Raw genomic sequence first — 57671 nt, 5'->3', positions numbered from 1 at the left:
CCAGACTGATTGCCAGATCGTGGCAATATACTTCTTTCAGACTCACCTGCAATGCTGCAATACGTGGTTCATGAAATAAAAGAGCGGAACGCAACTGGCGGCAATACCAACTCTGGAGACGTTTTTCGCACTTATTATGCCCTTGCCACTCAGGCATGCCAGAAACAAGTAATGTTGGTAGTGGTGAATGAGGAGAATTAAAAAGTTGAAAGAGATCCTGGCATACGGAATCACGCAGCAATGATGTATTGCTTCCTGTTTTTTCAGGTAATACGGTCTGAAGTAATTGGCGCATCATTTTGCGCACTCCTGACGTTTAGCGGCATCGATATCTTGCCCTGACGGCAGGATACCACTGAGTTGATGCTCATTTTCCATAGTCATTCCTTTTTGCTCATTACGTCCGTGACTGATACAGGCCTAATTCTTGCCCGCGAAGTATAAGACCCTGAACAGAAATGAAGATCCACTTACTTTTTATTTAAAAAGATATAGTTTGATAAAAATCACTAAATCAGATAGAAACAAATCAATATATTTTGATTATTCCGAATGATTACTCAGATTTAAATAGAGATATAATATTTATAAAAGATATGTAATAAGTAATTATTAAATTACTCATAGTTTATTATTAATAATATATGTTATTACATGGCTACAAGACCCGGTGCAAAGCAGCTCAACTTTGCACCAGAAATAAGGGTTCAGGCGTCAACTTTATCCAATGGCCAGGAGTCAAAGAGATAACCATCAAAATAGATATCATCGACGTTGGAAAATTCCAGCAAACGCTGTTTCACATTTTCCAGATGCTGCCACATTGCCAGCTTCGCCGCACGGGCGTCTTTTTTGATTAACGCCGCGAGGATCTGTTTGTGATCGCCCAGCCACTCTTTGCGGTATAAGCTGTCATCCAGATGGCTGTGCAACTGGATCCACATCGGATTGTTTTCCCGCCACTGCCAGGACTGACGGAACAACTCCACCAGCATACTGTTATGGGTTGCTTCGGCAATGGCGAGGTGAAACTGCATGTCACCGCTTTCGCTGCTGCCCGGCGCACTGGAAGCCAGTTCGCGTTCTTCAAGCTGCAATGCCTGGCGCATTTTCACAATATCTTCCCGTGTTGCCTGCAAGGCGGCAAACTCGGCTATGTTGCTCTCCAGCAACTGGCGCGCCTGTAACAGCTCAAAAGGACCAGCGTCGTTGCAGGCGTTAACATCTGCGCTGTCCGCACTCTTACTGGTGGAACTGTCAAGAACATAGATACCGGCACCACGGCGTACTTCTACCAGCCCTTTGATCTCCAGCATGATCAATGCTTCACGTACCACAGTACGCGTGACGTCGAGCATTTCTGCGATCTCACGCTCCGGCGGCAGCCGTTCGCCAGGATTGTACGGCGTCTTAATGATCAGATCGCGGATCATTGCCCCGACTTCCTGGTAAGGTCTTTGCGCAGAGGTGGCAGATTTCATGGTGTTGTGTCCGTTAGGTGCGGTTAATCAAATTTTTGCCGGATGCGGCGTGAACGCCTTATCCGGCCTACAACGGGCAATTTTACGGCACCCGTTAATCTCAAACTATACCATTTGCACTGGAAGTTGGCACGTACAGGTGGGCAAAAAAACGAAAACTGGTCAACCAAATATAAATTTGATTGACCAGTCAGTCTGTAGGGTAATCAGTCAGTTACAGAGCAGCCACGCACTCACGCGCACCACGTTCGCACAGTTGCTGATATGCAGTCGTCACCGCGCCAACAAAGTCCGCGTTCTGCGGCAGATCATCAGCAAAAATACCGCTCAGACCCAGCAGAGCTTTCACACGTTCCGCACCCTGATATTGCGCGTTGATCTTCTGGAACTCCGCCAGCATCGGGTCGACCACGTCGATGGCGTTGCCTTGCTCATCAATCCCTTGGGTGTAACGCATCCAGCCCGCGACGCCGAGTGCCAGATGACGCCAGCTACCGCCGTTTTGCAAATGCAAGCGAACCGGGTCCAGCAGACGCTGCGGCAACTTCTGGCTGCCGTCCATCGCAATCTGCCAGGTGCGATGACGCAGAGACGGGTTGCTGAAACGCTCGATCAGCAGCGTCGCATACGCGTTCAGGTCTGTACCTTCCGGCATCGACAGCGTCGGCGCTTGTTCCTGCATCATCAGAGCAAAGGCCGCTTTGCGATAATCCGCGTTGGTCATGGTATCAGCGATGGTTTCATAACCACCGAGGTAACCGAGGTACGCCAGGAAAGAGTGACTGCCGTTAAGCATACGCAGTTTCATCATTTCGAACGGAACAACGTCCGCAACGAACTGTGCGCCGACTTTATCCCAGTCCGGGCGACCATTGACGAAGTTATCTTCAATCACCCACTGACGGAACGGCTCGCAGGCAATGGCACACGGATCGTAAACGCCCAACTGGTCAGCAATTTCCTGCAATGTTTCAGGAGTAGCCGCCGGAACAATGCGGTCAACCATTGTGCACGGGAAAGTCACGTTCTCTTCAATCCATGCCGCCAGTTGCGGATCACGAGCCTGAGCCAGTCCCAGTACTGCGACTTTCGCCACATGACCGTTTTCACGCACGTTGTCGCAAGACATCACCGTAAAAGCTTTCAGCCCTTTTTCACGACGCAGACGCAGGGCTTCTACGATGTAACCAATTGCAGACTTCGGCGCGGTCGGGTTTTCCAGATCGTGCTTAATCAGCGGGTTATTGAGATCCAACTGACCGCTTGCCGCGTCGGCACAGTAGCCTTTTTCCGTGACCGTCAGGGAAACAATTGCCGTCTGCGGACGCGCCATCGCGTTCAGAATGCCTTCGCAACCGTCGATTTCTGGGTGCAGCGCTTCTTTCATCGAACCGATAATTTTCAGCTCGGTGCTTTCTGCGCCTTTTTCCGCCACGGTATACAACAGTTGCTGTTTTTTCAGGTTTTCGATCAGCACGCGGTCGTTACCTGGCATCAGGTTAACTTCGCAGATCCCCCAGTCGCTGTCGGTGCTTTCCAGCAAATGGTGGGTATACAGCGCCTGGTGCGCGCGGTGGAACGCCCCGCAACCGAGATGCACAATGCGTGATTCCAGACGAGAATGATCCCATGACGGGCGGGCAACCGGCAGATTGCTGTCAACAATAGTAGTCATCGTAAACTCCAGAATCCGTCTTCAGAGAGTGACGGCAAGGAAGAAGGAACCGGCACGGCGCGAAGCCATGCCGGTGAGTATTAACGGCTAAAGAAAGCGCGTTGGATCGCCAGTTCGACACCGCGAACTTCGGCCAGGCCTTTCAGACGACCAATAGCGGAGTAACCAGGGTTGGTTTTCTTCTTCAGGTCATCCAGCATCTGGTGACCGTGGTCCGGACGCATCGGGATCAGGTCTTCTTTGCCTTCCGCTTTACGACGGTGCTCTTCTTCAACGATCGCTTTCACCACTTCGTACATATCAACGTCACCGTTCAGGTGCGCCGCTTCGTGGAAGGTTTTCGGGTTTTCTTCACGCATGGTGGAACGCAGATGGGTGAAGTAAATACGTGGACCAAACTGCTTGATCATATCAACCAGATCGTTGTCAGCACGCACGCCGTAAGAACCGGTACACATGGTGAAACCGTTCGCCATGCTGTTTACGGTGTCAACCATCCACTGCATATCTTCAATGGTGGAAACGATGCGCGGCAGGCCGAGGATCGGGCGCGGCGGATCGTCCGGGTGAACAGCCATGCGCACGCCAACTTCTTCCGCAACCGGAATGATCGCCTTCAGGAAGACAGCAAAGTTTTCGCGCAGTTTGGCTTTGTCGATATCTTTGTACAGTTCCAGGTGCTTACGGAACTGATCGAGGGTGTAGCCTTCTTCCGCGCCCGGCAGACCCGCAATGATGTTACGAGTCAGACGCGCTTTGTCTTCATCGCTCATGGTGGCGAAGCGTTCTGCTGCCTGAGCAATTTCTTCTTCGGTGTAATCCGCTTCTGCGCCTGGACGTTTCAGGATGTGCATTTCGAATGCAGCAAATTCGATCTGGTCGAAGCGCAGTGCTTTGGAGCCGTCCGGTAGCACATATTCGAGGTCAGTACGGGTCCAGTCGAGAACCGGCATGAAGTTGTAGCACACGGTGCGAATGCCGCACTGCGCCAGGTTGCGCAGGGTCTGCTGATAGTTAGCAATCCACTGCTCATAGTTGCCAGTGTGAGTTTTGATATCTTCGTGAATTGGCACGCTTTCCACGACAGACCACACCAGGCCCGCGTCTTCAATGATAGCCTTGCGTTTGAGGATTTCTTCAACGGACCATACTTCGCCGTTCGGGATATGGTGCAGCGCGGTAACCACGCCAGTTGCGCCCGCCTGACGGACATCTGCTAAAGAAACCGGATCGTTAGGGCCGTACCAGCGCCAGGTCTGTTCCATGATATTTCCTCTTTCACATAGCGGGTTCCACAGCGAAGAGACGCGGAACCCCGGAGTTGTTTAGGTATCCGGATGAACAACCAGACCGCAGCCGTGGCGTTGCATCGGATGAGATGGCGTATAAGTTCTACCTTTTGGTAAGACATGTCAACCCGAATTCTAAAATTGGTTAACCACATCACAAGAAATCCACTCTCACACAGGTTGATGCAAATTACAGCAAAGGGTATTCAGCGGTTATTGATCGGGGGATGTGATATTCATCGCAACAATGGTTGACCAATTTACATAACATGTCGCCCAAAATAGCAATGGTTCAACCAGGTAAGGTAAAACGTTATGCATGTGCTTAACATTCTTTGGGTGGTATTCGGCATCGGCCTGATGCTGGTACTGAATTTGAAGTTCAAGATCAACTCGATGGTGGCTTTGCTGGTGGCAGCGTTGTCCGTTGGGATGCTGGCGGGTATGGATCTGATGTCGCTGCTGCACACCATGAAAGCGGGCTTTGGCAACACGCTGGGGGAACTGGCGATCATCGTGGTGTTCGGTGCGGTCATCGGTAAGCTGATGGTTGACTCTGGTGCGGCTCACCAGATAGCGCACACGCTGCTGGCGCGTCTCGGCCTGCGCTATGTTCAGATATCGGTGATCATCATCGGCCTGATTTTCGGTCTGGCGATGTTCTATGAAGTGGCCTTTATCATGCTGGCACCGCTGGTGATCGTGATTGCCGCCGAAGCTAAAATTCCCTTCCTGAAACTGGCTATCCCGGCAGTAGCGGCTGCAACCACCGCACATTCACTGTTCCCACCGCAGCCGGGTCCGGTGGCGCTGGTCAATGCTTACGGCGCAGATATGGGGATGGTTTACATCTATGGCGTGCTGGTGACTATTCCCAGCGTTATCTGTGCGGGGCTGATCCTGCCGAAGTTTCTCGGTAATCTTGAGCGCCCAACGCCGTCATTCCTGAAAGCGGATCAACCGGTAGATATGAATAACCTGCCCTCTTTCGGCATTTCCATTCTTGTGCCGTTGATCCCGGCGATCATTATGATCTCCACCACCATCGCTAATATTTGGTTAGTAAAAGACACACCGGCATGGGAAGTGGTTAACTTTATTGGTTCCTCCCCAATTGCGATGTTTATCGCGATGGTAGTTGCGTTCGTACTCTTTGGCACCGCACGCGGCCACGACATGCAGTGGGTGATGAACGCCTTTGAAAGCGCGGTAAAAAGTATTGCGATGGTGATTCTGATCATCGGTGCAGGCGGCGTGCTGAAGCAAACCATTATCGACACAGGTATTGGTGACACCATCGGCATGCTGATGTCGCACGGCAACATTTCTCCATACATCATGGCGTGGCTGATCACCGTGCTGATTCGTCTGGCGACTGGTCAGGGTGTCGTTTCAGCGATGACCGCCGCCGGGATTATCAGTGCCGCAATTCTTGATCCGGCAACCGGTCAATTGGTTGGTGTAAATCCGGCGCTGCTGGTTCTGGCAACTGCCGCGGGTTCCAACACCCTCACCCACATTAACGATGCCTCTTTCTGGCTGTTCAAAGGTTATTTTGATCTGTCAGTAAAAGACACCCTGAAAACCTGGGGTCTGCTGGAGCTGGTCAACTCCGTGGTTGGGCTGATTATTGTGTTGATTATCAGTATGGTGGCGTAAAGGAATATCAGAGCCTGCCATTGGCAGGCTCAGTTAGGATGGTTGGCAACGTGCGCCTTGTTTATGCCAGATGCGGCGCTGGCGCGTCTTATCTGGCCTACAAAAAGCTAACATACAGGTTTTGTAAGCCTGATAGCCATCAGGCAAATATTGCGTACTCGCATTGGCAACCCCTGTGATTTCTTTATTGATAAACAAAAGTCACACCAATAATTGACTGCACATTACCTGCAGTCACCTGCCCTCCAGTACGTGCGTAATTTGCCGTTAACCCAAGACTTACCGCTGAAGTCCCTACTGCCCCTAATGACACAGTGCTATTCGCTGGAATAATCGTACCGTTGCGCGTCAACTGCACGCCGACGCCCTGTGCTGGCGAAAACGACGCCGTGTTGGTGAAAATCGAGTTGTCCGCATCTGCGGTTGTACCTGAAAGGTAATACCCCAGGTTTTGGCTTTTCGCACAATAAACAGTAAGAGGAATCGGCACCGAGCCGGGGTAGTCCGGCAGAGTGACGGTGACATCTCGCGCAGAAACATCACAACCACCGGTAGGCACCACCACATCGTTATTGGCATAAATATTCCAGACAAACTGGAAATCATCGCCGTTATAGTTGTTGGTCTGGCGCAAAATGAGCACGGCTATTAATGAACCAGCCTTAATCGCCACTCCGCCCGCACTGCTGACAGGCGTCAGATAAAGCGCCACTGGCCAGGGCTTATCCGTTCTCGAATTATAAACAACGCGTGGCGTTTCGCTGGTGGTAGGAAAAGGATAGCTACTGCCATTATATTTTACGGTTCCGGAAAAATTAGATAACACGCCGCCATAAGCTGAACCTCGTTGCAGTGTTACATAGTCTGTAATGGTTTCCGGGTAATCGTTATGGCAAAAGATCTGCGTCGAAAGATCCACGACCAGGTTTTGCCCCACATTCACGGCGGGCGCAAGGTTAACATAGACATTGGCGCTGCCGCCGCCAATAGGAATAGCCGTACCATTAGCGGTTTTACAGGCGAATGACCAGGCATTTACCGACCAGCCCATCAGCAGTACAGCAAACAAGGTAATAACGCGTTTCATTACAATCATCTCTTCGGGTTAGCTGTAGGTATAGGTGATGCTAATCACTGCCTGAATGGTTCCCTGGGTGGCACCACCATTTACCGTCAATGCTCTGACCTGCAACGGAAAGTGCGCAGATTGAGAGGAATCATCCACCTGAACAGTTTTGGTTGCGCCGGTGTTCAATGTGTTGCCGTTGTCATCCTGTAGCTCTAACTGGATGTTTTGCGCGGTTCCCTGGTTTTTATAATATCCGGTGCTGTCAGCCGCCCCGCTGAAACTGGCGGTGACTCTGGACGTTCCCACCGGACAATTCGTCAACTCAAGCGCAACATCATGCCAGGACGATGCCGCTCCGGCAGACATCAGGCTGAAAGAATAAAGATTGCCGAGATCAACCGTGGCATTGGTGGTGGAAACTGTGCACGGTTTGGCGACGACCTTACCATTCACCGTAATGGTGACATCGGCTGCCCGTACCGTCGCGCTTGCGAGCGCCAACATTGCCGCCAATAAATACCCACGTTTGCGCCATTTCATGAGCATCTCCAGTTACTGATATTCAAGAGTGAAGGTTGCCGTGGCATTGATATGCCCCGCAGTGACAGGCACCTGTGTCGCCATTAGCCGGGCGTAAAAATTCAGCGTATTTGGTTTACCCGGCGTTAGGGTCGTCCACGAAATCGCGGACGATGGGGCATTAAGTGGTATCTGATTTTGTTGCTCATTCAGAAGCTGTATTCCCAGTCCCGCAGCCGCTGACACAGTCTTTTCAAGTGCAAGCAGGTTGGAATTATGGCTATCTGCAACACCGGTAAATCCGATCTTTACAGCAGAGACGGCATTACCACAGGGTGACAGCAAAATACGAAAAGGAACGACCGGAGTCGTCGCCCCAATGTTGTTAAATTGCTTCGCCGCATTTTCCAGCAAATCAACGGTAAAATTGGTTGATTCAACTGCCACACTACAGCCGTTATCCCTGACATAGCCGCGGATAGTAATCGTGCTATCCGCAGCCAAAGCGTGACTGACAACCAGCCACAAAAAAGCGCACAGAAGATAAAAAGGTTTGCTTTTCATCACGCCCCCTTAACGACATTCAACTGATAGCTGGGTTAATAACTGCTGCTGACTCTCAGGTGGCAGTTTGTAATCTGCGACACAGTGAGCATTCTCCCCTTCTCCCCATTTCACCTGAACTTTTCCCGCTAAAGGCATCCCGCTGAGGTAAACCTGGCCATTATCCGCAACAATGCCGCTACTCTGGCTACTCTCTGATGTGACCATCGCACCAAACGGCAGCGGCTTATTATTGTGGGTCAGCGTCATGAGCAGTTTTATCCCAACGCGCGCTTTAAACTCTGCTCGCACGATTGCCCCACGGGTGGGAACAACGTTAGCGACCGCGTTATCTAAATCGACGTTATCAGCCAGGGTATTGGTATCCAGTGCCACTCTATTTTCCCGATATTCAGTGGCATAAGGCAGCACGGCATAACCGCGCCAGTCGGTACGAACACCTGTCTGGTTTTCGACTTTTACATCTTTTGCTCCAGGCGCTTTAATCAGCACAACCGTATCGTTTAACGGCTGCCCCAGCGTTACGCCATTGGCATGGGCCAATACCCCACCGCTGACTCCGTAATAGACCTGCTTAATATCATCGCTATGGCTGTAACCTATGTTGGCATTGCCATAACCGCCGCGATAATTCAGCGCTGCGTAGCCTGTACTTCCGCTATTCCCATCGCCACCTCCGGCATATCCGGTTTGTACGCTGTAGCTGAGGTTGTTGTCTTCCAGCAACGTACCGTATACACCGGCCAGGTTGGTCATCCGACCATTGAGATCGTGTGACATGCTGTAGCTGGCACTGGCATGTCGCCACTGAGATTTACTGTCAGAACGCAGCCAGTGGCTGAAAGGAATATTGACGTTAAGAGCCAACATCTGATCTCGTCCTTTTTGCCAGGCGTTTTTCGTCAGGCTATAGCTGAGCGTCCAATTGATATCCTCGAATGCGGTATTTAATCCGGCCTGGAATTGCTCATCGACATTACTCGTTCCCCAATAAGTCTGATGGCTACCACTCAAATAAAGTGTTGATGTGCGCCCAACTTGCTGAGTGACAGTAAGTTGTAATTTTCCGCGTTTGTTATAAGCGAGGTTGTAATAGTCGGTGAATTTCGGCTTAACCTGAATAACACCATCCTGCGTTTCAATGTTGTAGCCATTCATTCGGCGGTATGTTGTATCAGCGAAATTGAAATATCCGCTGGTCGAATAGCGGTAACCCACTAACTGAATATTCGTGCCTGACTCATTGAGCGATTTGTTATAAAGAAAACGCACTGATTGTCCGTCATGCTGACTTTCATCGGGAAGTGTGGCATTAGCCTGCGTCATATCCACGGATAGAGCCCCCAATGTCCCCATGTTTTTCCCGACACCGAAATTAAAAGCACGATAACGATCCGCCAGTTGAGTACCGCCGTATATTGTCCAGCCAGCCGGGAGGCCGTGGAGTAACGTACTCTGGAAAAAGCGGGGGTTTTCCTGTTGCGCATTACCACTGCGGTACTCTCCAGCCGTAATGGAATAACGTGTATGTCCCTCACGCTGCAGGAGCGGTACTGACGAATAGGGTACGGTAAAGATCTGTGTGCTGCCGTCGGCCTCTTTAATCGTTACCTGCAAGTCACCACTATTACCTGCGGCATAGAGATCATTAATAGTAAAAGGCCCCGGTGGCACCGTACTATTATAAATGTCATACCCGTTCTGTTTAATAGATACTTGTGCAGTACCACGTGCAATACCGTGGATCACCGGGGCAAATCCTCTCTGGCTATCGGGTAACATATTGTCATCTGAGGCCAACTGTGCGCCGCGAAAGTTAATACCATCGAAAATATCGCCCTGGGTATAACCATCGCCCAACGTCAGGCGAGAACGTAACGGAATTATGTCTCGCTCAAGCCAGGTATTGATATGTTGCCATTTATTTTTGCTACCTGATGAACTGCCGCTACTGTTATAACTCCAGGTAGTATTGTCGCGTAAACGCCACGCACCAATATTTAACCCACTCTGCAGGTTTAAATATGCATAATGGCTGTTACCCCCAATCCGATTCTGCACACTATTTCCACTGAAGTTATAATTGAGTAATCCGGCATTAATACCTGAATCCCACAACTCTGGTGGAATATAGCCACGCGCACGCTGATTCATAAATGCCTGCGGGATCGTGAGGTTAAGCCGCTGCAGGCCAACATCTAAATGCGCAGTGGCTTCATTGATCATCGAAGTTAATGGTACGCAGGCATCAGCCGCCAGCAGATTCATACCGGAAACAGAGGCCGTATTTAGCCCCATACTGGCGAGTTGTGCGCGTGTCAGACAAGGGACAATCCCTTGTTCACTCTCCCCCGTATTAAACGTGACATCTCGTGTCGCCATATAACCATTATTCATATAGATATCGACACGATACGTTCCCGGCGGTAATTCTTGTCCATTTTCAAAACTCGATAAATCGGCAACAGCCTGAGGATCATCCGCTAAAAAGCGCGGGTTAAAATAGAGTTCGGCAGATGAAAAAGGTGCCTGTGCAGCAAATGCACAGGCAACAGAGAGCCGGATAAAAAAACCAGCCAGACAAGGCTTACGATTATGCAAGCATTGCGTGTTTCGCTGGTAAAATCTTAAATTCAGATATGACATTATTCCTCCGGTTAAAAATCACCCGGCAGTCAATTCTTTTTATTCAGGCGAAAAATTCCCCCTGCGTTATTCCATTACGCCCTTCATTTTTGGGGTAAGTGCACCATAATCATTTATTGTTCGATAAGTTATGCTGCTTCCGGCATCAGAAGGCAATTTAACCGTGCTTTCGCCCATTGGAGGCACCAATGCATTATCAAGAATCCGAGTTCCGGCATTAAGCTCTGTTACCGTCAGGTAATAGGGTGTCGGGTTAATCAGCGTCAGAGAATTTGTGCCGCGACGGAATCTTAATTTTTCTGCGGCCTGATCGGGTGGCAACGCTAATTTAGCCGGGCGGTAATAGAGTTTAATGCGGCTGATTATCGCGAGCTGTAACGTATTCTCGTTCAATTTTGATTTATCCATTGACGGAATCGCTTTTACATTCATCCAGAACAAACTTTCCCGATCCTGCGGCAATTGATTATTTGTGGCATCAAGAATACGCAGAGTATTCTCTTTTTTTCCCTTCATCGCAAACAGAGGTGGCGTCACGATAAAACGACCATCCTTTACACCATCAGCATTTTCTACCCATGATTGAATTAAATAAGTGCTATTTTCATCATTATTTGTCACGGCAAGTTGAACTTGTTTTTGCCCTGCCGGATAAATTACGCGAGTCGCACCTAATGCCACTCCCGCTTCAGCGCGTCCGGCAAGCATCATTGCAACGATCATCAGGATACCTGCCAGTAAGCAGAATGTTATTTCCTGCGATTTTCTTACATTGACGTTTTTATTACTCACTGTCCTGTTCCTGTTATCACAATATCTGCTGAACAATTACTGATAGGTTAAGGAGAACCAGGCCTGAGCATTAGCCATGCCGCCAGTAACCCAACGCCCTGTTGCGCGATATTTAGCAATGAAATGTAGCGAAGTCGCGCCTGAGTAAAGCCGTTTCCAGTGTATTGGTGGACGATTAATCGGTACGAGGTTTCCCTCGTCATCAAACAAGGCAATACCAACATTGGTTGCAATTCCCGGCCCCTCACCCACAGAAAGCACATCCGGATTTTTGCCATCAGCGACACCGTGAAACGCCACGCCCACACGTTCACTCACCACCGTGCTACATTCCCGTAAATGAATAACAAACGGCACCGGGGCGCTATCTTCCCCTACCGCATGAAACCGGTTACTACTGATTTGCCCCATATTGACCGTCATTTGTTTGTCACCTGCTTCAATCCGGCAAGCTTCCGCAATAATGACGCCCTGAAATTGCATATTTCCACCGGGCAACGTGGTGTTCCATTTATTTCCGGCCAGTGCAAACATCGGCAGTAACGACGCTACTAGAAATAATTTCGTCCTTTTCATCGTTATTTTTATCGCGCAGGGGGCGGGCATCCTTGCCCATAATTATTTCCCTAAAACCTGAGTGGATTATTGATACTGAACCTTGAAGGTTGCATCCGCATTAGCAGCACCCGGGGTTGCGACACCCGTTGCATAATAACGCGCCTGGAACGGAATGGTGTTGGTGCCATTATTCAGAGTCGTTTGCTCACTAAATGTCGCACCGTCCAGCGTCAGCGCAGTGCCTGTTCTGTCAAGGATCTGCACACCAACGTTTGTTGCGCTACCTGCAGCAGAACTCTGCAGAGCCAGTACTGTAGGATTGTTGCTGTTAATCGCTGTGCCCAAGAAGGCAACAGCGGCTGTGCTTGCAACAGAAGTATCGCAATCATTCAGTTGAATGTTAAAACCGACAGCAGAGCTGGTTGCTCCAGCCTGCTTCAGAGTAGCAGTACGAACCTGGCCCAACTGAACGGTTTGATCAACAGAACCAGCATCAACCGCACAAGCAGCATTAACGATTTCCCCTTTAAAGTGAACGGTCCCACCATTTACCGTCGTGGGAGTAGTATCGGCCAAAGCCGCTGTAGAACTGAGGGACAGCGCCGACAGAACAACAATTGCCAGAGTTTTAATTTTCATACTGCTTTCCTTTTTAAATCTACGTATAAATCGACATGGGCAGTCGTTCTGTACACTTTGTTCAGATAGATAGTTTGACTGCCAACACTGCACAGTTTTCCCCCAAAAAATGAAACATTTGGGGCCATTTTGACTCATAGAGGAAAGCATCGCTCGCTTACTTATTTAGTTTATTCGTTGGATTAATGAACTTTATTTAATTGATTTTATAGATTTTTATGCTATCTGAGGTGGTTTTTGAAGAGAAGAATGAGGAAGTTGCTTCGAGAGTCAGAAACGCTATCTTTACGTAACGCGGAGGCAATGTGAAATTAATTTACAAGAGAAATAATTTACATATCAAATGGTTAGCTGGTTTTCGTCGATTTTTTATATTTTTATGCTTGAGAAAAAACACAAAATTTTTTTATGATATGGACAGTTTGGCCCCAATTGTCTTGTATTAATCTAATTTTTTATTTTTTTATCAATAGGTTACATTAAGCCTCTTCTCTTTTTAAATTTTCATTTATTAGATTATTTCTTTCCCATAATCCGGCAAAACGTGCGGCATTACTGGCGGTATAACGCACAGTATGGCGAATATTTCGATGCCCCAGATAATCCTGAATTAAACGAGTATCTGCACCGCGCTCGGCCAGTTCATAACCGCAAGCATGTCTTAACATATGAGGGTGAGTCTGCGTCACGGTTCCAGCTTCAACACCCGCATCACGAATGATGCGATAGGCCTGCTGGCGAGAAAGTCGGCTTCCACGACGAGAAATAAATATGGCATCGGTCTGGTCAGCACCTTTCCAGTTAGAACGTTCAAGGGTCCAGCGTTCTACAGCCTCACGCTCGTCGAAACGTAGTGGATGGACAGTAGAAAATCCGTTCTTCAGCCGACGAATATTTATCCGGCCTTCATTGAGATCAAGATCCTGATAATGAAGATCAAGTAGCTCACTAATACGCATCCCGTGCCGATATGCCAACAGAATAAGACAATAATCTCTGGCTCCCGTTGCCCCATAGCAAACCGCTTGCATCATTGCCTGAACTTCTTTACCGGTAAGATAGCGACGTTTACTCACAATAGTAGTACTCCTGAACTGGGTTATATTTGAATGAATACCTATAGGAAAACCTCAATCGGTTAAAATTAGCCCAATAGATAAAAAGATAATCACACACGACATTGAGCGATTATCAGACGTTCACATTAAATATCATACAAAAATAAAATATCACTGATGTGACAAAATCTATTTTCATTGATTTAATTCAATATAACAATAGAGTAAACAGAATTAACTTCCAGTTGCTTAAAAAATAAAGAAAAAAAACACAATGAGGTAAGAACTTAGGTGATGTGTAAATTTATGAATGATTTTGTTTGTTTATTTTAAAAAAATAAAACCATTGTGGTTTGTATGGCTGTGGTTAAACCAATGTTTATTCTGATAATTAATGATTATACTTACAATAACATCAATTAATAAATGGTTAATTATTATTGATACATCGTAAGAATAATGTAGTTTTTAACACCATCCATGGTATCTCATCCGTTTTTATAAAACAGCATGGCGTTGCCGACCTCTGGGGCTATCCCAGATACCGTAAAAACGCCCTGCATTACTGGCGGTATACCAGACAGTATGACGAATATTACGATGGCCAAGATAATCCTGGATAAGCCGTGTATCTACTCCCATATTCGCCAAAGCAAAACCACATGAATGACGTAACATGTGAGGATGAATCTCTAGTGATAATCCAGCATTATCACCTGAAGTAGAGATGATTTGATAAAACTGTTGACGAGAAAGAGGATTCCCCTTGCGTGACAAAAACACCCACTCGCTCTCAGCATGTGGATAAGAAGTACGCATACTCAACCAGTTTTTTAAAGCCTGAACTTCTTTGTTTAAGAGCGGGTGTGTCGTTGAAAAGCCTTTTTTTAATCGATGGATATATATACACTTTGCCTTAAGATCAATATCTGAAATTCTCAATCGACAAATTTCACTCGCCCGGAAGCCATGAATAAAACAAAGTAAAGTCAGACAATAATTACGTGCAGCATGAGGCCCGGTATTTGCTGCTTTAAGGAGTAACTCGATTTCACTGTGGGTCAGGAAGTTCCTTTTTTTGTTATCAGCCTTATTCTTCATCGTTTTCCCTTATAATTGCAGACACGCACTAGCTGTACTGGGTTATTATCAGCCCAACATTTAGCCCTGATTATGTTTATAAAAGCGAACGTTTGTGTAATGACTAACGCAAGTGGATCAGCTCTTTTGAATGAACTAAAATGGAGTGGCGATAGTTACTTATAATAACTTTGCCATACAAACGCTATATGCTCTTGTATGCTATGTTCATTAATATATTTATCAGCGTAAGACGAAATCCAATAATAAACCTCATGATCAATATAACTATTCTTATCTATATATCATGTGATATCTTCTGTAACAAGCAAATCATCATAAAAATTTAATATTGCTTCTGTCAGCCATCTCACACATAACATTATTAGTCAACTCTGTTTTTCCGCATAATTGCTATTTCATAGAAACCGGTAATTTTCAGGTGGCTATTATCATGCTAATGCTTAGTTTCCTAGCCATTATTATCCTTTGGTTCGTAAACTCATGCTGTGAGGTTGTTACATCCCTTTTTCATACTGTGTATTTCCCGGAGATATGAGGAAAGCCAGGACACGCTTTTTCCATCTGCATTCGTTGCTAAAGATAGCTTTGGTCACTACGACTTAAACCTTCCTGACTCACAGCTATTCGCCGGGTGATACGGCAACAAACGGATTGAAACATCATCCTGAAAATACCGATGCGTGCTGAACATCAACAAGCCTGCCCGGAACAACTCCGGGAGTTCCCAGCTACGTGCCACAAAGCAGGAAACATATTTCATGATGAGAATTATGCCCAGTCTGATGGCGGATAGACACTTATCTTTACCATGCCCGCTGAGTTATCTTGCAAATCGCCTCCTGTTTGAACTAAAAATAAATAACATATAAAACAAATAATTAAAGAAAAACCTTTGGTTTATGAAGAGCTCCGCAAGTGGTCATCTGGCTTCACATAGCATCTTCTTCTTAGAAAAATATCGACATATTTTGTGACACGAATTGCAAATCTGGTTTTGTTGTATGGATTGTGTGATTTTTGATCTGGTATAACAGGTATAAAGGTTCACCAAGACAGTAAATGAAGCTGGGCATCTCGCAATCTATGACAAACATCACTTCAGTTCTTTCTCATCGGGTGATGAAAACGCACTTCAGTCTGAAAGGAGTATGAAAATGAGATCAACAAACAATCTATTTTATGACTCTGGGTAAAATGGATTGAGTAAGTGATATAGCTTACGAACATTCAAATCAATTAAACATCAGAAGAGATTTTATACTCAGGTATTTAATCTGGTCCTCTGTATATATTAAATAATGTGGAAAGTGAATTTTCACAGGAGACCTTATACAAAAATATAAAATACAGCTATCCGCTGCCAAAGACACTATAAGCCTGGCAAAAAATATTACACGACATAAATGCTAATTGTTTATGCGGGCTTTGTATTACTTTCTGTATCCTACAAATGAGTGAAATTTATGAAAAAGGCTAAAATACTTTCTGGCGTATTATTACTCTGCTTTTCGTCGCCATTAATTTCTCAGGCTGCAACACTGGACGTCCGTGGTGGATATCGTAGTGGGAGCCATGCTTATGAAACTCGACTCAAAGTCAGTGAGGGATGGCAAAATGGATGGTGGGCAAGTCTTGAAAGTAATACCTGGAACACTATTCATGATAATAAAAAAGAAAATGCCGCACTCAATGATGTTCAGGTCGAAGTTAATTACGCAATAAAACTTGATGATCAATGGACTGTGCGCCCGGGAATGTTAACCCATTTTAGCAGCAACGGTACACGCTACGGACCTTACGTAAAACTGTCCTGGGATGCGACAAAAGATCTCAATTTTGGCATTCGCTATCGTTACGACTGGAAAGCCTACCGACAGCAAGACTTATCCGGCGATATGTCTCGTGATAACGTTCATCGTTGGGATGGATATGTCACTTACCATATTAATAGTGATTTCACCTTCGCCTGGCAAACAACGCTATACAGCAAACAAAACGATTATCGCTATGCAAACCATAAGAAATGGGCGACGGAAAATGCATTTGTTCTACAATACCATATGACGCCAGATATTACGCCATACATAGAATATGACTACCTTGACCGTCAGGGTGTTTACAACGGTAGAGATAATTTATCTGAAAACAGTTATCGCATTGGTGTGTCATTTAAACTGTAGTAGACAGGAGACAGTCACAATGAATAAAAAAATAATGGCACTTGCTATCATAATGGCTTCATTTGCCGCAAACGCGTCTGTATTACCAGAAACCCCTGTGCCTTTTAAAAGCGGTACTGGAGTGATTGATAACAACACTGTCTACATTGGTTTAGGTAGCGCAGGAGCAGCATGGTACAAGCTGGATACGCAAGCCAAAGATAAGAAATGGATAGCCCTGGCGGAATTCCCGGCTGGCCCGAGAGATCAAGCAACCTCTGCATTTATTGATGGTAATTTGTATGTATTTGGCGGTGTTGGTAAAAACAGAGATGGGTTAACTCAGGTATTCAACGACGTACACAAATATAATCCCGAAACCAATACCTGGGTTAAATTGATGTCACACGCACCGATGGGCATGGCGGGTCATGTGACTTTTGTACACAACGGCAAGGCTTATGTTACTGGCGGTGTTAACCAGAATATCTTCAATGGCTATTTTGAAGATCTCAATGAGGCTGGAAAAGATTCAAAGACTATAGATAAAATCAACGCCAACTATTTTGACAAAAAAGCAGAAGATTATTTCTTCAATAATTTTCTGTTGTCTTTTGAGCCCTCTACACAGCAATGGAGTTATGCTGGTGAATCTCCCTGGTACGGTACGGCTGGAGCGGCGGTAGCAAATAAAGGTGATAAAACCTGGCTTATTAATGGCGAGGCAAAACCAGGATTGCGAACTGATGCTGTATTTGAGCTTGATTTCACCGGCAATAACATAAAATGGAATAAACTTTCTCCCGTCTCCTCACCGGATGGCGTAGCTGGCGGTTTTGCTGGTATTAGCAATGACTCTCTTATATTTGCCGGAGGAGCCGGATTTAAAGGTTCACGGGAAAATTACCAGAACGGTAAGAACTATGCGCATGAAGGCCTGAAAAAATCGTATAGCGCTGATATTCATCTTTGGCATAACGGGAAATGGGAGAAATCTGGCGAACTGTCGCAAGGTCGGGCCTACGGAGTATCATTACCCTGGAATAATAGCTTATTGATTATTGGCGGTGAAACTACGGGCGGCAAAGCTGTGGCGGATTCAGTGTTACTCTCTGTGAAAGATAATAAAGTGACTGTGCAAAACTAACTTTTCAGGGCTCCAGTAAAGGAGCCCTGATATCAATTCATCATTTTAATTACGCGACATTTATATGAACGCAATAATATCGCCCGATTATTACTATGTTCTTACCGTTGCCGGTCAGTCTAATGCTATGGCGTATGGCGAAGGACTCCCGTTACCAGACAGTGAAGATGCGCCTCATCCCAGAATAAAACAACTGGCGAGATTCACTCAGACGCATCCCGGTGGCCCGTTATGTCAATTTAATGACATTATTCCACTGACTCACTGCCCACACGATGTCCAGGATATGCAGGGTTATCACCATCCTCTGGCAACGAATCATCAAACACAGTACGGCACCGTTGGCCAGGCACTACATATTGCGCGGAAATTACTGCCCTTCATTCCTGATAATGCAGGCGTTCTTATCGTTCCCTGTTGCCGTGGTGGATCGGCTTTTACCACGGGCAGCGAAGGGACATATTCAGAACAGCACGGAGCCAGCCATGATTCATGTCGTTGGGGAGCGGATACTCCGCTGTATCAGGATTTAGTCAACAGAACACGAACGGCACTGTCAAAGAATCCGCAGAATAAATTCCTCGGCATATGCTGGATGCAGGGCGAATTTGACTTAATGACCAGTGACTACGCGTTACATCCTCAATACTTTAATCATATGGTTGAAGCCTTTCGTGAGGATTTGAAACAGTATCGTTCTCAGCTTAATAATATTGCTGCCGCTCCGTGGTTTTGCGGCGATACCACCTGGTACTGGAAAGAAAATTACTCTCATGCGTATGAAACGATTTATGGCAATTATAAAAATAATGCCTTAGCCAATATTATTTTCGTCGGCTTCCAGCAACAAGGTGAAAGAGGGCTGACGAACGAGCCAGATGAAGATCCGGACGATTTTAGCACGGGATATTACGGTTCAGCGTACCGAACACCAGAAAACTGGACGACGGTGCTACGCAGCAGTCATTTCAGCTCAGCAGCCCGTCGGGGGATTATTTCTGACAAATTTGTTGAAGCTATTTTGCGGTATTGGTGCGAAAGGTGGTCGGGGAGTTTATTCATGGGAGATACTCTTATACGTTCTCAGAACAGGCAACAAAAAAACAAATGAGATCAAGGTAATATATCTTCGCTTGCGGGTTTGAACAGCAGGCAATTGCCAACATAAAAATCTGGCACAAGGGTGAACAGCGCGCGCCACATAAACCTCTGTTACTGCTATACGTATTGGCTGGCTACCAGCATGGACATCCACGCCTTTTCGATTATGGCTCGGAAATCTACGAACCTCTGCACAGTTTACTGGAACGTTTTGGATCACAGCATTCGCAGTATCGGCCTGATATGCCGTTCTGGCGATTACAAGGCGATGGATTCTGGCAATTAGACAATGATGATATGCTTAATACGGGCCGAAGACATTAGGCCATTGTTGTATCTGCTTTCATTCCTAAAAGCCCCTGTCGTTAATGCCAGGCGCATTATGCAAAGGAGAATGATTAGGTAAACAATAAGATTGAAAATCAGGAAAAGCGACTCGCAATAAATCTGAAAGTCGCCTTCACATTGTTAAAATATATCCCTTACCACTCCTGTGTTGTGAACTGTTCATCACACTTATAGCTGACGTTGATCCAGACTGCTATATATCGCCTTTATTTCATTTTTTACGCCTTCGCCACGGTACACCAAAGACGTATCGTATCGTTGATATTTATCTTCTCGCGCAGCACTGAACCAGTTAAAAGATCCAACGCACAGCAACTCCTCATCTCTAATCACAATTTTGCTGTGAACGCGATTCACCAATTTTGTAGCAATGCCCATATTATTGAGCTTTTCGACTGCATCATTTAGAAGATGCAGTTTCTCCTGGCGCTTATCATCATCGACATGCGCAATATTGCAGTTTTTATCCGTTACCACGGTAATATCAATACCCCGGGAACGGGCCAGAGCCATCGACGCAAGAAAACCCGTTTGCTCCACTTTTTGCCAGGATAACCAAGGGGAAATAATCGTGATCTTCTGTTGAGCTGCGGCCAGAGCATTATTCAAAAATTCATCATGCTGCTCCACACCATGCAACGTTGAAATTTGTGTCTGTGCGGAACTTAAATCCTGCCGTTTCTGAAACTCAAATTGCAACGCATTATTATCTGAAGCAAACAGAAATTTTGCCAATAACCCTCGCGGCGAAAATGCTGGCTGCATCTCTATAAGGTCCATATCACCGAAGACCAGAAAACTATCTTTAGCGCGTGAGACTGCGACATTCAGGATACTGCTATTGCTGTCAATAAACTGACCATCTTCATGTTTTGAATAGACCGTAGAAAAGAGAACAATCGCCCTTTCCGCACCCTGCAAGGAGTGCACAGTCCCCACGGTCAGCGAACCCTCTTCGTCATTGCAATTAATCTCCAGCTTACGCAATGACGTCTTGATGGCATTAACCTGTGCCGAAAATGGCGTCACAATACCAACGACTTTATACAGCGGTTCCCCGTAATGGCGCTCTATACCATCCTTATGCGCCACCAGCCATGCTGCAATTGTTTCCGCTTCAAGAGGGTTATAACGGCTACCTCCATTTGGCTTCATGCCCCTGCCGTCAATATGCAAAAACCCCATTGCCGGGAAAATCGTCTCTTTTTCCATTCCTCTTTTGGGCTGCAACTTACCGTGATAGCAAAGTGAGTTACAGTAGCCGATGATGTTATTGAAACAGCGACGATGCTCATACAGATACATTCCGCGCTCGAACTTGGGATCATATTGGTAGCGAGAATTGTACTGAGCAACTTTCATCACGCTGCCGGATGCCGCACTTTTTCCAGACTCACACACATGGGAATATGCATTCATTAGCTCTTCCTGAGTGTCGCCAGAAAGAATGTTCTCCTCCAGCATATTGCCTATATCGGTGACAGGCAGACAATTCCAGATTGGTGCTATTTGTTCTGTATCGCCTATTACCAGCGCTTTCTTAGCTAATGCAAAGGAAGCCGCAGCAACCTCCGGGAGCACCTGCCCTGCTTCATCGACGATCAGTAAATCAGCAAAGTTATATAAATAATCATTATCAAATTGCCTGGCACCTCCGACAAATTTCCCCGTTATCATTTGAGAAGGCAACATGTAGCAGGTCATCACCACACAGGGGGTAAGTTTCATTCTTCTTCGCCATCGGGCCTTGACACTAATCGCCCCAGTGAGTCCTTTTTCTTTTTGCAGATTATCGATTGTCGCCATATCCATCAGCCAGCGACCTTCCCAATAATGAGTCGCTAGCAAGAACGCAGGAAAACGAATCTGAGTATCGGCAAGCTCGTCCGCGCCGGCGAGGTTCAGCTCATCGCATCCCCTGTAGCCCAGCGCATAAGTCAACTCGTGCCATTGTTTTGCTGCTTCCACTTCACGTCGGGCTATGTCCTGCGCAAAGTTGATATTCTGTTGGCACACCGCCTGCTCTTGTTGCGCTTTAGCGATCAAACTATCGATAAATTTATCAATATCTTCGGGACAATTTCCCTGGAACGCTGTCATTCTTGCGCCGAACGTAGAGTCCAGGAAGAGGTTAATCTGGTAATGGCGTTTAGCACGAACAGCAGGGAGCCATGACAAAAATGCATACATAAGCGACTCATTGGCACGGTATTGCTGCCACTGCTTTTTACCTCTGACTAAAAGTGAAATTTCATTGCCAATATTGAGAAGAAGTGTGTTTTTGTCCTGAAGATACTGGTCGAGATTCTCACTGATGACTCGCTGTTCATGGCGGATATCATTGAGTCTGCGCCATGCGGGTTCGATTTGCTGAAGTTGCATAAACTGTGAAGTTAAACGTTCATGCAAAAGCGTCACTACATGCTCTGGCGAATTGTACTCTCCAGCTCCAAACGCCGCCTCCGCTTTTTCAAGGTAAAAGGCCCGGGCTTTTTCCAGATATTCCTGGGATTCAACGCGGTTAAAAAAATCTCCAGTCTGGTATTTCTTCGCTGCCTCAACCAGACGGCTTTTAGACGGAAAATAAGCGCCATAGCTTATTACCTCCGGCAACCAACGCCCAGACATTACGCCAAAACCAGTAGAGAAATCTTTTCCAAAGGCTTCAATAATATTGGTGACGGCCTGATTGTTAGTCGATGTGGCAATGATTACAGGAGGTTCAGTTTGATTAAGTGCGGCTCTTGTCCATTCGGTGGCAATAATAGAAAGCACCAGCGTAGTTTTACCCGTTCCCGGAGGACCGTTGACAGCGAGCATATCACCCTGCTGTTGAGTCAGATAATGGCTCAGGGCATCGCGCTGCGCCACTGCCAGCGGAAACTTATCGCCGGAATGCCCCAAACGTTCGCAGAACATCGCATTCTTAGCGAGAAGTGGCTCCACTGGAGCCATTTCGTTTGAGGCAAAACGCGTTAATAGCGGAACCTTAACCTGGCTCATCAGAAGATGGTCATACATAGGCAGGATATGAACGCTGGCCCCTACATGCTGGCTAGCTTTAACAATATAACCGTATCCAGCCCGTTCGTATGGCTCAGATGTAGCGACCCAATTTCCAGTGACGTTTCTTAAAAGGTTATCTGACTGTTGAAGATAATTTTGCCAATGCTGACGATACCTGGCATGGCGTTCCGCTTTCTCTTCGTCAGTTTCTTCGTAATGTTCTGGGTCATCTTCATTAATGGTGGCTGTGTTATGCGTGGTTTTGTATTTGTCATATTGCGCCAACTCACCAATAGAAAAATGACCGGAAGGGAGAGGTTCAAGCAGATCGCGGGGAATAGTGGCTGAAGCGGCAGGAAACAAAAAACCTTCCCTATTCAGAAGAGCGGAGGTAACCAGTGGCGTGATAATTGCGGGTACATCTGCCATTTGCTCTTTGCCATGCTTTACTATGCGGTTCCACACTTGGGGCCGTAACACGACTTCAACGGTTTTTACCGACTCCCCTTCACCGTCAAAAAATGCCCGAATAGTCTCGTCATCCAACTTCCCTGTGGTGATATTTATCCATCGAATGAATGAATCTGTATCTTTACGTGAAAACGTTCCTTTACCAGATTCGGCGTCAGCTAAGGAGTTGCGCCAGTATGAAGTGAATCCCAATGTATTGCTGTCCATTTTCCATTCCGTGACATAATAGAAATCATTGATTTCATTGATGTAAATATTACTTATGATTAAACATTGTCCACGATGCGAGCACGATCGCAATAAATATTGTGCCTGGAGGATGGATTAGATTTTCTGAAAGAGCCGAATCCTTAATAGATAAGCGCAAACATACTTGGTTCGGTATTCTTCAGGGATTTAATATGGATTGAACCAGGTTGACGTTAGTTGGAAAAAACAGCGGAAAAGATTTGTGTGGCGCGGATTTCAGGCATAAAAAAAGACCTCAGTTGACGTCTATTGATGTGAAGACTGGGCTGCTCTTTAAAAGATAACTCATTGAAATAAATGTGATTTCATAGCCAAAATCACTTTGTATATTCACATGTATACTCAGCGCGATTCTCTGAAAAATCAACAAACTGAATAATCAGTCGGTACTTTAACGCTTCACGATGTTTATCGGAATTTCAAATAAAGACAAATGCTGCATATCAAGCATTCAGGATGGCTAACGCTAAGCTCCTAAACCTGGAGTAAGCCTCATCCCATGTGATCTTTCGTTCTCCATACACCATTGGAGAAACAAACTGCTGATAGCGTATCTGGTAGAGAGGATTATTCGCCAACTCATCCTCTCCCATTTTTAACTCATCAACTGGTGACACGCAAAACTGCGGTACTGGTTGCCGTAACGTTGTATTTCCTGCTCAATAGTTTGCTGAACAAAATCAACGAGCAGATTCAGAGGTGAGCATATCACCTCTGTTCAGGTAGCCAAATTCAGTGTGCCACTTCAATCCCCTATCCCCGTAACATATTGCTCGAATCCTCAGCACAAGCCATTCAGATCACACCACAACCCCCCCTCTCTTTAAGTGCTCATTGATCGTTTTAATCTATGTCTGTAATCGTTATGATTAGAAAACTTGCTCCAGTGTCGTTTTTGAGAGCTGTCGTGTAATTAGCCGTAACCACAATAGCTCCCAAAGGTTATTACGCGAAAAATTTATTGAATTATAAAGAATGATGGAGATACAACTATGTCATTACTTGAATATATCAGTGATGAAGATCTTTTTAACGAAGTTGAAACCTTATTAACGAAAGCTAAAAAGAAAAAAGACGCCGCTGAGAAGACTTTTACCAGCAATGTGATTGACCCTTTTGGCGCACTTTTTGAAGCTCCAGGGTTCTCATCCCATGAAGAGTGGCGAAACTCCGAACTCGCACGACAACGACAGAAAACCATTCAAAATCATGTTGGTACTTTTCACCAAAAAATCCTCGGCCATGTTGAAGGATGGCGGGATATGGGGATTGGTGGCATCGTTGATCTTCTCAATGAAGAGAGAAGAATCATCGCTGAGGTGAAAAATAAATACTCAACGGTTACTGGCGGGGATTTAGCAGATAAGTATAAAGGTTTAGATGAGTTAGTATCACCGAAACATAGCCGATTTAAGGATTACTGCGCGTACTTTGTTAATATAATCCCTCGTAAACCTATCAGATATGACATCCCTTTTACCCCTTCCAATAAAGGTAGCGGTACTCTGTGTCCTTCGAACCCTAAAATTCGAATCATTGATGGTGCGAGCTTCTATGAACTTGTCACAGGCAGACCAGATGCTCTACAAGAACTCCATAGTGCTCTTCCTCACGCAATTGAGTATATTTTGAGCGAGCGTCTTGGGCAGCAAGGCTTTTCCATCCCTGATAAAGATAGTTTTATTAAGTATTTTGGGCTCGCTTACGGCTGATAACCATGATCAACGTTTGACAAAGTACATGTAAACTCATACAGTAGTAACCATGACTAATGTTGGCATGGTTACTAAATATGTTAAAGGAAGAATTTTCACTTTCAGAAGTTGCAGACATTTTGGGTGTTTCAAAAGAAACTTTAAGGCGTTGGGATACTGCTGGAAAATTAGTTTCTCAAAGAAATGACGAAAACAACTATCGATTTTATAAAAAAGAGCAACTTAAAAATTTTGAACAAGCTCAGTTTTTATTTAAAAGCCAGTGGTCTGATGAGACTAAAATTAGCAATAATGTTTATACTGTATTAGAGTTATTTGCTGGCGCAGGGGGGATGGCTTTAGGTTTGGAAAAAGCAGGTTTAAAATCTGTTTTACTAAATGAAATTGACTCCCATGCTTGTAAGACGTTACGAAAAAATAGGCCTGAATGGAATGTGGTTGAAGGCGATGTGAGCCAAGTAGACTTCACTCCTTATAGGAATACCGTTGATGTGCTGGCTGGTGGCTTTCCTTGCCAGGCATTCTCTTATGCAGGCAAAAAACTTGGTTTTGAAGACACACGGGGCACCCTTTTCTTTGAATTCGCCCGAGCAGCTAAAGAAGTCAATCCGAAAGTTCTTTTAGCAGAGAATGTTCGAGGGTTGCTAAATCATGATGATGGGCGAACTTTAGAAACAATAAAAAATATTATCACAGACTTGGGCTACACTTTATTTGAGCCAAGAGTACTTAAGGCTATTTTCTACAAAGTGCCGCAAAAACGAGAGCGTTTGATCATTGTAGCTGTAAGAAATGATCTTGCTGATGGCATCGATTATGAGTGGCCTTCTTCTTACAATAAAATATTAACCCTTAAAGATGCATTAAAAAAGGGAGACTTGTACGATAGCGACGTGCCAGAATCTGAGGGACAAAAATATCCCAAAAGAAAAGCAGAGATCCTAAGTATGGTTCCTCCCGGTGGCTATTGGAGAGATCTTCCAGAAGATATTCAAAAAGAATACATGCTCAAGAGTTTTTACTTAGGAGGGGGCAAAACTGGTATGGCTCGTCGCTTGTCATGGGATGAACCAAGCCTAACATTAACATGCGCCCCAGCACAGAAACAAACAGAGCGTTGCCACCCAGAAGAAACAAGACCATTAACTGTGCGTGAGTATGCAAGAATACAGACCTTCCCCGATGACTGGGTATTTGAAGGCCCAATGTCAGCGAAATATAAGCAAATAGGAAATGCTGTTCCTGTTAATCTGTCATTTGCTGTTGGCAAATCTGTGGTACATCTTTTAGATAAGATAAATAAAAGATAACCATACAGGGTAGGTTTCGTGGCCTACCCTTTTATTCTTACCCTATGTTGGATTCATTAGATTTATTACAAAATAATTCTTACGATACATATCCCCTCTCCGCATCATTAGCAGAACGATGTACTACAGCACGTTGGTGCCTGGTTCGATAGCAATGATCCGGCACACGGCAGAAATGAGGCGCTGCGGTTTACCTATTGCATCACAATGGCGATATCGATAATTCTAAAGGAAGACACGGACTGCTGCCACATCAGTACGGCGCAGCTCCAGCCACCGGAACCATTCAACAGGAAACGATACACATCTTCGAATACAGCGACATTTGTAATCTGTTCAGGCAGCGGCATGTTGCCGGGGTATTCCAGATAGCCCCGTATCGCTTTTATTAATAGTTCACTATCCGGTAGTTTATAAGCTTTTACTCAGACCTTGCCGAACGAACTTTCACATCACTCAGAGCCACAATGAATATCCTTTCAGAGGGTTCGTGTGAGAACAAATATTATCTAACCGGGAAATACCAGCAGAGGCACTCGCCATCAATAAGTTAATGTAGATTAAAGTTGGCTGACTTAGGTTACGTGAAAAAGCGAGGAAAGCCTTACGGATACTAGATTTTATATACAAAAAAAGCCGCCCTTGAGCGACTCGATTTGCATACGGTATGGTGCCGAAGGCCGGACTCGAACCGGCACGTATTTCTACGGTTGATTTTGAATCAACTGCGTCTACCGATTTCGCCACTTCGGCACTGAAGAGGTATACGGAAAACGTTGTGGATTATACCTGTCACGCGCCGCCATGCAAGCGTCAGCTTGCACCCACCTTGCTAAGTGCTGAAAATTTCAGCACCATTCTCAGTAATGTGTAACCTTTGTCACACTCCAGGCCTCCCGCCCGACCATACTCTACACTTCCCGGGCAATACCAGAGAAGGGCAAAAGCATGTCGATGATAAAAAGCTATGCTGCAAAAGAGGCTGGCGGGGAACTGGAGCTCTATGAGTACGATCCCGGTGAACTGAAGCCACAAGACGGCGAAGTACAGGTGGATTACTGCGGGATTTGCCATTCTGGCCTGTCGATGCTCGACAACAAGTGGGGATTCTCACAGTACCCACTGGTTGCCTGTCATGAAGTGATTGGTCGCGTGGTTGCGCTGGGTAGCGCCGCGTAAGATAAAGGTTTGCAAATCAGTCAGCGTGTCGACCTCTGATCGCTCTGCCGGGTCACTTCTACCGGCCTTTAAGATATCTCGCAATCGGCTGAATTTAGTGGTGAAAAGCGCTCAACCGTGTCTATACTCCAGGCAGGGAACTGGAGGAAATCTCATGAGCGAACCGCGTTTAATTGCCCGCACGCCGGACACAGAACTGTTTTTACTACCCGCTATGGCTAACCGTCACGGACTGATTACTGGCGCAACAGGGACAGGTAAAACTGTCACGCTGCAAAAACTGGCGGAATCTCTGTCAGAAATCGGCGTTCCGGTATTTATAGCCGATGTAAAAGGTGATTTGACCGGGGTTGCGGCAGAAGGTACTACCTCGGAAAAACTGCTCGCTCGGTTGAAAAATATCGGCGTCAACGACTGGCAGCCACATGCGAATCCAGTCGTTGTGTGGGATATTTTTGGTGAGAAAGGTCATCCAGTACGGGCAACGGTCTCGGATCTGGGACCGCTGTTGCTTGCACGGCTGTTAAATCTCAACGACGTGCAATCCGGCGTGCTGAATATCATCTTCCGTATTGCCGACGATCAGGGACTATTGTTACTCGACTTTAAAGATCTCCGGGCGATTACCCAATATATCGGTGATAACGCCAAATCATTCCAGAATCAGTACGGTAATATCAGTAGCGCATCGGTTGGCGCCATCCAGCGCGGATTACTGACGCTGGAACAGCAAGGGGCGACGCATTTCTTTGGTGAGCCAATGCTGGATATCAAAGACTGGATGCGTACCGATGCCAACGGTAAAGGTGTTATCAATATTCTTAGCGCCGAAAAGCTCTACCAGATGCCAAAACTGTACGCCGCCAGCCTGCTGTGGATGCTTTCTGAGTTGTATGAGCAACTGCCAGAAGCAGGCGATTTGGATAAACCGAAACTGGTATTTTTCTTCGACGAAGCGCATCTGCTGTTCAACGATGCACCGCAAGTGTTGTTGGATAAGATTGAACAGGTAATAAGACTTATCCGCTCGAAAGGTGTGGGCGTCTGGTTTGTTTCGCAAAACCCGTCTGATATCCCTGACAACGTACTTGGGCAGTTGGGAAATCGCGTTCAGCACGCTCTGCGCGCCTTCACGCCGAAAGACCAGAAAGCGGTGAAGACGGCGGCGCAAACCATGCGTCCCAATCCGGCATTTGATACGGAAAAGGCGATTCAGGAACTAGGAACCGGCGAAGCGTTGATCTCTTTTCTGGATGCGAAAGGAAGTCCTTCTGTGGTAGAGCGTGCGATGGTAATCGCGCCTTGTTCACGGATGGGGCCGGTAACGGAAGATGAGCGTAACGGCCTGATTAATCACTCTCCGGTGTATGGCAAGTATGAAGATGACGTAGACCGGGAATCCGCCTATGAGATGCTGCAAAAAGGTGTGCAGGCCAGTACCGAACAGCAAAATAACCCTCCTGCCAAAGGGAAAGAGATAAGTGAAGATGACGGTATTCTGGGTGGGTTGAAGGATATTTTGTTTGGCACTACCGGACCGCGCGGCGGGAAGAAAGATGGCGTGGTACAGACTATGGCGAAAAGCGCCGCCCGTCAGGTGACGAACCAGATTATACGCGGGGTGCTGGGGAGTTTGCTGGGGGGAAGAAGAAGGTAAGTCAGGTGCGATTTATCTTCGCCTGATGCGGCGCTGGCGCGTCTTATCAGGCCTACACCACTGCAATATATTGATTTTTCAGGCATGAACGAAACACACTTTGCTGACAATAATAAAGGGAGCTTATGCTCCCTTTATTCGTTCATCAAGTTACGATTTTCTCATTAACAGCCACAGGCTGATTAAGAAGAAGCTGGCGCTTGGCAACAGTGCGCCGATGATCGGCGGGATACCGTAAACCAGCGTCAGTGGGCCGAAGATCTGATCCAGCACGTAGAACACAAAGCCGAAGCTGATACCGGTGACCACCCGTACCCCCATCGGCACGCTGCGCAGTGGACCGAAGATGAACGACAGCGCCATCAACATCATCACCGCGACAGAAAGCGGCTGGAAGATTTTGCTCCACATATTGAGCTGATAACGTCCGGCGTCCTGGCCACTCGACTTCAGATACTTCACGTAGTTGTGTAAACCACTAATGGAGAGGGCATCCGGATCCAGCGCTACAACGCCCAGTTTGTCCGGCGTGAGGTTGGTTTTCCAGGTGCCGCTCACGGTCTGCGAACCGGTTATCTGTTTGGGATTGGTCAGGTCAGATTCATCAACCTGCGAGAGACGCCAGACTTTATGTTCCGGGTCAAACTTCGCGGAAGCAGCATAGCGAACGGATTGCAGACGACGATTCTCGTTGAAGGCATAAATACTGATGCCACCTAACTCTTCATCGCCTTTTACTCGTTCAATATAGACAAAGTTGTCGCCATCTTTCGCCCATAAACCTTGCTGGGTAGAGAGCAACGAGCCGCCGTACATCGCCTGCGCACGGTAGTTACGCGCCATCTGTTCGCCCTGCGGCGCGATCCACTCGCCAATCGCCATGGTCAACAAGACCAGTGGAATGGCGGTTTTCATCACTGACAGCGCCACCTGCATACGGGTAAAACCAGAAGCCTGCATCACCACCAGTTCGCTGCGTTGTGCCAGCATCCCCAGTCCGAGCAACGCGCCCAGCAAGGCCGCCATCGGGAAGAAGATTTGCACATCTTTCGGCACGCTCAGCAGGGTATACATCCCCGCGCCTAACGCGTCGTAGCTCCCCTGCCCGGCTTTTTTCAACTGATCGACAAACTTGATAATGCCGGAAAGCGACACCAGCATGAACAGCGTCATCATGATGGTGGTGAAAATAGTTTTACCGATATAGCGGTCAAGTACACCAAAGGGTTGCATTATACCGCTCCTTTACGCGTAAAACTGGCGCGCAGACGGCGGACCGGCACCGTATCCCAAAGGTTGAGAACAATCGCCAAAGCCAGATAAATCAGGTTTACGGTCCACATCCACAGCGTCGGGTCCAACTTACCTTTACCGCCGTTCGATTTCAGCGAGGTCTGGATCAGGAAGAAAAGCAGATACAGCAACATGGCCGGTAGCATCGACAGGACACGTCCCTGACGCGGGTTAACCACGCTCAGAGGCACAACCATGAGCGCCATCATAAACACGGTGAATACCAGAGTGATACGCCAGTTCAGTTCCGCGCGGGCACGATCGGTGTCAGTGTTCCACAATGTGCGCATGTCCATCTGGTCAGTATCGTTCGGGTCCAGCGCTACCGCCTGATGACCGATGATCGCCTGATAATCCTGGAAGTCCGTAATGCGGAAATCACGCAGCAGTGCAGTGCCTTCGAAGCGCGTTCCCTGATTGAGGGTCACGACCTGAGAGCCATCTCGCAACTGAGTTAAATGTCCGGAATCGGCCACCACCACGGAAGGACGCGCATTACCTTTTGGTCGAATTTGCGCGAGGAACACATCTTTGAAATCGCTACCGTCAACACTTTCGATGAACAGCACCGAGCTGCCATTCGTCGCTTGCTGGAACTGACCTTGCGCCAGCGCCGCCATGCCGGGGTTAGCTTTCGCTTCCGCTAACACTTCATCCTGATGGCGCGATGACCACGGTCCTGCCCACATAACGTTAACCGCCGCGACAATCGCCGTGAATACCGCGAGAACCATCGCCGCTTTGACTAGAACCGCTTTGCTCAGGCCACAGGCATGCATTACCGTAATTTCACTTTCGGTATACAGTTTACCCAACGTCATCAGCAGCCCGAGGAACAGGCTTAATGGCAGGATAAGCTGCGCCATTTCCGGCACGCCCAACCCAAGAAGGGAGAGCACCAGGTTCGCCGGAATGTCGCCGTCAACCGCCGCGCCGAGGATCCTCACTAACTTTTGACAGAAGAAGATCAAAAGCAAGATGAAGAGTATCGCCAACTGGCTTTTGAGCGTCTCCCGAACCAGATATCTTATGATTATCACTTTAAATACGCCCGTAAAAACTCGTCTTTTGCAGGATTTTAGCTTGTTTCATGGCTTAAACGTCATTTATTCTCTTGAGTCGTCGAAATCGTCGCTAAGATAATTATACTCAACGGATTCGCCCCTCAGATTTTGTTCTGACGTGCCAATGCCGTAATAACGTTAAGATTAACACGAAGTCATCGCAACAGCGGACATGAGTTACGAAAGCTTGCAATTCTATCTGTAGCCACCGCCGTTGTCTTTAAGATTCAGGAGCGTAGTGCATGGAGTTTAGTGTAAAAAGCGGTAGCCCGGAGAAACAGCGGAGTGCCTGCATCGTCGTGGGCGTCTTCGAACCACGTCGCCTTTCTCCGATTGCAGAACAGCTCGATAAGATCAGTGATGGGTACATCAGCGCCCTGCTACGCCGGGGCGAACTGGAAGGAAAACCGGGGCAGACCCTGTTGCTGCACCATGTGCCAAATGTGCTCTCCGAGCGCATCCTCCTTATTGGTTGTGGCAAAGAACGTGAGCTGGATGAGCGCCAGTATAAGCAGGTTATTCAGAAAACCATTAATACACTGAATGATACTGGCTCAATGGAAGCGGTCTGCTTCCTGACTGAACTGCACGTCAAAGGCCGCAATAACTACTGGAAAGTGCGTCAGGCTGTCGAGACGGCAAAAGAGACGCTATACAGTTTTGATCAACTAAAAACGAATAAGACCGAGCCGCGTCGTCCGCTGCGTAAAATGGTGTTCAACGTACCGACTCGCCGTGAACTTACCAGTGGTGAGCGTGCGATCCAGCACGGTCTGGCGATTGCCGCAGGGATCAAAGCGGCGAAAGATCTCGGCAATATGCCGCCAAATATCTGTAACGCCGCCTACCTCGCCTCCCAGGCACGCCAGTTGGCTGACAGCTACAGCAAAAATGTCATCACCCGCGTTATCGGTGAACAGCAGATGAAAGAGCTGGGGATGCACTCCTATCTGGCGGTTGGTCAGGGTTCGCAGAACGAATCGCTGATGTCGGTGATTGAGTACAAAGGCAACGCGTCGGAAGATGCGCGCCCAATCGTGCTGGTCGGTAAAGGCTTAACCTTCGACTCCGGCGGTATCTCGATCAAGCCTTCCGAAGGCATGGATGAGATGAAGTACGATATGTGCGGCGCGGCGGCAGTTTACGGCGTGATGCGTATGGTCGCGGAGCTGCAACTGCCGATTAATGTTATCGGCGTGCTGGCAGGCTGCGAAAACATGCCTGGCGGTCGTGCCTATCGTCCGGGCGATGTGTTAACCACCATGTCCGGTCAAACCGTTGAAGTGCTGAATACCGACGCTGAAGGCCGTCTGGTGCTGTGCGATGTGTTAACTTATGTTGAGCGTTTTGAGCCAGAGGCGGTGATTGACGTGGCGACGTTGACGGGTGCTTGTGTGATCGCGCTGGGCCATCATATCACTGGCCTGATGGCGAACCACAACCCGCTGGCTCATGAGCTGATTGCCGCGTCTGAACAGTCTGGCGACCGCGCATGGCGTTTACCGCTGGGTGACGAGTACCAGGAACAGTTGGAGTCCAATTTTGCCGATATGGCGAACATTGGCGGACGTCCTGGCGGGGCGATTACCGCAGGCTGTTTCCTGTCGCGCTTTACGCGTAAGTACAACTGGGCACACCTGGATATCGCGGGTACTGCGTGGCGTTCTGGTAAAGCAAAAGGCGCAACCGGCCGTCCGGTGGCGTTGCTGGCACAGTTCCTGTTGAACCGCGCCGGGTTTAACGGCGAAGAGTGATTGTATCAAGAATTATTGTTCTTGCCGGATGCGGCGTGAACGCCTTATCCGACCTACACACAGCACTGAACTCGTAGGCCTGATAAGACGCGACAGCGGCGTATCAGGCAATGTTGTTATTGTCGGATGCGGCGTGAACGCCTTATCCGACCTACACACAGCACCGAACTTGTAGGCCTGATAAGACGCGACAGCGGCGCATCAGGCAATGTTGTTATTGTCGGATGCGGCGTGAACGCCTTATCCGACCTACACACAGCACCGAACTTGTAGGTCTGATAAGACGCGACAGCGGCGCATCAGGCAATGCGGTGTATTACCTGATGCATATTTAAATCCACCACAAGAAGCCCCATATATGAAAAACGCAACGTTCTACCTTCTGGACAATGACACCACCGTTGATGGCTTAAGCGCCGTTGAGCAACTGGTGTGTGAAATTGCCGCAGAACGTTGGCGCAGCGGTAAGCGCGTGCTCATCGCCTGTGAAGATGAAAAACAGGCTTACCGGCTGGACGAAGCCCTGTGGGCGCGTCCGGCAGAAAGTTTTGTTCCGCACAATTTAGCGGGAGAAGGACCGCGCGGCGGTGCGCCAGTGGAGATCGCCTGGCCGCAAAAACGTAGCAGCAGCCCGCGCGATATATTGATTAGTCTGCGAACAAGCTTTGCAGATTTTGCCACCGCTTTCACAGAAGTGGTAGACTTCGTCCCTTATGAAGATTCTCTGAAACAACTGGCGCGCGAACGCTATAAAGCCTACCGCGTGGCTGGTTTCAACCTGAATACGGCAACCTGGAAATAATGGAAAAGACATACAACCCACAAGATATCGAACAGCCGCTTTACGAGCACTGGGAAAAGCAGGGCTACTTTAAGCCTAATGGCGATGAAAGCCAGGAAAGTTTCTGCATCATGATCCCGCCGCCGAACGTCACCGGCAGTTTGCATATGGGTCACGCCTTCCAGCAAACCATCATGGATACCATGATCCGCTATCAGCGCATGCAGGGTAAAAATACCCTGTGGCAGGTCGGTACTGACCACGCCGGGATCGCTACCCAGATGGTCGTTGAGCGCAAGATTGCCGCAGAAGAAGGTAAAACCCGTCACGACTATGGCCGCGAAGCCTTCATCGATAAAATCTGGGAATGGAAAGCGGAATCCGGCGGCACCATTACTCGTCAGATGCGTCGTCTCGGAAACTCCGTCGACTGGGAGCGTGAACGCTTCACTATGGATGAAGGGCTTTCCAATGCGGTGAAAGAAGTTTTCGTTCGTCTGTATAAAGAAGACCTGATTTACCGTGGCAAACGCCTGGTCAACTGGGACCCGAAACTGCGCACCGCTATCTCTGACCTGGAAGTGGAAAACCGCGAATCGAAAGGTTCGATGTGGCACATCCGCTATCCGCTGGCTGACGGTGCGAAAACCGCAGACGGTAAAGATTATCTGGTCGTCGCGACCACCCGCCCGGAAACTCTGCTGGGCGATACCGGCGTCGCTGTTAACCCGGAAGATCCGCGTTACAAAGATCTGATTGGCAAATATGTCATTCTTCCGCTGGTGAACCGTCGTATTCCTATCGTTGGCGACGAACACGCCGACATGGAAAAAGGCACTGGCTGCGTGAAGATCACTCCGGCGCACGACTTTAACGACTATGAAGTAGGTAAACGCCACGCTCTGCCGATGATCAACATCCTGACCTTTGACGGTGATATCCGTGAAAGCGCCCAGGTGTTCGATACCAAAGGTAACGAATCTGACGTTTATTCCAGCGAGATCCCGGCAGAATTCCAGAAACTGGAGCGTTTTGCTGCACGCAAAGCGATCGTTGCTGCCGTTGATGCCCTCGGCCTGCTGGAAGAGATTAAACCGCACGACCTGACTGTTCCTTACGGCGACCGTGGCGGCGTAGTTATCGAACCGATGCTGACCGACCAGTGGTATGTACGTGCCGATGTACTGGCGAAACCGGCAGTTGAAGCGGTTGAGAACGGCGACATTCAGTTCGTACCGAAGCAGTACGAAAACATGTACTTCTCCTGGATGCGTGATATTCAGGACTGGTGTATCTCTCGTCAACTGTGGTGGGGTCACCGCATTCCGGCATGGTACGACGACGCGGGTAATGTTTATGTTGGCCGCAACGAAGATGAAGTGCGCAAGGAAAATAACCTTGCCGCCGACGTCGCTCTGCGTCAGGACGAAGACGTTCTCGATACCTGGTTCTCCTCTGCGCTGTGGACCTTCTCTACTCTTGGCTGGCCGGAAAACACCGACGCCCTGCGTCAGTTCCACCCGACCAGTGTGATGGTATCTGGCTTCGACATCATCTTCTTCTGGATTGCCCGCATGATCATGATGACCATGCATTTCATCAAAGATGAAAATGGCAAGCCGCAGGTGCCGTTCCACACCGTTTACATGACCGGTCTGATTCGTGATGACGAAGGCCAGAAGATGTCCAAATCCAAGGGTAACGTGATTGACCCGCTGGATATGGTCGACGGTATTTCGCTGCCAGAACTGCTGGAAAAACGTACCGGCAATATGATGCAGCCACAACTGGCGGATAAAATCCGTAAGCGCACCGAGAAGCAGTTCCCGAACGGTATTGAGCCGCACGGTACTGACGCCCTGCGCTTCACCCTAGCGGCGCTGGCTTCTACCGGTCGTGACATCAACTGGGATATGAAGCGTCTGGAAGGTTACCGTAACTTCTGTAACAAACTGTGGAACGCCAGCCGCTTTGTGCTGATGAACACTGAAGGTCAGGATTGCGGCTTTAACGGCGGCGAAATGACCCTGTCACTGGCAGACCGCTGGATCCTGGCGGAGTTCAACCAGACCATCAAAGCGTACCGCGAAGCGCTGGATAGCTTCCGCTTCGATATCGCCGCAGGCATTTTGTATGAGTTCACCTGGAACCAGTTCTGCGACTGGTATCTGGAGCTGACCAAGCCGGTAATGAACGGTGGAACTGAAGCCGAACTGCGTGGTACTCGCCATACGCTGGTGACCGTGCTGGAAGGTCTGCTGCGCCTCGCGCATCCGATCATTCCGTTCATCACCGAAACCATCTGGCAGCGTGTGAAAGTACTGTGCGGCATCACTGCCGACACCATCATGCTGCAACCGTTCCCGCAGTACGATGCGTCTCAGGTTGATGAGGCGGCGCTGGCTGACACCGAGTGGCTGAAACAGGCGATCATTGCGGTGCGTAACATCCGCGCGGAAATGAACATCGCACCGGGCAAACCGCTGGAGCTTCTGCTGCGTGGTTGCAGTGCGGATGCAGAGCGTCGCGTAAATGAAAACCGTGGCTTCCTGCAAACACTGGCGCGTCTGGAAAGCATCACTGTGCTGCCTGCCGATGACAAAGGTCCGGTTTCCGTTACTAAGATCGTCGACGGTGCTGAGCTGCTGATCCCGATGGCTGGCCTCATCAATAAAGAAGATGAGCTGGCGCGTCTGGCAAAAGAAGTGGCGAAGATAGAAGGCGAAATCAGCCGCATCGAGAACAAGCTGGCGAACGAAGGCTTTGTATCCCGCGCACCGGAAGCGGTTATCGCGAAAGAGCGTGAGAAGCTGGAAGGTTATGCGGAAGCGAAAGCGAAACTGATTGAACAGCAGGCGGTTATCGCCGCGCTGTAATACCCACCGTGAAAACGAAGGCCGGAGCATGCTCCGGCCTTTTTATTTAGATAAACGGAACATACGGCATAATACCGCGAGATATCCACATTAACGGCCCGCTATCCTGCGGTTTGTCATCATTGGTTAATTCCAGCGAATCAAGGTCACCCTGAACATGGGTATTATTGGCAATCCAGCCAACCATCCACATTTTCAGCCAGGGATAAGCCAGTCCACAGGTGATTGAAGCCCCCATTAATATCGCAAACATGCGCAGAAGCATACCGAAGGTGGTAACAGACGAATGGAAATGAATTGTTCCATTTGCCAGTGTCAGATTATTCAGAAACAGACCGCGTAACGTGGCATAGAGATAACTGGCAAAAACAAGAATCGCCACAAAATACAGGAAATAGGAAGCCATAATCTGCGGGTAATATTGCAATATAAGATCACTACCCGCACCAGCCCGCCCTAACATAGTCATCATCATTAATTGCTGAAATACTGGCGCAATCATAATACCAATGACAATGATGAAAGGAACCATGGTTAATATTGCGAGCATACATCCTTTAATGCATTCTTTTACGTTTACCTTAATAGAGAACTGATGAGTGCCAAAGGTCGCGTTATTACCCAGCAACGGCATCCATTTGCTATAGGTAATACCGTGGACAACACCCAATCCGACGGCTGAAAGTAAACTTAACACCACTAAATTAAAGACTAATCCTCCTATTGATGTCATAACTTGCGCAATAAGGTATAGCGCTAACCAAAAAGCTAACGCCAACAGAACAGGCAGACCTAACATCACCCACCATGCACGGAGCATGGAGCAGTTAAAGCCAAAGCGAATACCATTCAGTGAGGTCATGTTCGCCTGATATTGCAGACTCTTCACTGCCATGCAAGGAATACCGCAGATCAAGAGGGCAAACAGGAAAAAACCAAGCACAAAGTGTTGGCCTGAAAAACAAAAAATACTGAAAAAATAAACGATCATAATAAGTAACATGCTAACAAAAATGGCACCACCTGTTCCCTTATAACTAAATGGTTGCCCCTTGAGTGTCACATGTTGATAAATATAACGACGGCATTTCACTAATGCCCACGGCCCATATATTCCCAGCGTAATAATTGTCAGTAAAAAATTCACAAGACAAATAAGAAAATACTCACCACCCTTGCCTGTAAAAACAAATGCGTGACGAGGATTATCTTTCCCGACGTTTACACCATTCATGAACTATATCCCTAAAATAAATTCCATTCATACAGATAATAAATCCAGTACAATAATACTGGTACGCCTAGAATACGCCTTCTCAAAGAGATATATGCTTAATATTTTCTGATTTATCTTCTTCTTGCACCGCATAAGCGAGGGTGGTATTAAAGTGAGCTATAAATCATACATTTGAAATTGAGCTATGCTATGAATGTTGTCGCTTCTCCCGCGCTCCGTTTGCGCAAACTTACCGCCACCGATAATCCTGCTATTGCCAGCGTCATCCGCCAGGTGTCCGCAGAGTACGGTCTGACCGCCGATAAAGGCTATACCGTTGCCGATCCCAATCTCGACGAGCTGTATCAAATGTATAGTCAGCCTGGCCATGCGTATTGGGTGGTTGAATACCACGGCGAAGTGGTCGGCGGCGGCGGAATTGCACCATTAACCGGGAGTGAGTCAGACATTTGCGAATTACAAAAAATGTATTTTCTTCCTGCTATTCGCGGCAAAGGGCTGGCAAAAAAACTGGCCTTAATGGCGATGGAGCAGGCGCGAGAAATGGGCTTCAAACGCTGCTATCTGGAAACAACCGCTTTTTTGAAAGAAGCGATTGGTTTGTATGAACATTTAGGTTTTCAACATATCGACTATGCGCTTGGCTGCACGGGCCATGTCGATTGTGAAGTGCGGATGCTGCGCGAACTGTAAAAAAATGCCCGCTAGTGTGTGCTATCGGGCATTTTAATCAATTAATTAATGGCGAACACCGTCATCATCTTCATCGACAAAATCTTCATCGTCGCCTTCTTCACCGTTAGGATCTTCAAAGTAAGTCCCCCAACCGTCGTATTCAACGTCGAATTTCTCTGCCAGGTTCATCAATTGCTCAACCTGAGCATCGATCAGATCGGCATTCAACGCGCATTCGCTGATGATGTCACAGCAAATCACGATATCACCCTCTTCAACTTCCAGCTCTTCTGGATCGGTCACTTCATAGCCGAGTTTAAATGCTTCAACCGCCGCTTTTTCCAGGGTTTCCAGATCGTCTGCGGAAAGGTGATGCTCGATGGTGTACAGCGCGTCTGGATCGCTACCATCTTCCAGTAATTCTTCAATAATCAAACGCGTTTCTTCACGCTGTTCTTCCAGTTGTTCCGGGTTTGCCATGGCTTATTCCTCTTAATGTCCTGCCGATACTCTTATTGTCACACACCACTGACATTGCCTCCACCTTTGTGATAAAGATTTATGCCTCAGGCTTGCAAATGAATATTCACCCATATAAATTGAATTTTAATTCATTAGGCGTTAGCCACAGGAGGGATCTATGTCCGGGTTTTATCATAAGCATTTCCTGAAATTACTCGATTTCACACCCGCTGAAATCAACAGCCTGCTTCAGTTAGCCGCGAAGCTGAAAGCCGATAAGAAAAACGGTACTGAAGAAGCCAGACTCACGGGTAAAAACATCGCGCTCATCTTCGAAAAAGACTCGACACGTACCCGATGCTCTTTCGAAGTTGCCGCATATGACCAGGGCGCTCGCGTCACTTATCTCGGCCCCAGCGGCAGCCAGATTGGTCATAAAGAGTCGATTAAAGATACTGCCCGCGTGCTTGGACGCATGTATGACGGTATTCAGTATCGCGGCTATGGTCAGGAGATCGTCGAAACGCTGGCAGAATACGCTGGCGTGCCGGTCTGGAACGGGCTGACCAATGAATTCCATCCAACGCAGTTGCTGGCAGATCTGCTGACCATGCAAGAATATTTACCGGGTAAAGCGTTCAATGAAATGACGCTGGTCTACGCCGGAGATGCCCGCAACAACATGGGCAATTCGATGCTGGAAGCTGCTGCGCTGACTGGCCTGGATTTACGCCTGGTGGCACCGCAGGCGTGCTGGCCAGAAGCCTCGCTGGTTGCGGAATGTCGCGCGCTGGCACAACAGAACGGCGGGAATATTACACTGACAGAAGATATCGCGGCAGGCGTTAAAGGCGCAGACTTTATCTATACCGATGTGTGGGTGTCGATGGGGGAAGCGAAAGAGAAATGGGCAGAACGTATTGCACTGCTGCGTGATTATCAGGTAAACAGCAAAATGATGCAGTTGACGGGTAATCCCGAAGTCAAATTCCTGCACTGTCTGCCCGCATTTCATGACGATCAAACCACGCTTGGCAAGAAAATGGCAGAAGAATTTGGCCTGCATGGTGGGATGGAAGTGACGGATGAGGTCTTCGAATCTGCCGCCAGCATTGTTTTTGATCAGGCGGAAAACCGTATGCATACCATCAAAGCAGTGATGGTCGCGACGCTTGCCAAATAACACCAGTACCGGAGGCGGCGTAACGTCGCCACCGGTATAATCCGCTTATACCATCTGCATCTTCACAACCGCTTTGCGAACCCTGGCTGGCTCGCCCACTGCGCACAGTGGCTTGTGCACTTCACCCGGATAGAACACGACAAAGTCCCCTTCATTGAGGATGACGGTCTTCTCTTCAACGCCTTCCGGCAAAAAAGCGATGTCTTTATCTGCTAACCAGTCAGTATCCGGTGTACCCGCAGGTTGCGTGCTAAAGGTCATGCCCTCCTGCCCTTTTAACACAATTTGAATGTCGAGATAGCGAGCATGATACTCTACGCGACGCGCTTCATACGGCTCGGTCATATCTTCAGAGATAAGATAAAACAGACGGTTGCCTTCGATATCGTGCTTACCCTTTGGCGTTTCTGCCGTAACGTGCGCTTTAATATGCTCAATAGCCTGGCGTAACTCTTCCGGCAACCATTGCTGGAGATTATGAATATTTCCGATGATCATTTCTTTCCTTTCCTCAATTAAAACATTGTTTCATTTCTCTTGTTATACGTAATTCCTTATAGCCATACCAGTATTTTTTGCCGCCTGATTGCGCCAGCGCATATTTTCCTGCCCGTTCCCGCGCCATCCCACCTTATGTTATAAATTCAAATTTAAAGCATATAAATTCACAACAATCGTTTACCTGGGGAATTTTTTGCATTAATCGCTTGATCCCACTTTCTGGCTGAGTATAATGCCGGACAATTTGCCGGGAGGATGTATGGTTCAGTGTGTTCGACATTTTGTCTTACCGCGTCTGAAAAAAGACGCTGGCCTGCCGTTTTTCTTCCCGTTGATCACCTATTCCCAGCCCCTCAATCGAGGGGCTTTTTTTTGCCCAGGCGTCAGGAGATAAAAGATGGCTAATCCGCTATATCAAAAACATATCATTTCCATAAACGACCTTAGTCGCGATGACCTTAATCTGGTGCTGGCGACAGCGGCGAAACTGAAAGCAAACCCGCAACCAGAGTTGTTGAAACATAAAGTGATTGCCAGTTGCTTCTTCGAAGCATCAACCCGCACCCGCCTCTCTTTCGAAACCTCGATGCACCGCCTGGGTGCCAGCGTGGTGGGATTCTCCGACAGCGCCAACACGTCATTGGGTAAAAAAGGGGAAACGCTGGCCGATACCATTTCGGTTATTAGTACCTATGTCGATGCGATTGTGATGCGCCACCCGCAGGAAGGTGCGGCACGCCTGGCCACCGAGTTTTCCGGCAATGTACCGGTACTGAATGCCGGTGATGGTTCCAACCAACATCCGACGCAAACCTTGCTGGATCTGTTCACGATTAAGGAAACTCAGGGGCGTCTGGACAATCTCCACGTCGCAATGGTCGGTGACCTGAAATATGGCCGTACCGTGCACTCTCTGACCCAGGCGCTGGCAAAATTCGACGGCAACCGTTTTTACTTCATCGCCCCGGATGCGTTGGCAATGCCGCAATACATTCTGGATATGCTCGATGAAAAAGGTATCGCCTGGAGTCTGCATAGCGCCATCGAAGAAGTGATGGCGGAAGTGGATATTCTGTATATGACCCGCGTGCAAAAAGAGCGCCTGGATCCGTCTGAATACGCCAACGTGAAAGCGCAGTTTGTCCTGCGCGCCAGCGATCTCCACAACGCCAAAGCCAATATGAAAGTGCTGCATCCGCTGCCGCGCGTTGATGAGATTGCGACAGATGTTGATAAAACGCCGCACGCCTGGTACTTCCAGCAGGCAGGTAACGGAATTTTCGCTCGCCAGGCGTTACTGGCACTGGTTCTGAATCGCGATCTGGTACTGTAAGGGGAAATAGAGATGACACACGATAATAAATTGCAGGTTGAAGCTATTAAACGCGGCACGGTAATTGACCATATCCCCGCCCAGATCGGTTTTAAGCTGTTGAGTCTGTTCAAGCTGACCGAAACGGATCAGCGCATCACCATTGGTCTGAACCTGCCTTCTGGCGAGATGGGGCGCAAGGATCTGATCAAAATCGAAAATACCTTTTTGAGTGAAGATCAGGTAGACCAACTGGCATTGTATGCACCGCAAGCCACGGTAAACCGTATCGACAACTATGAAGTGGTTGGCAAATCGCGCCCCAGCCTGCCGGAGCGCATCGACAATGTGCTGGTCTGCCCGAACAGCAACTGTATCAGCCATGCCGAACCGGTTTCTTCCAGCTTTGCAGTGAGAAAACGCGCCAATGATATCGCGCTCAAATGCAAATACTGCGAAAAAGAGTTTTCCCATAATGTGGTGCTGGCCAATTAATTGCGGTTGGTAATAAAAGTCTGGCTCCCTATAATGAGCCAGACTTTTTACCGCTGTAATAAAGGAGAAATCATGAGCAAAACTATCGCGACGGAAAATGCACCCGCAGCTATCGGTCCGTATGTTCAGGGCGTTGATCTGGGCAGTATGATCATCACCTCCGGTCAGATCCCGGTAAACCCGAAAACGGGCGAAGTTCCGGCAGACGTAGCCGCACAGGCGCGTCAGTCTCTGGATAACGTAAAAGCGATCGTGGAAGCGGCTGGCCTGAAAGTGGGCGATATCGTTAAAACCACCGTTTTTGTGAAAGATCTGAACGACTTCGCAACCGTAAATGCCACTTACGAAGCGTTCTTCACCGAGCACAATGCCACCTTCCCGGCACGTTCTTGCGTTGAAGTTGCCCGTCTGCCGAAAGACGTGAAGATTGAGATCGAAGCGATCGCTGTTCGTCGCTAATCTCTTTCAAAAAGATAATCCAGGTTTCGCGCCTGGATTATCTGATTCAACCACGGAGGGTTGAAGATGGCTAAAGCCCGTTTCACTGATGAACAAATTGCTGAAATTTTACAGCAGTCAAAAAAGGGTGCACCTAATAAGGATTTATGTGAACACTATCAATTTAGTGTTAGTACGCTGCGGCGCTGGCAAGAACAGCACGCAGAAGGCGTAAGAAGTGAATTAAAAAAAATAGAATCCAAAGCGCAAATCGTCTTTCTGCTTTTCTTTGCTGTCTCCATTATACTCACGCTTATATTTGGCAAGCCTACAGGTGGATGGGTAATACCGCCTTTATTACTTTATTGTGTTTATTATATCCGCCTGTATCGCAACATCTCCTCCAGACACATTAAAAAAGAAGACATCTGTCTCTCTCGTTCGGTAAATAAAAGCTATAGCGCCCTTTATAATTTGAGCTGGACGTTTATTTGTTTTTTTATTTTTGCAGTAATCTATTTTTTTGTGCAGATTTTTTCGTAGGTGACCGACCTGAAAGAATATTTCAGGTCAGTCTCATCACTGGCTTACTGCCAGCCGTAACGACGGCTATAGAACCCTTTCACCAGTTGCGTTAATGTCATATACCCTGCCAGAATCGCAATCAGCCACGGGAAATAGCTTAACGGCAACGCCTGCAGTTGCAGATAACTGGCCAGCGGCGAGAACGGCAATGCGATCCCCACAACCATCACGATCACGGTCATGATCATTAACGGCCACGATGCGCGGCTCTGAATAAACGGAACACGGCGGGTACGGATCATATGTACAATCAGCGTTTGCGACAGTAACCCCAGCACAAACCAGCCCGACTGGAACAGCGTTTGCGTTTCCGGCGTGTTGGCATGGAATACCCACCACATCAGGCAAAACGTCAGAATATCGAAGATCGAACTGATCGGTCCGAAGAAGATCATAAAGCGCCCCAGATCCGCCGGATTCCAGCGCTGCGGCTTTTGAATTTGCTCGTCGTCGACGTTATCAAACGGGATCGCCACCTGTGACACATCGTACAGCAGGTTCTGAATAAGCAAGTGTAACGGCAACATCGGCAGGAAAGGCAAGAAAGCACTCGCCACCAGCACGCTGAACACATTACCGAAGTTAGAACTCGCCGTCATTTTGATGTATTTCAGCATGTTGGCGAAAGTGCGACGTCCCTCAATAACCCCCTCTTCCAGCACCATCAGGCTTTTTTCCAGCAGGATGATATCAGCCGCTTCACGAGCAATATCTACCGCGCCGTCCACGGAAATTCCAATATCCGCAGCGCGTAAGGCGGGCGCATCATTTATTCCATCGCCCATAAAGCCAACCACATGCCCTTCACGCCTCAGTAAGGTCACAATGCGTTCTTTATGCATCGGCGTCAGGCGCGCGAACAGCGTGGTACGTTGCGCGAGATTTGCCAATTCGTCGTCAGTTAGCGTTTCAATATCACTACCAGTAACCACTTCTCCCGCGTCCAGCCCCACTTCATGGCACACTTTCGCCGCCACTAACTCACTGTCGCCAGTAAGGATCTTCACGGTAATTCCACTGGCTTTTAACGCCCGCAGAGCCGGAGCCGTTGTCTCTTTTGGCGGATCAAGAAAAGCGATATATCCTTCGAGGATCAGATCGGATTCATCAATCCGCTGGTAATCTCCTTCACGCGCTGGCAGGTATTTCGTCGCCACCGCAACCACGCGCAGCCCCTGACGGTTCAGCGTATCAGTAACCCGTTTAATCTTGCGTAACATGGTGTCATCAAGCGGGACAATCTCGCCATTGTGACGCACTTGCGAACACACATTGAGGATCTCCTGCAATGCGCCTTTGCAGACCAGTTGATGGTGTTCGGCATTTTCTGCCACTACTACCGACATCCGGCGGCGCTCGAAATCAAACGGAATTTCATCCACTTTCTGCCAACGACTGGCCAACAGACGGGCAGACTCTTCATCGATGCCTTCCAGCACCGCCGTATCGAGCAGGTTTTTAAGCCCGGTCTGGTAATGGCTGTTCAACCACGCACTATGTAGCACCCGCTCGCTGGTTTTACCGGAGATATCGGTATGATTCTCCAGCACAATTTTATCTTGCGTCAGGGTGCCTGTTTTATCAGTGCACAGAATATCCATAGCGCCAAAGTTCTGAATGGCATCCAGATGTTTGACGATCACTTTCTGTTTCGACAGCTTGACTGCGCCACGTGCCAGCGTCGAAGTGACAATCATCGGCAACATTTCCGGCGTTAAGCCTACCGCAACCGAAAGCGCGAACAGCGCTGCTTCCCACCAGTCACCTTTGGTGTAACCGTTGATGAGCAGCACCACCGGCGTCATCACCAGCATAAAGCGAATCAACAATATGCTGACGCGGCTGATCCCTTGTTGAAAGGCGTTCGGCTCGTTTTCCTGCTCGCTGACACGCCCCGCCAGTTGACCAAACCAGGTATTGGCACCTGTGGCAATCACCATTGCTTGTGCCGTGCCGCTCACCACGGTGGTGCCCATAAAACACAAAGTGTCGCACTCCAGCGGATTACAGTGCTCTGACTGGCGGGTAGTTGCTGCTTTTTCAACAGGCAGAGACTCACCGGTTAACGACGCCTGAGCGATGAACAGATCGCGCGCCTGCAAAATACGTAAATCGGCCGGGATCATATCCCCCGCCGCCAGTTTAATAATATCGCCAGGCACTAACTGGTCGATTGGGATCTCCAGCCAGCCATTTTCCCCTTTGTCGTTAATTACACGCAGCACCGTCGCGGTATTGCTGACCATCGCTTTCAGGGCATCTGCCGCTTTAGTGGAACGCGCTTCCTGAATAAAGTTCAGCAGCGTGGAAATAGCCACCATTAACGCGATCACACCTGCAGCAAATAAATCCTCCGTGGCATAAGAAATACCGCCGAGAATGGTGAGCAATATATTAAAGGGGTTGCGATAACAGACCCACAAATGTACCCACCACGGAGACGGTTGTTGCGCAGGTAATTTATTTTCACCATGTTGTTCGCGGGCTAATTCCACTTCCGCCTGATTTAACCCTTCCGGATGGGTGTCGAAGGTTTTCCATAATTCCTCTTCTGGCATTACCGCCATTTTCAGGCAATGCGCACTTAAGGAAGGGGGGATCGGAATATTCGCTGTCTGTTGCGCGCCAGGCAACGGATCGCGATGAACCAGACGAGAAGGTAAATGGCGAATGAGCCGGGTAAAAATTTCTTTAAACATAGGAAGTCCCTCCGCACCCTGTAAGCATGGTGCAGAAAATATCTTCAGGCGTTGCAAAGCCTTACCTGAAGGTAATAAAAATGAGCTGGGACGTTAAAACGTCACGGCTTTACGCATCCGGTAACGCCGTGAAAAGACAGGCTTACCGGAAAAGTTTTAATCTCCGTCGAGGGAGAGGCGTGGGATCAGGTTCCATATAACCTCCGGTAAGTGAAAAATAGCGCCAGGAATCCAATAATATTGGTAGCATTTATGCCGATATAATACCTGCAGACAACTAAACCAACGATAAACCAGACTTTGCCCATTGCGGTATGCACAGGTAAAGTTAGGCTCAAATAATTAAACCGCAAGTTACGGGGCAACAGGATGCAAAATCGGCTGACCATCAAAGACATCGCGCGCTTAAGCGGCGTGGGGAAATCCACGGTTTCCCGGGTGCTGAATAACGAAAGCGGCGTGAGTCAGCGCACACGTGAGCGCGTGGAAGCAGTGATGAATCAGCATGGATTTTCCCCTTCCCGCTCCGCACGCGCCATGCGTGGGCAAAGCGATAAAGTCGTCGCCATTATCGTTACCCGTCTGGATTCGTTATCAGAAAATCTCGCCGTTCAGACCATGCTGCCTGCATTCTATGAACAGGGCTACGACCCAATCATGATGGAAAGCCAGTTTTCACCACAATTGGTCGCAGAGCATCTGAGCGTTCTGAAACGTCGTAATATTGACGGCGTGGTGCTGTTTGGTTTTACCGGCATAACGGAAGAGATGTTAGCCCACTGGCAGTCATCACTGGTGCTGATGGCACGTGACGCAAAAGGCTTTGCTTCAGTCTGTTATGACGACGAAGGGGCGATCAAAATCCTGATGCAGCGACTGTATGACCAGGGGCACCGCAATATCAGCTATCTCGGCGTGCCACACAGTGACGTCACTACCGGTAAGCGACGCCATGAGGCCTATCTGGCATTTTGCAAAGCGCATAAACTGCATCCCGTCGCCGCTCTGCCGGGCCTTGCCATGAAGCAAGGCTACGATAACGTGGAAAAAGTGATTACGCCTGAAACCACCGCGTTGCTGTGCGCAACCGACACGCTGGCACTTGGCGCAAGTAAATACCTGCAAGAGAAACGCATTGACACTCTACAGTTGGCGAGTGTTGGTAATACGCCGTTGATGAAGTTCCTCCATCCGGAGATCGTCACCGTTGATCCCGGCTACGCTGAAGCCGGACGCCAGGCGGCCTGCCAGTTGATCGAGCAGGTAACCGGACGCAGCGAACCCCAACAAATCGTCATCCCCGCCACCCTTTCCTGATCGTTGACTGAACGATAATTTGTGATCTTCGCTGCGTTTCGGGAACGTTCCCATTTTTAATATTCTCTTCCCACGATATTCTGCCATCAACCAAATATGTCATCTGCCACGGGGCTTTACGATGAGCAAAGTGAACCAAACGGATATCGACCAGTTGATTGAACTGGTCGGCGGGCGCGACAATATCGCGACGGTGAGCCACTGTATTACACGCCTGCGCTTTGTCCTCAACCAACCGACCAATGCCAGACCGAAAGAAATTGAACAATTACCAATGGTGAAAGGCTGCTTCACCAATGCCGGGCAATTTCAGGTGGTCATTGGCACCAACGTTGGCGATTACTATAAAGCGCTGCTGGCGAGGACTGGTCAGGCGCAGGTCGATAAAGAGCAGGTGAAAAAAGCTGCACGGCAAAATATGAAATGGCATGAACAGTTGATCTCCCATTTCGCAGAGATCTTCTTCCCGTTGCTACCGGCGCTAATTAGTGGTGGTTTGATCCTCGGTTTTCGCAATGTGATTGGCGATCTACCCATGAGCAACGGGCAGACGCTGGCGCAAATGTACCCTTCTCTAAAAACGATCTACGATTTTTTGTGGTTGATCGGTGAAGCGATCTTCTTCTACCTGCCAGTCGGAATCTGCTGGTCAGCGGTGAAAAAGATGGGTGGCACACCGATTCTCGGTATCGTACTTGGCGTGACGCTGGTTTCTCCACAATTGATGAACGCCTATCTGCTCGGGCAGCAGGTGCCGGAAGTATGGGACTTTGGCATGTTCAGCATCGCTAAAGTAGGCTATCAGGCACAGGTGATCCCGGCACTGCTGGCCGGGCTGGCGCTTGGCGTTATTGAAACCCGCCTTAAGCGCATCGTGCCAGATTACCTCTATCTGGTGGTTGTGCCGGTCTGTTCGTTGATCCTCGCGGTGTTCCTTGCCCATGCACTTATTGGTCCCTTTGGCCGCATGATTGGCGATGGCGTTGCCTTTGCGGTACGCCACCTGATGACCGGCAGCTTTGCGCCGATTGGTGCGGCATTGTTTGGCTTCCTGTACGCCCCGTTGGTGATCACCGGCGTACACCAGACCACGCTTGCTATTGATTTGCAGATGATTCAAAGCATGGGTGGCACGCCAGTGTGGCCGCTGATTGCACTGTCGAATATCGCTCAGGGCTCCGCCGTGATAGGTATTATCATTTCCAGCCGCAAGCACAATGAACGCGAGATCTCCGTGCCTGCCGCGATCTCCGCCTGGCTTGGGGTCACAGAGCCGGCAATGTACGGCATCAACCTGAAATATCGCTTCCCGATGCTGTGCGCGATGATTGGTTCTGGTGTGGCGGGATTGTTATGCGGCCTGAACGGCGTCATGGCGAACGGCATCGGTGTTGGCGGTCTGCCGGGCATTCTCTCTATTCAGCCGAGCTACTGGCAGGTGTTTGCGCTGGCAATGGCTATCGCCATCATCATTCCGATTGTACTCACCTCGTTTATCTACCAGCGGAAATATCGCCTGGGTACGCTTGAAATTGTTTAATTTTCTTCGGGGCGCACTTGCGCCCCCTCGCATTTGCAGGAATAACCTAATGACTAATCTTCCCCACTGGTGGCAAAACGGCGTTATCTACCAGATTTATCCAAAGAGTTTTCAGGACACCACCGGCAGCGGCACCGGCGATCTGCGCGGAGTCACCCTGCGCCTCGACTATCTACAAAAACTGGGGGTCGATGCTATCTGGTTGACCCCCTTTTATGTCTCTCCCCAGGTCGATAACGGTTACGACGTGGCGAACTATACGGCGATTGATCCCACGTATGGCACGCTGGATGATTTTGACGAACTGGTGGCGCAGGCGAAATCGCGCGGTATTCGCATTATTCTTGATATGGTGTTTAACCATACTTCTACCCAACACGCCTGGTTTCGCGAGGCGCTGAACAAAGAAAGCCCTTATCGTCAGTTTTATATCTGGCGTGACGGCAAACCAGGAATACCACCAAATAACTGGCGTTCTAAATTCGGCGGCAATGCCTGGCGCTGGCACGCAGAAAGCGAACAGTATTATTTGCATCTGTTTGCACCTGAACAGGCCGATCTCAACTGGGAAAACCCAGCAGTACGCACAGAACTGAAAAAAGTCTGTGAGTTCTGGGCCGATCGCGGGGTAGACGGGCTGCGTCTGGATGTGGTGAATCTGATCTCCAAAGACCCGCGCTTCCCTGACGATCTGGATGGCGACGGGCGTCGCTTCTACACCGACGGGCCACGAGTCCATGAGTTTTTGCACGAGATGAACCGTGATGTCTTTACACCACGCGGGTTGATGACCGTAGGTGAAATGTCCTCCACCAGCCTTGAACATTGCCAGCGATACGCGGCGCTGACAGGCAGTGAATTGTCGATGACCTTTAATTTTCATCACCTGAAGGTCGATTATCCCGGCGGTGAAAAATGGACGCTAGCTAAACCTGACTTTGTAGCGTTAAAAACATTGTTCCGCCACTGGCAACAGGGAATGCATAACGTCGCGTGGAATGCTTTGTTCTGGTGTAACCACGATCAGCCGCGCATTGTTTCTCGCTTTGGCGATGAAGGTGACTACCGAGAGCCTGCGGCAAAAATGCTGGCGATGGTGCTGCATGGTATGCAGGGAACGCCTTATATTTACCAGGGGGAAGAGATTGGCATGACCAATCCGCATTTCACACGCATTACCGATTACCGCGACGTGGAAAGCCTCAACATGTTTGCCGAACTGCGCAACTGCGGGTGTGACGCCGAAGAGTTATTGGCGATCCTCGCCAGCAAGTCCCGCGATAACAGCCGCACGCCAATGCAATGGAACAACGGCGATAACGCCGGGTTTACTACCGTCGAACCGTGGATTGCCGTGTGTGATAACTATCGGGAAATCAATGTGGAAGCCGCGCTGGCCGATGAATCTTCGGTGTTTTACACCTATCAGAAATTAATCGCGCTGCGTAAACAAGAACCCATTCTGACATGGGGCGATTACCAGGATCTGCTGCCAAACAGCCCTGCGTTGTGGTGCTATCGCCGCGAATGGCAGGGGCAAACCTTATTGGTGATTGCCAACCTTAGCCGCGACATACAACCCTGGCAGCCAGGGCAAATCCGCGGCGACTGGCAACTGTTAATGCACAACTATGAAGAAGCCTCCTCTCAACCGGGAGCCATGACATTACGGCCTTTTGAGGCTGCCTGGTGGTTGCAGAGATAATTCTTCTCCTGGCCCCGGTAAAGCGAGCATTTTCGGGGCCTTACATGGCAGCACATTGTTTTTGTTGGTTTTTTAAACAGAAAATTATTAAAAATTTACACATCGCTGTAGCGCCCGTCATCCGTACACTCTGCTTTTTACTTTGAGCTAAATCAAAAAAAGCTCAAACATCCTTAATGCAAAGCACTATATATAGACTTTAAAATGCATCGCAACCCAATATGTTGTATCCGTCGACTATACTTGCATCAAGATACACACCAACTAAGCCGACATAATTGTGGATAAGGCAGATTGGGACTGCTGTAACTCCCCGTAAAAAGAGCCAAATAAACCGGGGCGCACTTCCCAATTTTCTGTGTATAACCTGTTCTTAAAAATATGGAGCGATCATGACACCGCATGTGATGAAACGAGACGGCTGCAAAGTGCCGTTTAAATCAGAGCGCATCAAAGAAGCTATTCTGCGTGCAGCTAAAGCAGCGGAAGTCGATGATGCAGATTATTGTGCCACTGTTGCCGCTGTCGTCAGCGAGCAAATGCAAGGCCGCACCCAGGTCGATATCAACGAAATCCAGACTGCAGTTGAAAACCAGCTCATGTCTGGCCCGTACAAACAACTGGCTCGTGCTTACATCGAGTACCGTCATGATCGCGACATTGAACGTGAAAAACGCGGTCGCCTGAACCAGGAGATCCGTGGCCTGGTCGAGCAGACCAACTCTTCGTTGCTCAATGAAAACGCCAACAAAGACAGCAAGGTGATTCCGACCCAGCGCGACCTGCTGGCCGGGATTGTTGCTAAACACTATGCACGCCAGCATTTGCTGCCGCGTGACGTGGTTCAGGCGCATGAGCGTGGCGATATTCACTACCACGATCTCGATTACTCGCCGTTCTTCCCGATGTTCAACTGCATGTTGATCGACCTGAAAGGTATGTTGACCCAGGGCTTTAAGATGGGGAACGCCGAGATTGAACCGCCGAAGTCGATCTCTACGGCAACCGCAGTAACTGCACAGATTATCGCCCAGGTTGCCAGCCATATTTATGGCGGCACCACCATTAACCGTATCGACGAAGTTCTGGCACCGTTCGTCACTGCCAGCTACAACAAGCACCGTAAAACAGCGGAAGAGTGGAGCATTCCAGACGCTGAAGGCTACGCCAACTCTCGTACCATCAAAGAGTGCTACGACGCGTTCCAGTCGCTGGAATATGAAGTGAATACCCTGCACACAGCCAACGGTCAGACGCCGTTTGTCACCTTTGGCTTTGGTCTGGGTACTAGCTGGGAGTCGCGTCTGATTCAGGAATCTATCCTGCGTAACCGTATCGCGGGCCTCGGTAAAAACCGTAAAACTGCCGTGTTCCCGAAACTGGTGTTTGCGATCCGCGATGGCCTGAACCATAAAAAAGGCGATCCGAACTACGACATCAAACAACTGGCACTGGAGTGTGCAAGCAAGCGCATGTATCCAGACATTCTGAACTACGATCAGGTGGTTAAGGTTACTGGGTCGTTTAAAACGCCAATGGGTTGCCGCAGCTTCCTCGGCGTGTGGGAAAACGAAAACGGCGAGCAGATCCACGATGGACGTAACAACCTCGGCGTAATCAGCCTTAACCTGCCGCGTATTGCGCTGGAAGCAAAAGGTGATGAAGCCACCTTCTGGAAGCTGCTGGATGAACGCCTGGTGCTGGCGCGTAAGGCGCTGATGACCCGTATCGCCCGTCTGGAAGGCGTGAAAGCGCGCGTGGCCCCAATCCTCTATATGGAAGGTGCCTGTGGAGTACGTCTGAATGCTGATGACGACGTTTCTGAAATCTTCAAAAACGGTCGTGCATCGATTTCGCTGGGTTATATCGGGATCCACGAAACGATTAATGCGCTGTTCGGCGGCGAACATGTTTACGACAACGAGCAACTGCGTGCGAAAGGTATTGCCATTGTTGAACGTCTGCGTCAGGCGGTGGATCAGTGGAAAGAAGAAACCGGCTACGGTTTCAGCCTCTACAGTACGCCGAGTGAAAACCTGTGCGATCGCTTCTGTCGTCTTGATACTGCGGAGTTTGGCGTGGTGCCGGGCGTGACCGATAAAGGTTACTACACCAACAGTTTCCACCTCGATGTTGAGAAGAAGGTTAACCCGTACGACAAGATCGACTTTGAAGCGCCTTATCCGCCGCTGGCGAACGGTGGCTTCATTTGCTACGGCGAGTATCCAAATATTCAGCACAACCTGAAGGCGCTGGAAGATGTCTGGGATTACAGCTATCAGCATGTGCCGTATTACGGCACCAACACGCCGATCGATGAATGCTACGAATGTGGCTTTACCGGTGAGTTTGAGTGCACCAGCAAAGGCTTCACCTGCCCGAAATGTGGTAACCATGACACCTCCCGTGTGTCGGTGACTCGCCGCGTGTGCGGATATTTAGGCAGTCCTGATGCGCGTCCGTTTAACGCCGGTAAGCAGGAAGAAGTTAAGCGCCGCGTTAAACATTTGGGCAATGGGCAAATCGGTTGATCTTCACTCTGCGGTAAGCAAATGCCGGATGCGACGCGAAAGCGTCTTATCCGGCCTACACGCGGACTGATAAGCCAGGCAAAAATGAATTACCATCAATACTATCCTGTCGACATCGTTAACGGCCCCGGCACTCGCTGCACCCTGTTTGTCTCCGGGTGCGTCCATGAATGTCCTGGCTGCTATAACAAAAGCACCTGGCGGGTAAATTCCGGTCAACCGTTTACCAAAGAAATGGAAGACCAGATCATCAACGATCTGAACGACACCCGCATCAAACGCCAGGGTATTTCCCTCTCCGGCGGCGACCCGCTGCACCCACAAAACGTGCCGGATATTTTAAAACTGGTACAACGCATCCGCGCCGAGTGCCCTGGTAAAGATATCTGGGTATGGACAGGCTATAAACTCGACGAACTCAATGCTGCGCAAATGCAGGTTGTTGACTTGATTAACGTGCTGGTCGACGGCAAATTTGTGCAGGATTTAAAAGATCCGTCCCTGATCTGGCGCGGTAGCAGCAACCAGGTGGTGCATCATTTGCGGTAATCACTCATCCAGCCGTTTATCCGCCTCATCATAAACGGCTGAGTTCTCTCTCTTACCAATAGCTATCACCAACACGAGCAACGCTTTATCGTTGACCTGATAGACCAGACGATATCCCAGTGTCCGAAACTTAATTTTATAGCAGTCCGGCAAATCCCGCAGTTTAGCCGATGGATTGCTCGGCCTTTTCAGCACATTCTCAAGCTTTTTTAAAATTGTTCCCGGACTGCCACGCTCAGCTTTTGCCACTCTTTCAGCGCTCGCGGATCAAAGGCCAGCTCATAGTTCATCCAGTCGGACCTTAATGGCCTCTTGTGGGTTGGCCAGTCGTTCCCTGACAGTGCGTAACAAGGCTTCTTCGCTATCACTGACAGTGAGCGTTTTTACCGGCATTCGCCCATTTTCCGCAACGTACTGAAACAACAGTCGCACTGCTTCAGTAGGCGTGATATTTAATTTTTCCAGCACCGCATAAGCCTCATTTTTCAGTTTGTCATCCAGGCGGACGTTAAGTGTGGCCATTATGCCTCCGGTAATTACGAAAAGTGTAATGCATTATAGCATTACATATGCATTACATTCATTTATGGAAAACGCCTCGCAAAAATGGGGCTACGCACAGGACAATGGTCGTGTTGACAGTAAATTCTGCGTGGGATTTATGAAAGGAGAAGAGCGTTGGGCGGTGATGTTTCACCGCCCAATCCAGCATTAACGATACTTCTTGTGATAGGTGTTGCGGGTGGTTTTCAGTTGCTCTGCGGCGGCCTGTGCTTCTTTGACTTTACCTTCGTTCGCCAACTTCAGCGCGTCGTCAATCTGGCCGACCAGAATGTCGAAACCGTGACGGAAATCTTTCATTTCCGGACTGTCTGGCGATTTACCTTCCAGCTTCGGCGGCGTTGCTTTTTGCGCATCCAGCGCCGCGGCGCGCATTTTGGTTAACGCATCTTTGACTTGCGCCGCGTTATCCGCTTTTTCGACCACTTTTAAATTGTCGTTGAGGGTTTCCATATTGCCTTCCAGATCAGCGGCAAACGACGCCGAACTGAATACCAACGAGGAGACTGCAAGAATAGCTAACAGGCTTTTACGCATTGCTCACTTCCTTCCATTTTTCTTATTAAGATTCGGCGCGGCAGGTCGCGCCAGTTTTTTACTGCCCGGCGATTTTCATCTCCGGCAACAGTACAGAACCACACTGTATATTGCTGCGTGTTTCAATATCGTTACCGACGGTGACAATATTGCGCCACATATCTTTTAAATTACCTGCGATGGTGATTTCGCTAACCGGATACTGAATTTCGCCGTTTTCTACCCAGAAGCCCGCGGCACCACGGGAATAATCACCGGTAATTGCGCTCACGCCCTGGCCCATCAATTCTGTCACCACCAGCCCGGTGCCCATCTCTTTGAGCATCTGCTCGAAGCTCAGACCTTGCCCGGCAATACGCCAGTTGTGGATACCGCCCGCATGACCGGTACTTTTCAGCCCCAGCTTGCGCGCAGAGTAGGAAGTCAGCAGCCACTGAGTCAGGATGCCATCTTTGATGATATCGCGACGCTCGGTGCGCACACCTTCACTGTCGAATGGCGTGGATGCCAACCCTTTTAGCAGATGCGGGTGTTCTTCAATGGTCAGCCAGTCAGGCAAAATTTGTTTACCGAGCGAGTCGAGCAGAAAAGTCGATTTGCGGTAGACCGCACCACCGGCAATCGCGCCGACCAGATGACCAAACAGCCCCGTGGCAACTTCATTGGCAAAAATTACCGGCGCTTTCATAGTGGAGAGTTTACGCGGTGACAGGCGCGATAAAGTACGGCGGGCGCAGTCTGCCCCGACCCATTCCGGCGTTTGTAGATCGCTCATCGCGCGACCAATGGTGTAGGCATAATCACGCTCCATATCGCCGTTCTCTTCGGCAATCACGCAACTGGAGAGTGAATGGCGCGTTGAACAGTAGCCCTGCAACATGCCGTGGCTGTTACCAAATACTTTTACCCCGTAGTGGCTGTTAAAACTGCCGCCTTCGGTATTGGTGATGCGTTTGTCCGCCTTTAACGCAGCCTGTTCAGCACGGGCCGCCAGTTCAATGGCTTCATCCGGAGAGACTTCCGCAGGGTGGAACAAGTCGAGATCAGGCGCGTCAAAGGCCAGCAACTCTTTATCTGCCACGCCTGCGTAGGGATCTGGCGAGGTATAACGGGCAATATCCAGCGCCGCCTGTACGGTGCGGGCAATGGCCTGCGGGCTTAAATCGGTGGATGATGCACTACCTTTGCGGTTCTGGTGATAAACGGTGATCCCCAGCGCGCCATCGCTATTGAATTCGACATTCTCCACTTCACCATAACGCGTGCTTACGCTAATGCCGGTGGTCTTGCTGACGGCAACTTCTGCACCGTCCGATTTGCCTGAGGCCAACTCCAGCGCAGTCGAAACTGCTTCTTCCAGAATCTTGCGCTGCGCTTCAACTTGAGAGATTACTTTCATTGCAAGTGCCATAATGTAGAGAGTTTCTCTGAAGTCTAACAGAGAACCGTTTTTCAGTGCGCATCTTAACTGGTAACATTAGCCTCTTTTTTTAAGGAGCCTGACATGACTAAGCAGCCCGAAGACTGGCTCGACGACGTTCCCGGTGATGATATCGAAGACGAAGACGATGAAATTATCTGGGTCAGTAAAAGTGAAATTAAACGCGATGCCGAGGAGTTAAAACGCCTGGGTGCGGAAATTGTAGATCTGGGGAAAAACGCGCTGGATAAGATCCCGCTAGATGCGGATCTGCGCGCAGCTATCGAGTTAGCCCAGCGTATTAAGATGGAAGGCCGCCGCCGCCAGTTGCAGCTTATCGGTAAGATGCTGCGCCAGCGCGATGTAGAACCGATCCGTCAGGCGCTGGATAAGCTGAAAAACCGCCACAACCAGCAGGTTGTGCTGTTCCATAAACTGGAAAACCTGCGCGATCGTTTGATCGACCACGGTGATGATGCCATCGCTGAGGTATTGAACTTGTGGCCAGATGCCGATCGTCAGCAATTACGTGCTCTGATCCGCAACGCGAAGAAAGAGAAAGAAGGGAACAAGCCGCCGAAATCCGCACGACAGATTTTCCAGTATCTGCGTGAGTTAGCGGAGAACGAAGGGTAAGTTTTGTTGCTGATGTGAGTATGGTTTGCCGGATGCAGTGCACCGCCAGATCTGTAGGCCTGATAAGACGCGTCAAGCGTCGCTTCAGGCGCTATGCTCAAATGCCGGATGCGGCGTGAACGCCC

At 48.7% G+C, this 57671-nt stretch carries 49 protein-coding genes, 1 tRNA gene and 4 pseudogenes (1 of these 54 only partly in view); 26 read left to right on the top strand and 28 right to left on the bottom strand.

Features of this window, described 5'->3' with window-relative positions; genetic code table 11:
• The 4 genes from iraD to uxuA form a co-directional block, all read right to left on the bottom strand.
• Positions 1 to 298, bottom strand: partial view of an anti-adapter protein IraD gene (gene iraD / locus A31E_RS01710; RefSeq protein ID WP_016249531.1) — the 5' portion only. 86 nt of this gene lie to the left of the window's left edge; only the first 298 of its 384 coding nucleotides appear in the window; it begins with the start codon at positions 296 to 298; its stop codon lies off the left edge, out of view.
• Positions 299 to 707: 409 nt separating this feature from the next.
• Positions 708 to 1481, bottom strand: coding sequence for a Uxu operon transcriptional regulator (uxuR, locus tag A31E_RS01715; RefSeq protein ID WP_000833695.1), 774 nt, complete (start codon positions 1479 to 1481; stop codon positions 708 to 710).
• A gap of 214 nt (positions 1482 to 1695) precedes the next feature.
• Positions 1696 to 3156, bottom strand: coding sequence for a fructuronate reductase (locus A31E_RS01720; protein WP_001517677.1), 1461 nt, complete (start codon positions 3154 to 3156; stop codon positions 1696 to 1698).
• Between the two features lie 80 nt (positions 3157 to 3236).
• The gene (uxuA, locus tag A31E_RS01725) at positions 3237 to 4421 is read right to left on the bottom strand and encodes a mannonate dehydratase (RefSeq protein ID WP_001517676.1); all 1185 of its coding nucleotides are present in this window, start codon (positions 4419 to 4421) and stop codon (positions 3237 to 3239) included.
• 339 nt (positions 4422 to 4760) lie between these two features.
• Here uxuA and gntP point away from each other — a divergent pair, with 339 nt between their 5' ends.
• On the top strand, positions 4761 to 6104 hold the full coding sequence (gene gntP / locus A31E_RS01730) for a gluconate permease GntP (protein WP_000558241.1): 1344 nt from the start codon (positions 4761 to 4763) through the stop codon (positions 6102 to 6104).
• Positions 6105 to 6288: 184 nt separating this feature from the next.
• Here gntP and fimH read toward each other — a convergent pair whose 3' ends face one another.
• The 9 genes from fimH to fimB all read right to left on the bottom strand — a co-directional run bounded on the left by fimH (position 6289) and on the right by fimB (position 15050).
• Positions 6289 to 7191 (bottom strand): type 1 fimbria D-mannose specific adhesin FimH, encoded by a 903-nt coding sequence (gene fimH, locus A31E_RS01735; RefSeq protein WP_010378345.1) that lies wholly within the window; start codon positions 7189 to 7191, stop codon positions 6289 to 6291.
• Between the two features lie 18 nt (positions 7192 to 7209).
• On the bottom strand, positions 7210 to 7713 hold the full coding sequence (gene fimG / locus A31E_RS01740; RefSeq protein ID WP_016249530.1) for a type 1 fimbria minor subunit FimG: 504 nt from the start codon (positions 7711 to 7713) through the stop codon (positions 7210 to 7212).
• Positions 7714 to 7725: 12 nt separating this feature from the next.
• Entirely contained in the window at positions 7726 to 8256 is a 531-nt protein-coding gene (gene fimF / locus A31E_RS01745; protein ID WP_000837649.1) for a type 1 fimbria minor subunit FimF, read from the bottom strand.
• Between the two features lie 9 nt (positions 8257 to 8265).
• Complete coding sequence (gene fimD, locus A31E_RS01750) at positions 8266 to 10902, bottom strand: fimbrial usher FimD (protein WP_000120906.1); 2637 nt, start codon at positions 10900 to 10902, stop codon at positions 8266 to 8268.
• A gap of 66 nt (positions 10903 to 10968) precedes the next feature.
• Positions 10969 to 11694, bottom strand: coding sequence for a type 1 fimbria chaperone FimC (gene fimC / locus A31E_RS01755; protein ID WP_001517673.1), 726 nt, complete (start codon positions 11692 to 11694; stop codon positions 10969 to 10971).
• Between the two features lie 36 nt (positions 11695 to 11730).
• Entirely contained in the window at positions 11731 to 12270 is a 540-nt protein-coding gene (locus tag A31E_RS01760) for a type 1 fimbrial minor subunit FimI (protein ID WP_000831509.1), read from the bottom strand.
• A gap of 66 nt (positions 12271 to 12336) precedes the next feature.
• The gene (fimA, locus tag A31E_RS01765; protein WP_001517669.1) at positions 12337 to 12891 is read right to left on the bottom strand and encodes a type 1 fimbrial major subunit FimA; all 555 of its coding nucleotides are present in this window, start codon (positions 12889 to 12891) and stop codon (positions 12337 to 12339) included.
• Between the two features lie 479 nt (positions 12892 to 13370).
• The gene (fimE, locus tag A31E_RS01770; protein ID WP_000044701.1) at positions 13371 to 13967 is read right to left on the bottom strand and encodes a type 1 fimbria switch DNA invertase FimE; all 597 of its coding nucleotides are present in this window, start codon (positions 13965 to 13967) and stop codon (positions 13371 to 13373) included.
• Between the two features lie 480 nt (positions 13968 to 14447).
• On the bottom strand, positions 14448 to 15050 hold the full coding sequence (gene fimB / locus A31E_RS01775) for a type 1 fimbria switch DNA invertase FimB (RefSeq protein ID WP_000790567.1): 603 nt from the start codon (positions 15048 to 15050) through the stop codon (positions 14448 to 14450).
• Positions 15051 to 16516: 1466 nt separating this feature from the next.
• Here fimB and nanC point away from each other — a divergent pair.
• From nanC to A31E_RS24930, 4 genes and pseudogenes are all read left to right on the top strand, one after another.
• Positions 16517 to 17233: an N-acetylneuraminic acid outer membrane channel NanC gene (nanC, locus tag A31E_RS01780; protein ID WP_000709387.1), complete on the top strand. Its 717-nt coding sequence runs from the start codon at positions 16517 to 16519 to the stop codon at positions 17231 to 17233.
• Between the two features lie 19 nt (positions 17234 to 17252).
• Entirely contained in the window at positions 17253 to 18359 is a 1107-nt protein-coding gene (locus A31E_RS01785) for an N-acetylneuraminate epimerase (RefSeq protein WP_016249529.1), read from the top strand.
• A 64-nt stretch (positions 18360 to 18423) separates the two neighbouring features.
• Entirely contained in the window at positions 18424 to 19470 is a 1047-nt protein-coding gene (locus A31E_RS01790; RefSeq protein ID WP_016249528.1) for a transposase, read from the top strand.
• Positions 19471 to 19484: 14 nt separating this feature from the next.
• A pseudogene (locus tag A31E_RS24930) lies at positions 19485 to 19769 on the top strand (restriction endonuclease); the annotation flags it as partial.
• A gap of 207 nt (positions 19770 to 19976) precedes the next feature.
• Here A31E_RS24930 and yjhR read toward each other — a convergent pair.
• The gene (gene yjhR, locus A31E_RS01795; protein ID WP_016249527.1) at positions 19977 to 23492 is read right to left on the bottom strand and encodes a helicase YjhR; all 3516 of its coding nucleotides are present in this window, start codon (positions 23490 to 23492) and stop codon (positions 19977 to 19979) included.
• A 1034-nt stretch (positions 23493 to 24526) separates the two neighbouring features.
• Here yjhR and A31E_RS01800 point away from each other — a divergent pair.
• Together A31E_RS01800 and dcm are read left to right on the top strand one after the other, a co-directional pair.
• Entirely contained in the window at positions 24527 to 25246 is a 720-nt protein-coding gene (locus tag A31E_RS01800; protein WP_016249526.1) for an Eco47II family restriction endonuclease, read from the top strand.
• Between the two features lie 80 nt (positions 25247 to 25326).
• Positions 25327 to 26559 carry a DNA (cytosine-5-)-methyltransferase gene (gene dcm, locus A31E_RS01805; RefSeq protein WP_024193624.1) on the top strand — a complete coding sequence of 411 codons (1233 nt, stop codon included), beginning with the start codon at positions 25327 to 25329 and terminating at the stop codon, positions 26557 to 26559.
• 88 nt (positions 26560 to 26647) lie between these two features.
• On the opposite strand, the pseudogene A31E_RS0123305 reads toward dcm, so the two are convergent.
• Positions 26648 to 26939 (bottom strand): annotated as a pseudogene (locus A31E_RS0123305) (hypothetical protein); the annotation flags it as partial.
• A 288-nt stretch (positions 26940 to 27227) separates the two neighbouring features.
• Positions 27228 to 27312, bottom strand: a tRNA-Leu gene (locus A31E_RS01810).
• A gap of 195 nt (positions 27313 to 27507) precedes the next feature.
• On the opposite strand from A31E_RS01810, the pseudogene A31E_RS01815 reads away from it, so the two are divergent.
• Positions 27508 to 27735 (top strand): annotated as a pseudogene (locus A31E_RS01815) (alcohol dehydrogenase catalytic domain-containing protein); the annotation flags it as partial.
• A gap of 157 nt (positions 27736 to 27892) precedes the next feature.
• A complete protein-coding gene (locus A31E_RS01820) occupies positions 27893 to 29395 on the top strand; it encodes a helicase HerA-like C-terminal domain-containing protein (RefSeq protein ID WP_016249524.1) in 1503 nt (500 codons plus the stop codon).
• Between the two features lie 150 nt (positions 29396 to 29545).
• On the opposite strand, the gene lptG is transcribed toward A31E_RS01820, so the two are convergent.
• The 3 genes from lptG to ytgA all read right to left on the bottom strand — a co-directional run bounded on the left by lptG (position 29546) and on the right by ytgA (position 31841).
• Complete coding sequence (gene lptG / locus A31E_RS01825; RefSeq protein WP_016249523.1) at positions 29546 to 30628, bottom strand: LPS export ABC transporter permease LptG; 1083 nt, start codon at positions 30626 to 30628, stop codon at positions 29546 to 29548.
• Positions 30628 to 31728: an LPS export ABC transporter permease LptF gene (gene lptF / locus A31E_RS01830; protein WP_000584138.1), complete on the bottom strand. Its 1101-nt coding sequence runs from the start codon at positions 31726 to 31728 to the stop codon at positions 30628 to 30630. The genes lptG and lptF overlap by 1 nt, the downstream gene beginning before the upstream one ends.
• 62 nt (positions 31729 to 31790) lie before the next feature.
• On the bottom strand, positions 31791 to 31841 hold the full coding sequence (ytgA, locus tag A31E_RS26285; RefSeq protein ID WP_211180521.1) for a protein YtgA: 51 nt from the start codon (positions 31839 to 31841) through the stop codon (positions 31791 to 31793).
• Between the two features lie 153 nt (positions 31842 to 31994).
• On the opposite strand from ytgA, the gene pepA reads away from it, so the two are divergent.
• The 3 genes from pepA (at position 31995) to valS (ending at position 37163) form a co-directional block, all read left to right on the top strand.
• Complete coding sequence (gene pepA / locus A31E_RS01835; protein WP_000397162.1) at positions 31995 to 33506, top strand: leucyl aminopeptidase; 1512 nt, start codon at positions 31995 to 31997, stop codon at positions 33504 to 33506.
• A 358-nt stretch (positions 33507 to 33864) separates the two neighbouring features.
• On the top strand, positions 33865 to 34308 hold the full coding sequence (gene holC / locus A31E_RS01840; RefSeq protein WP_000786399.1) for a DNA polymerase III subunit chi: 444 nt from the start codon (positions 33865 to 33867) through the stop codon (positions 34306 to 34308).
• Entirely contained in the window at positions 34308 to 37163 is a 2856-nt protein-coding gene (valS, locus tag A31E_RS01845) for a valine--tRNA ligase (RefSeq protein WP_001517658.1), read from the top strand. Before holC ends, valS begins: the two co-directional genes overlap by 1 nt.
• Positions 37164 to 37209: 46 nt before the next feature.
• On the opposite strand, the gene A31E_RS01850 is transcribed toward valS, so the two are convergent.
• Positions 37210 to 38397, bottom strand: a complete 1188-nt coding sequence (locus tag A31E_RS01850; RefSeq protein WP_001014712.1) for a YjgN family protein — start codon at positions 38395 to 38397, stop codon at positions 37210 to 37212.
• A 192-nt stretch (positions 38398 to 38589) separates the two neighbouring features.
• Here A31E_RS01850 and A31E_RS01855 point away from each other — a divergent pair, with 192 nt between their 5' ends.
• A complete protein-coding gene (locus A31E_RS01855; protein ID WP_001468314.1) occupies positions 38590 to 39093 on the top strand; it encodes a GNAT family N-acetyltransferase in 504 nt (167 codons plus the stop codon).
• Positions 39094 to 39138: 45 nt separating this feature from the next.
• Here the strand turns inward: A31E_RS01855 and rraB are convergent, their stop codons facing one another.
• Positions 39139 to 39555, bottom strand: a complete 417-nt coding sequence (gene rraB / locus A31E_RS01860) for a ribonuclease E inhibitor RraB (RefSeq protein ID WP_000002962.1) — start codon at positions 39553 to 39555, stop codon at positions 39139 to 39141.
• Between the two features lie 160 nt (positions 39556 to 39715).
• Between rraB and argF the strand changes: the two genes are divergently transcribed.
• The gene (argF, locus tag A31E_RS01865) at positions 39716 to 40720 is read left to right on the top strand and encodes an ornithine carbamoyltransferase (RefSeq protein ID WP_000012892.1); all 1005 of its coding nucleotides are present in this window, start codon (positions 39716 to 39718) and stop codon (positions 40718 to 40720) included.
• Between the two features lie 45 nt (positions 40721 to 40765).
• Here argF and tabA read toward each other — a convergent pair whose 3' ends face one another.
• Positions 40766 to 41218 carry a toxin-antitoxin biofilm protein TabA gene (gene tabA, locus A31E_RS01870; RefSeq protein WP_016249522.1) on the bottom strand — a complete coding sequence of 151 codons (453 nt, stop codon included), beginning with the start codon at positions 41216 to 41218 and terminating at the stop codon, positions 40766 to 40768.
• A gap of 262 nt (positions 41219 to 41480) precedes the next feature.
• Here tabA and pyrL point away from each other — a divergent pair, with 262 nt between their 5' ends.
• From pyrL to A31E_RS01890, 5 genes are all read left to right on the top strand, one after another.
• Positions 41481 to 41615: a pyr operon leader peptide gene (pyrL, locus tag A31E_RS0123300; RefSeq protein ID WP_032141493.1), complete on the top strand. Its 135-nt coding sequence runs from the start codon at positions 41481 to 41483 to the stop codon at positions 41613 to 41615.
• Between the two features lie 3 nt (positions 41616 to 41618).
• The gene (pyrB, locus tag A31E_RS01875) at positions 41619 to 42554 is read left to right on the top strand and encodes an aspartate carbamoyltransferase (RefSeq protein ID WP_000013036.1); all 936 of its coding nucleotides are present in this window, start codon (positions 41619 to 41621) and stop codon (positions 42552 to 42554) included.
• Positions 42555 to 42566: 12 nt separating this feature from the next.
• Positions 42567 to 43028, top strand: coding sequence for an aspartate carbamoyltransferase regulatory subunit (gene pyrI / locus A31E_RS01880; RefSeq protein WP_000148581.1), 462 nt, complete (start codon positions 42567 to 42569; stop codon positions 43026 to 43028).
• A 72-nt stretch (positions 43029 to 43100) separates the two neighbouring features.
• Positions 43101 to 43487, top strand: coding sequence for an enamine/imine deaminase (locus A31E_RS01885; RefSeq protein WP_000047542.1), 387 nt, complete (start codon positions 43101 to 43103; stop codon positions 43485 to 43487).
• Positions 43488 to 43553: 66 nt separating this feature from the next.
• Positions 43554 to 44009, top strand: a complete 456-nt coding sequence (locus A31E_RS01890; protein ID WP_001029763.1) for a transposase — start codon at positions 43554 to 43556, stop codon at positions 44007 to 44009.
• 44 nt (positions 44010 to 44053) lie between these two features.
• On the opposite strand, the gene mgtA is transcribed toward A31E_RS01890, so the two are convergent.
• The gene (gene mgtA, locus A31E_RS01895; RefSeq protein WP_016249521.1) at positions 44054 to 46750 is read right to left on the bottom strand and encodes a magnesium-translocating P-type ATPase; all 2697 of its coding nucleotides are present in this window, start codon (positions 46748 to 46750) and stop codon (positions 44054 to 44056) included.
• A 142-nt stretch (positions 46751 to 46892) separates the two neighbouring features.
• Positions 46893 to 46946 (bottom strand): mgtA regulatory leader peptide MgtL, encoded by a 54-nt coding sequence (mgtL, locus tag A31E_RS25920; RefSeq protein WP_001387276.1) that lies wholly within the window; start codon positions 46944 to 46946, stop codon positions 46893 to 46895.
• A 173-nt stretch (positions 46947 to 47119) separates the two neighbouring features.
• Here mgtL and treR point away from each other — a divergent pair, with 173 nt between their 5' ends.
• The 5 genes from treR (at position 47120) to nrdG (ending at position 54392) form a co-directional block, all read left to right on the top strand.
• Positions 47120 to 48067 (top strand): trehalose operon repressor TreR, encoded by a 948-nt coding sequence (gene treR / locus A31E_RS01900; RefSeq protein WP_016249520.1) that lies wholly within the window; start codon positions 47120 to 47122, stop codon positions 48065 to 48067.
• Positions 48068 to 48188: 121 nt separating this feature from the next.
• Positions 48189 to 49607 (top strand): PTS trehalose transporter subunit IIBC, encoded by a 1419-nt coding sequence (treB, locus tag A31E_RS01905; protein ID WP_000049038.1) that lies wholly within the window; start codon positions 48189 to 48191, stop codon positions 49605 to 49607.
• Positions 49608 to 49656: 49 nt separating this feature from the next.
• Positions 49657 to 51312, top strand: a complete 1656-nt coding sequence (treC, locus tag A31E_RS01910; RefSeq protein WP_016249519.1) for an alpha,alpha-phosphotrehalase — start codon at positions 49657 to 49659, stop codon at positions 51310 to 51312.
• Between the two features lie 392 nt (positions 51313 to 51704).
• Positions 51705 to 53843, top strand: coding sequence for an anaerobic ribonucleoside-triphosphate reductase (gene nrdD / locus A31E_RS01915; protein ID WP_000187807.1), 2139 nt, complete (start codon positions 51705 to 51707; stop codon positions 53841 to 53843).
• Between the two features lie 84 nt (positions 53844 to 53927).
• Positions 53928 to 54392, top strand: coding sequence for an anaerobic ribonucleoside-triphosphate reductase-activating protein (nrdG, locus tag A31E_RS01920; protein WP_001106237.1), 465 nt, complete (start codon positions 53928 to 53930; stop codon positions 54390 to 54392).
• Here nrdG and A31E_RS01925 read toward each other — a convergent pair.
• Positions 54393 to 54682 (bottom strand): annotated as a pseudogene (locus tag A31E_RS01925) (type II toxin-antitoxin system RelE family toxin).
• On the bottom strand, positions 54672 to 54914 hold the full coding sequence (locus tag A31E_RS01930) for a type II toxin-antitoxin system RelB/DinJ family antitoxin (RefSeq protein ID WP_000212715.1): 243 nt from the start codon (positions 54912 to 54914) through the stop codon (positions 54672 to 54674). Before A31E_RS01930 ends, A31E_RS01925 begins: the two are co-directional and overlap by 11 nt.
• 28 nt (positions 54915 to 54942) lie before the next feature.
• Between A31E_RS01930 and A31E_RS0123295 the strand changes: the two genes are divergently transcribed.
• Entirely contained in the window at positions 54943 to 55107 is a 165-nt protein-coding gene (locus A31E_RS0123295; protein ID WP_228943734.1) for a hypothetical protein, read from the top strand.
• Here A31E_RS0123295 and cybC read toward each other — a convergent pair.
• Positions 55104 to 55490: a cytochrome b562 gene (gene cybC, locus A31E_RS01935; RefSeq protein WP_001232257.1), complete on the bottom strand. Its 387-nt coding sequence runs from the start codon at positions 55488 to 55490 to the stop codon at positions 55104 to 55106. The genes A31E_RS0123295 and cybC overlap by 4 nt on opposite strands.
• 58 nt (positions 55491 to 55548) lie before the next feature.
• A complete protein-coding gene (gene pmbA / locus A31E_RS01940) occupies positions 55549 to 56901 on the bottom strand; it encodes a metalloprotease PmbA (RefSeq protein ID WP_001162190.1) in 1353 nt (450 codons plus the stop codon).
• Between the two features lie 93 nt (positions 56902 to 56994).
• Between pmbA and yjgA the strand changes: the two genes are divergently transcribed.
• Positions 56995 to 57546: a ribosome biogenesis factor YjgA gene (gene yjgA, locus A31E_RS01945; protein WP_000166266.1), complete on the top strand. Its 552-nt coding sequence runs from the start codon at positions 56995 to 56997 to the stop codon at positions 57544 to 57546.
• The last annotated feature ends 125 nt before the right edge of the window (positions 57547 to 57671 follow it).

Source organism: Escherichia sp. KTE159 (assembly GCF_000408805.1).
GTDB classification, from domain to species: domain Bacteria; phylum Pseudomonadota; class Gammaproteobacteria; order Enterobacterales; family Enterobacteriaceae; genus Escherichia; species Escherichia marmotae.
This window is presented reverse-complemented; position numbering and strand designations above follow the sequence as displayed.

Bases quoted from the DNA above. Each gene is read 5' to 3' on its own strand.
- uxuR (WP_000833695.1), bottom strand. From the start codon at position 1,481: ATGAAATCTGCCACCTCTGCGCAAAGACCTTACCAGGAAGTCGGGGCA.
- A31E_RS01720 (WP_001517677.1), bottom strand. From the start codon at position 3,156: ATGACTACTATTGTTGACAGCAATCTGCCGGTTGCCCGCCCGTCATGG.
- uxuA (WP_001517676.1), bottom strand. From the start codon at position 4,421: ATGGAACAGACCTGGCGCTGGTACGGCCCTAACGATCCGGTTTCTTTA.
- gntP (WP_000558241.1), top strand. From the start codon at position 4,761: ATGCATGTGCTTAACATTCTTTGGGTGGTATTCGGCATCGGCCTGATG.
- fimH (WP_010378345.1), bottom strand. From the start codon at position 7,191: ATGAAACGCGTTATTACCTTGTTTGCTGTACTGCTGATGGGCTGGTCG.
- fimG (WP_016249530.1), bottom strand. From the start codon at position 7,713: ATGAAATGGCGCAAACGTGGGTATTTATTGGCGGCAATGTTGGCGCTC.
- fimF (WP_000837649.1), bottom strand. From the start codon at position 8,256: ATGAAAAGCAAACCTTTTTATCTTCTGTGCGCTTTTTTGTGGCTGGTT.
- fimD (WP_000120906.1), bottom strand. From the start codon at position 10,902: ATGTCATATCTGAATTTAAGATTTTACCAGCGAAACACGCAATGCTTG.
- A31E_RS01760 (WP_000831509.1), bottom strand. From the start codon at position 12,270: ATGAAAAGGACGAAATTATTTCTAGTAGCGTCGTTACTGCCGATGTTT.
- fimA (WP_001517669.1), bottom strand. From the start codon at position 12,891: ATGAAAATTAAAACTCTGGCAATTGTTGTTCTGTCGGCGCTGTCCCTC.
- fimB (WP_000790567.1), bottom strand. From the start codon at position 15,050: ATGAAGAATAAGGCTGATAACAAAAAAAGGAACTTCCTGACCCACAGT.
- nanC (WP_000709387.1), top strand. From the start codon at position 16,517: ATGAAAAAGGCTAAAATACTTTCTGGCGTATTATTACTCTGCTTTTCG.
- A31E_RS01785 (WP_016249529.1), top strand. From the start codon at position 17,253: ATGAATAAAAAAATAATGGCACTTGCTATCATAATGGCTTCATTTGCC.
- A31E_RS01790 (WP_016249528.1), top strand. From the start codon at position 18,424: ATGAACGCAATAATATCGCCCGATTATTACTATGTTCTTACCGTTGCC.
- yjhR (WP_016249527.1), bottom strand. From the start codon at position 23,492: ATGGACAGCAATACATTGGGATTCACTTCATACTGGCGCAACTCCTTA.
- A31E_RS01800 (WP_016249526.1), top strand. From the start codon at position 24,527: ATGTCATTACTTGAATATATCAGTGATGAAGATCTTTTTAACGAAGTT.
- dcm (WP_024193624.1), top strand. From the start codon at position 25,327: ATGTTAAAGGAAGAATTTTCACTTTCAGAAGTTGCAGACATTTTGGGT.
- A31E_RS01820 (WP_016249524.1), top strand. From the start codon at position 27,893: ATGAGCGAACCGCGTTTAATTGCCCGCACGCCGGACACAGAACTGTTT.
- lptG (WP_016249523.1), bottom strand. From the start codon at position 30,628: ATGCAACCCTTTGGTGTACTTGACCGCTATATCGGTAAAACTATTTTC.
- pepA (WP_000397162.1), top strand. From the start codon at position 31,995: ATGGAGTTTAGTGTAAAAAGCGGTAGCCCGGAGAAACAGCGGAGTGCC.
- holC (WP_000786399.1), top strand. From the start codon at position 33,865: ATGAAAAACGCAACGTTCTACCTTCTGGACAATGACACCACCGTTGAT.
- valS (WP_001517658.1), top strand. From the start codon at position 34,308: ATGGAAAAGACATACAACCCACAAGATATCGAACAGCCGCTTTACGAG.
- A31E_RS01850 (WP_001014712.1), bottom strand. From the start codon at position 38,397: ATGAATGGTGTAAACGTCGGGAAAGATAATCCTCGTCACGCATTTGTT.
- A31E_RS01855 (WP_001468314.1), top strand. From the start codon at position 38,590: ATGAATGTTGTCGCTTCTCCCGCGCTCCGTTTGCGCAAACTTACCGCC.
- rraB (WP_000002962.1), bottom strand. From the start codon at position 39,555: ATGGCAAACCCGGAACAACTGGAAGAACAGCGTGAAGAAACGCGTTTG.
- argF (WP_000012892.1), top strand. From the start codon at position 39,716: ATGTCCGGGTTTTATCATAAGCATTTCCTGAAATTACTCGATTTCACA.
- tabA (WP_016249522.1), bottom strand. From the start codon at position 41,218: ATGATCATCGGAAATATTCATAATCTCCAGCAATGGTTGCCGGAAGAG.
- pyrL (WP_032141493.1), top strand. From the start codon at position 41,481: ATGGTTCAGTGTGTTCGACATTTTGTCTTACCGCGTCTGAAAAAAGAC.
- pyrB (WP_000013036.1), top strand. From the start codon at position 41,619: ATGGCTAATCCGCTATATCAAAAACATATCATTTCCATAAACGACCTT.
- pyrI (WP_000148581.1), top strand. From the start codon at position 42,567: ATGACACACGATAATAAATTGCAGGTTGAAGCTATTAAACGCGGCACG.
- A31E_RS01885 (WP_000047542.1), top strand. From the start codon at position 43,101: ATGAGCAAAACTATCGCGACGGAAAATGCACCCGCAGCTATCGGTCCG.
- A31E_RS01890 (WP_001029763.1), top strand. From the start codon at position 43,554: ATGGCTAAAGCCCGTTTCACTGATGAACAAATTGCTGAAATTTTACAG.
- mgtA (WP_016249521.1), bottom strand. From the start codon at position 46,750: ATGTTTAAAGAAATTTTTACCCGGCTCATTCGCCATTTACCTTCTCGT.
- treR (WP_016249520.1), top strand. From the start codon at position 47,120: ATGCAAAATCGGCTGACCATCAAAGACATCGCGCGCTTAAGCGGCGTG.
- treB (WP_000049038.1), top strand. From the start codon at position 48,189: ATGAGCAAAGTGAACCAAACGGATATCGACCAGTTGATTGAACTGGTC.
- treC (WP_016249519.1), top strand. From the start codon at position 49,657: ATGACTAATCTTCCCCACTGGTGGCAAAACGGCGTTATCTACCAGATT.
- nrdD (WP_000187807.1), top strand. From the start codon at position 51,705: ATGACACCGCATGTGATGAAACGAGACGGCTGCAAAGTGCCGTTTAAA.
- nrdG (WP_001106237.1), top strand. From the start codon at position 53,928: ATGAATTACCATCAATACTATCCTGTCGACATCGTTAACGGCCCCGGC.
- A31E_RS01930 (WP_000212715.1), bottom strand. From the start codon at position 54,914: ATGGCCACACTTAACGTCCGCCTGGATGACAAACTGAAAAATGAGGCT.
- A31E_RS0123295 (WP_228943734.1), top strand. From the start codon at position 54,943: ATGCATTATAGCATTACATATGCATTACATTCATTTATGGAAAACGCC.
- cybC (WP_001232257.1), bottom strand. From the start codon at position 55,490: ATGCGTAAAAGCCTGTTAGCTATTCTTGCAGTCTCCTCGTTGGTATTC.
- pmbA (WP_001162190.1), bottom strand. From the start codon at position 56,901: ATGGCACTTGCAATGAAAGTAATCTCTCAAGTTGAAGCGCAGCGCAAG.
- yjgA (WP_000166266.1), top strand. From the start codon at position 56,995: ATGACTAAGCAGCCCGAAGACTGGCTCGACGACGTTCCCGGTGATGAT.